This is a genomic window from Variovorax paradoxus (genome assembly GCF_024734665.1).
Lineage (GTDB): Bacteria > Pseudomonadota > Gammaproteobacteria > Burkholderiales > Burkholderiaceae_C > Variovorax.
Window position 1 is genome coordinate 1,664,026 of record NZ_CP102931.1, and the last position, 55,441, is coordinate 1,719,466.

General features: G+C 64.9%; 54 protein-coding genes and 1 pseudogene (2 of these 55 running past the window's edge). 19 read left to right on the plus strand and 36 right to left on the minus strand.

What is annotated here, in order from left to right; genetic code table 11:
* Positions 1-747 carry the 3' portion of a LysR family transcriptional regulator gene (locus NWF24_RS07745; protein ID WP_258353683.1) on the plus strand. The gene continues 129 nt to the left of window position 1, outside the view, so only the last 747 of its 876 coding nucleotides appear in the window; the start codon falls outside the window, past its left edge; its stop codon occupies positions 745-747.
* A 61-nt stretch (positions 748-808) separates the two neighbouring features.
* Entirely contained in the window at positions 809-2,446 is a 1,638-nt protein-coding gene (locus tag NWF24_RS07750) for an alpha-amylase family glycosyl hydrolase (protein ID WP_258355258.1), read from the plus strand.
* 4 nt (positions 2,447-2,450) lie between these two features.
* On the opposite strand, the gene NWF24_RS07755 is transcribed toward NWF24_RS07750, so the two are convergent.
* Genes NWF24_RS07755 through NWF24_RS07770 form a run of 4 tightly spaced genes read right to left on the minus strand, consistent with a single transcriptional unit; the run spans position 2,451 to position 9,191 of the window.
* The gene (locus NWF24_RS07755; RefSeq protein ID WP_258353684.1) at positions 2,451-4,742 is read right to left on the minus strand and encodes a CocE/NonD family hydrolase; all 2,292 of its coding nucleotides are present in this window, start codon (positions 4,740-4,742) and stop codon (positions 2,451-2,453) included.
* The gene (locus NWF24_RS07760; protein ID WP_258353685.1) at positions 4,739-6,499 is read right to left on the minus strand and encodes an ABC transporter ATP-binding protein/permease; all 1,761 of its coding nucleotides are present in this window, start codon (positions 6,497-6,499) and stop codon (positions 4,739-4,741) included. The genes NWF24_RS07755 and NWF24_RS07760 overlap by 4 nt, the downstream gene beginning before the upstream one ends.
* Complete coding sequence (locus NWF24_RS07765; protein WP_258353686.1) at positions 6,496-7,905, minus strand: glycoside hydrolase family 15 protein; 1,410 nt, start codon at positions 7,903-7,905, stop codon at positions 6,496-6,498. Before NWF24_RS07765 ends, NWF24_RS07760 begins: the two co-directional genes overlap by 4 nt.
* Positions 7,902-9,191: a glucoamylase family protein gene (locus tag NWF24_RS07770; protein ID WP_258353687.1), complete on the minus strand. Its 1,290-nt coding sequence runs from the start codon at positions 9,189-9,191 to the stop codon at positions 7,902-7,904. Before NWF24_RS07770 ends, NWF24_RS07765 begins: the two co-directional genes overlap by 4 nt.
* Positions 9,192-9,330: 139 nt before the next feature.
* Here NWF24_RS07770 and NWF24_RS07775 point away from each other — a divergent pair, with 139 nt between their 5' ends.
* The 8 genes from NWF24_RS07775 to NWF24_RS07810 all read left to right on the plus strand — a co-directional run bounded on the left by NWF24_RS07775 (position 9,331) and on the right by NWF24_RS07810 (position 15,446).
* Positions 9,331-11,475 carry a glycoside hydrolase family 3 N-terminal domain-containing protein gene (locus NWF24_RS07775; protein WP_258353688.1) on the plus strand — a complete coding sequence of 715 codons (2,145 nt, stop codon included), beginning with the start codon at positions 9,331-9,333 and terminating at the stop codon, positions 11,473-11,475.
* A gap of 296 nt (positions 11,476-11,771) precedes the next feature.
* A complete protein-coding gene (locus NWF24_RS07780) occupies positions 11,772-12,086 on the plus strand; it encodes a hypothetical protein (protein ID WP_258353689.1) in 315 nt (104 codons plus the stop codon).
* 287 nt (positions 12,087-12,373) lie between these two features.
* Positions 12,374-12,895 carry a hypothetical protein gene (locus tag NWF24_RS07785; RefSeq protein WP_258353690.1) on the plus strand — a complete coding sequence of 174 codons (522 nt, stop codon included), beginning with the start codon at positions 12,374-12,376 and terminating at the stop codon, positions 12,893-12,895.
* A 180-nt stretch (positions 12,896-13,075) separates the two neighbouring features.
* Entirely contained in the window at positions 13,076-13,264 is a 189-nt protein-coding gene (locus tag NWF24_RS07790) for a hypothetical protein (RefSeq protein WP_258353691.1), read from the plus strand.
* A 118-nt stretch (positions 13,265-13,382) separates the two neighbouring features.
* Positions 13,383-14,042 (plus strand): hypothetical protein, encoded by a 660-nt coding sequence (locus tag NWF24_RS07795; protein WP_258353692.1) that lies wholly within the window; start codon positions 13,383-13,385, stop codon positions 14,040-14,042.
* A gap of 30 nt (positions 14,043-14,072) precedes the next feature.
* Complete coding sequence (locus NWF24_RS07800) at positions 14,073-14,462, plus strand: hypothetical protein (protein WP_258353693.1); 390 nt, start codon at positions 14,073-14,075, stop codon at positions 14,460-14,462.
* Between the two features lie 88 nt (positions 14,463-14,550).
* Complete coding sequence (locus NWF24_RS07805; protein ID WP_258353694.1) at positions 14,551-15,057, plus strand: hypothetical protein; 507 nt, start codon at positions 14,551-14,553, stop codon at positions 15,055-15,057.
* Between the two features lie 122 nt (positions 15,058-15,179).
* Positions 15,180-15,446 (plus strand): hypothetical protein, encoded by a 267-nt coding sequence (locus tag NWF24_RS07810; protein WP_258353695.1) that lies wholly within the window; start codon positions 15,180-15,182, stop codon positions 15,444-15,446.
* A gap of 106 nt (positions 15,447-15,552) precedes the next feature.
* On the opposite strand, the gene NWF24_RS07815 is transcribed toward NWF24_RS07810, so the two are convergent.
* From NWF24_RS07815 to NWF24_RS07890, 16 genes and pseudogenes are all read right to left on the minus strand, one after another.
* The gene (locus tag NWF24_RS07815; RefSeq protein WP_258353696.1) at positions 15,553-15,897 is read right to left on the minus strand and encodes a hypothetical protein; all 345 of its coding nucleotides are present in this window, start codon (positions 15,895-15,897) and stop codon (positions 15,553-15,555) included.
* Positions 15,898-15,946: 49 nt separating this feature from the next.
* On the minus strand, positions 15,947-16,285 hold the full coding sequence (locus NWF24_RS07820; RefSeq protein ID WP_258353697.1) for a hypothetical protein: 339 nt from the start codon (positions 16,283-16,285) through the stop codon (positions 15,947-15,949).
* A 273-nt stretch (positions 16,286-16,558) separates the two neighbouring features.
* Positions 16,559-17,128: an RDD family protein gene (locus NWF24_RS07825; RefSeq protein WP_309148864.1), complete on the minus strand. Its 570-nt coding sequence runs from the start codon at positions 17,126-17,128 to the stop codon at positions 16,559-16,561.
* Positions 17,129-17,346: 218 nt separating this feature from the next.
* Complete coding sequence (locus NWF24_RS07830) at positions 17,347-17,745, minus strand: DUF6896 domain-containing protein (RefSeq protein ID WP_258353698.1); 399 nt, start codon at positions 17,743-17,745, stop codon at positions 17,347-17,349.
* A 609-nt stretch (positions 17,746-18,354) separates the two neighbouring features.
* Positions 18,355-18,708: a hypothetical protein gene (locus NWF24_RS07835; RefSeq protein WP_125967273.1), complete on the minus strand. Its 354-nt coding sequence runs from the start codon at positions 18,706-18,708 to the stop codon at positions 18,355-18,357.
* A gap of 1,074 nt (positions 18,709-19,782) precedes the next feature.
* Positions 19,783-20,136, minus strand: a complete 354-nt coding sequence (locus NWF24_RS07840; RefSeq protein ID WP_258353699.1) for a hypothetical protein — start codon at positions 20,134-20,136, stop codon at positions 19,783-19,785.
* A gap of 417 nt (positions 20,137-20,553) precedes the next feature.
* Complete coding sequence (locus NWF24_RS07845) at positions 20,554-20,763, minus strand: ribosomal protein L7/L12 (protein ID WP_258353700.1); 210 nt, start codon at positions 20,761-20,763, stop codon at positions 20,554-20,556.
* 408 nt (positions 20,764-21,171) lie between these two features.
* A complete protein-coding gene (locus tag NWF24_RS07850) occupies positions 21,172-21,603 on the minus strand; it encodes a hypothetical protein (RefSeq protein ID WP_258353701.1) in 432 nt (143 codons plus the stop codon).
* 42 nt (positions 21,604-21,645) lie between these two features.
* A complete protein-coding gene (locus NWF24_RS07855) occupies positions 21,646-22,050 on the minus strand; it encodes a hypothetical protein (protein ID WP_258353702.1) in 405 nt (134 codons plus the stop codon).
* Between the two features lie 123 nt (positions 22,051-22,173).
* A complete protein-coding gene (locus tag NWF24_RS07860; protein ID WP_258353703.1) occupies positions 22,174-22,446 on the minus strand; it encodes a hypothetical protein in 273 nt (90 codons plus the stop codon).
* Positions 22,447-22,564: 118 nt separating this feature from the next.
* Complete coding sequence (locus NWF24_RS07865) at positions 22,565-22,990, minus strand: HAD family hydrolase (RefSeq protein ID WP_258353704.1); 426 nt, start codon at positions 22,988-22,990, stop codon at positions 22,565-22,567.
* Positions 22,991-23,078: 88 nt separating this feature from the next.
* Entirely contained in the window at positions 23,079-23,366 is a 288-nt protein-coding gene (locus tag NWF24_RS07870; RefSeq protein WP_258353705.1) for a hypothetical protein, read from the minus strand.
* Between the two features lie 199 nt (positions 23,367-23,565).
* Positions 23,566-24,973: pseudogene (locus NWF24_RS07875) on the minus strand (IS1182 family transposase).
* Between the two features lie 274 nt (positions 24,974-25,247).
* The gene (locus NWF24_RS07880; RefSeq protein ID WP_258353706.1) at positions 25,248-25,931 is read right to left on the minus strand and encodes a hypothetical protein; all 684 of its coding nucleotides are present in this window, start codon (positions 25,929-25,931) and stop codon (positions 25,248-25,250) included.
* Between the two features lie 749 nt (positions 25,932-26,680).
* Positions 26,681-27,085 (minus strand): hypothetical protein, encoded by a 405-nt coding sequence (locus tag NWF24_RS07885; RefSeq protein ID WP_258353707.1) that lies wholly within the window; start codon positions 27,083-27,085, stop codon positions 26,681-26,683.
* Between the two features lie 211 nt (positions 27,086-27,296).
* Positions 27,297-27,650, minus strand: a complete 354-nt coding sequence (locus NWF24_RS07890; RefSeq protein ID WP_258353708.1) for a hypothetical protein — start codon at positions 27,648-27,650, stop codon at positions 27,297-27,299.
* Positions 27,651-27,907: 257 nt separating this feature from the next.
* Here NWF24_RS07890 and NWF24_RS07895 point away from each other — a divergent pair, with 257 nt between their 5' ends.
* From NWF24_RS07895 to NWF24_RS07905, 3 genes are read left to right on the plus strand one after another with little or no spacing between them, the layout of a single operon-like run.
* The gene (locus tag NWF24_RS07895; RefSeq protein ID WP_258353709.1) at positions 27,908-28,951 is read left to right on the plus strand and encodes an SAM-dependent methyltransferase; all 1,044 of its coding nucleotides are present in this window, start codon (positions 27,908-27,910) and stop codon (positions 28,949-28,951) included.
* Positions 28,948-29,751 (plus strand): DUF1295 domain-containing protein, encoded by an 804-nt coding sequence (locus tag NWF24_RS07900; RefSeq protein WP_258353710.1) that lies wholly within the window; start codon positions 28,948-28,950, stop codon positions 29,749-29,751. The genes NWF24_RS07895 and NWF24_RS07900 overlap by 4 nt, the downstream gene beginning before the upstream one ends.
* A 23-nt stretch (positions 29,752-29,774) precedes the next feature.
* On the plus strand, positions 29,775-30,776 hold the full coding sequence (locus NWF24_RS07905; protein WP_258353711.1) for an alpha/beta fold hydrolase: 1,002 nt from the start codon (positions 29,775-29,777) through the stop codon (positions 30,774-30,776).
* Between the two features lie 9 nt (positions 30,777-30,785).
* On the opposite strand, the gene NWF24_RS07910 is transcribed toward NWF24_RS07905, so the two are convergent.
* The 3 genes from NWF24_RS07910 to NWF24_RS07920 form a co-directional block, all read right to left on the minus strand.
* Complete coding sequence (locus NWF24_RS07910; RefSeq protein WP_258353712.1) at positions 30,786-33,818, minus strand: autotransporter outer membrane beta-barrel domain-containing protein; 3,033 nt, start codon at positions 33,816-33,818, stop codon at positions 30,786-30,788.
* A 322-nt stretch (positions 33,819-34,140) separates the two neighbouring features.
* The gene (locus NWF24_RS07915; protein ID WP_258353713.1) at positions 34,141-34,779 is read right to left on the minus strand and encodes a LysE family translocator; all 639 of its coding nucleotides are present in this window, start codon (positions 34,777-34,779) and stop codon (positions 34,141-34,143) included.
* Positions 34,767-35,009, minus strand: a complete 243-nt coding sequence (locus NWF24_RS07920) for a DUF2917 domain-containing protein (protein ID WP_258353714.1) — start codon at positions 35,007-35,009, stop codon at positions 34,767-34,769. The genes NWF24_RS07915 and NWF24_RS07920 overlap by 13 nt, the downstream gene beginning before the upstream one ends.
* Positions 35,010-35,223: 214 nt before the next feature.
* Here NWF24_RS07920 and NWF24_RS07925 point away from each other — a divergent pair, with 214 nt between their 5' ends.
* Positions 35,224-36,678, plus strand: coding sequence for an aminotransferase-like domain-containing protein (locus tag NWF24_RS07925; RefSeq protein ID WP_258353715.1), 1,455 nt, complete (start codon positions 35,224-35,226; stop codon positions 36,676-36,678).
* Here the strand turns inward: NWF24_RS07925 and NWF24_RS07930 are convergent.
* The gene (locus NWF24_RS07930) at positions 36,664-37,341 is read right to left on the minus strand and encodes a TetR family transcriptional regulator (protein WP_258353716.1); all 678 of its coding nucleotides are present in this window, start codon (positions 37,339-37,341) and stop codon (positions 36,664-36,666) included. The genes NWF24_RS07925 and NWF24_RS07930 overlap by 15 nt on opposite strands.
* Positions 37,342-37,423: 82 nt before the next feature.
* On the opposite strand from NWF24_RS07930, the gene NWF24_RS07935 reads away from it, so the two are divergent.
* The gene (locus NWF24_RS07935; protein WP_258353717.1) at positions 37,424-38,089 is read left to right on the plus strand and encodes an O-methyltransferase; all 666 of its coding nucleotides are present in this window, start codon (positions 37,424-37,426) and stop codon (positions 38,087-38,089) included.
* A 149-nt stretch (positions 38,090-38,238) separates the two neighbouring features.
* On the plus strand, positions 38,239-39,447 hold the full coding sequence (locus NWF24_RS07940) for an MFS transporter (RefSeq protein ID WP_258353718.1): 1,209 nt from the start codon (positions 38,239-38,241) through the stop codon (positions 39,445-39,447).
* Here the strand turns inward: NWF24_RS07940 and NWF24_RS07945 are convergent.
* From NWF24_RS07945 to NWF24_RS07970, 6 genes are all read right to left on the minus strand, one after another.
* Positions 39,410-39,751 carry a hypothetical protein gene (locus NWF24_RS07945; protein ID WP_258353719.1) on the minus strand — a complete coding sequence of 114 codons (342 nt, stop codon included), beginning with the start codon at positions 39,749-39,751 and terminating at the stop codon, positions 39,410-39,412. The genes NWF24_RS07940 and NWF24_RS07945 overlap by 38 nt on opposite strands.
* A gap of 36 nt (positions 39,752-39,787) precedes the next feature.
* Complete coding sequence (locus NWF24_RS07950; RefSeq protein WP_097198582.1) at positions 39,788-41,095, minus strand: c-type cytochrome; 1,308 nt, start codon at positions 41,093-41,095, stop codon at positions 39,788-39,790.
* Positions 41,092-43,458, minus strand: a complete 2,367-nt coding sequence (locus NWF24_RS07955) for a xanthine dehydrogenase family protein molybdopterin-binding subunit (RefSeq protein WP_375338444.1) — start codon at positions 43,456-43,458, stop codon at positions 41,092-41,094. The genes NWF24_RS07950 and NWF24_RS07955 overlap by 4 nt, the downstream gene beginning before the upstream one ends.
* Complete coding sequence (locus NWF24_RS07960; RefSeq protein ID WP_258353721.1) at positions 43,353-43,856, minus strand: (2Fe-2S)-binding protein; 504 nt, start codon at positions 43,854-43,856, stop codon at positions 43,353-43,355. The genes NWF24_RS07955 and NWF24_RS07960 overlap by 106 nt, the downstream gene beginning before the upstream one ends.
* 164 nt (positions 43,857-44,020) lie before the next feature.
* A complete protein-coding gene (locus NWF24_RS07965) occupies positions 44,021-44,242 on the minus strand; it encodes a DUF1059 domain-containing protein (protein WP_093059467.1) in 222 nt (73 codons plus the stop codon).
* Between the two features lie 19 nt (positions 44,243-44,261).
* Positions 44,262-45,323, minus strand: a complete 1,062-nt coding sequence (locus NWF24_RS07970; RefSeq protein WP_258353722.1) for a class I SAM-dependent methyltransferase — start codon at positions 45,321-45,323, stop codon at positions 44,262-44,264.
* A gap of 143 nt (positions 45,324-45,466) precedes the next feature.
* On the opposite strand from NWF24_RS07970, the gene NWF24_RS07975 reads away from it, so the two are divergent.
* Positions 45,467-45,937, plus strand: a complete 471-nt coding sequence (locus NWF24_RS07975) for a helix-turn-helix transcriptional regulator (RefSeq protein ID WP_093082070.1) — start codon at positions 45,467-45,469, stop codon at positions 45,935-45,937.
* 34 nt (positions 45,938-45,971) lie between these two features.
* On the opposite strand, the gene NWF24_RS07980 is transcribed toward NWF24_RS07975, so the two are convergent.
* Complete coding sequence (locus NWF24_RS07980; RefSeq protein ID WP_093059473.1) at positions 45,972-47,285, minus strand: MFS transporter; 1,314 nt, start codon at positions 47,283-47,285, stop codon at positions 45,972-45,974.
* A 60-nt stretch (positions 47,286-47,345) separates the two neighbouring features.
* Positions 47,346-48,986: a GMC family oxidoreductase gene (locus NWF24_RS07985; protein WP_258353723.1), complete on the minus strand. Its 1,641-nt coding sequence runs from the start codon at positions 48,984-48,986 to the stop codon at positions 47,346-47,348.
* Between the two features lie 114 nt (positions 48,987-49,100).
* Here NWF24_RS07985 and NWF24_RS07990 point away from each other — a divergent pair, with 114 nt between their 5' ends.
* Complete coding sequence (locus NWF24_RS07990) at positions 49,101-49,907, plus strand: IclR family transcriptional regulator (RefSeq protein ID WP_258353724.1); 807 nt, start codon at positions 49,101-49,103, stop codon at positions 49,905-49,907.
* 16 nt (positions 49,908-49,923) lie between these two features.
* On the opposite strand, the gene NWF24_RS07995 is transcribed toward NWF24_RS07990, so the two are convergent.
* Both NWF24_RS07995 and NWF24_RS08000 read right to left on the minus strand, forming a co-directional pair.
* On the minus strand, positions 49,924-50,979 hold the full coding sequence (locus NWF24_RS07995; RefSeq protein ID WP_258353725.1) for a site-specific DNA-methyltransferase: 1,056 nt from the start codon (positions 50,977-50,979) through the stop codon (positions 49,924-49,926).
* The gene (locus NWF24_RS08000) at positions 50,972-52,156 is read right to left on the minus strand and encodes a hypothetical protein (RefSeq protein WP_258353726.1); all 1,185 of its coding nucleotides are present in this window, start codon (positions 52,154-52,156) and stop codon (positions 50,972-50,974) included. The genes NWF24_RS07995 and NWF24_RS08000 overlap by 8 nt, the downstream gene beginning before the upstream one ends.
* A gap of 103 nt (positions 52,157-52,259) precedes the next feature.
* On the opposite strand from NWF24_RS08000, the gene NWF24_RS08005 reads away from it, so the two are divergent.
* Positions 52,260-53,468 (plus strand): DUF2252 domain-containing protein, encoded by a 1,209-nt coding sequence (locus tag NWF24_RS08005; protein WP_258353727.1) that lies wholly within the window; start codon positions 52,260-52,262, stop codon positions 53,466-53,468.
* Positions 53,469-53,500: 32 nt separating this feature from the next.
* On the opposite strand, the gene NWF24_RS08010 is transcribed toward NWF24_RS08005, so the two are convergent.
* Complete coding sequence (locus NWF24_RS08010; protein WP_258353728.1) at positions 53,501-54,298, minus strand: sulfite exporter TauE/SafE family protein; 798 nt, start codon at positions 54,296-54,298, stop codon at positions 53,501-53,503.
* Positions 54,295-55,441: the 3' portion of an AMP-binding protein gene (locus NWF24_RS08015; RefSeq protein ID WP_258353729.1), read on the minus strand. The gene runs 371 nt beyond the window's last position; the window shows 1,147 of its 1,518 coding nt (coding positions 372-1,518); its start codon lies off the right edge, out of view — the gene reads right to left on this strand; its stop codon occupies positions 54,295-54,297. Before NWF24_RS08015 ends, NWF24_RS08010 begins: the two co-directional genes overlap by 4 nt.

A 55,441-nucleotide genomic window follows, 5' to 3' on the forward strand; every position in this document is an offset into this window, starting at 1 on the left:
GGCGTACGGCTCATCGAGCGCAGCGCCCGCGGGCTCAAGCTCACCGAAGCCGGGCAGATGCTGATGGACCGCACCGAAGGGCCGATGCACGAGGTGGCCGACGCCATGACTTCCGCGCGTGAGGGCTTGTCGGTGCCCCGCGGACGCTTGCGCATCGCTTCGCCGGTGCTGTTCTCTCAACTGGCGATGGGCCGCATCTCCGCCGAGTTCTGCACCGCCTACCCCGAGGTCGCCTGCGAGGTGGTGGCGGACGATCGCCTGGTCGACCTCGTCGAGGAGCAGTTCGATGCCGCGATCCGGATCAATCCAAGCCCGGACAGCAGCCTCGTCGGCCGGTGTTTTGCCAAGGACAGGCTGGTGGTCGTGGCCGCGCCCTCCGTGCCCGTGCCTACGCCAGGCAAGGTAAGCCCGGTTCCCGGCATCGTTTCAACGAGCTTTCAACCGACGAACTGGACGCTGGACGACGGACGCCTTGTCCTGGAGCCGATTCCGAGGCTCAGACTTTCCTCGTTCCTGATGATTCGCGACGCTGCGATCGCCGGCGCTGGCGTCGCCCTGATGCCGCAGTCCATCGCGTGGAACCAGTTGACGCGCGGAGAGCTGGTTCAGTGGGGCATGGTTTCAGGCGTGGAGGTCGCGCTCTGGGTCCTGCATACGTCGAGACGACTCCCTGCACCGAAGGTTCGGGCGTTCGTCGATTTCATGTGCGCGCAGTATCCGCAGGGGTCTCTCGTACTGAACGGCTAGGTCAGCTGTTTTCTTTCTGGGGAAAATGGACCCACCCGAAACCGAGCACGAGGGGATCAAGATGTCAGCCGACGACTGGTGGAAGTGCGGAATCGTCTATCAGGTCTACCCGCGTTCGTTCCAGGACAGCAACGGCGATGGCATCGGAGACCTGGGCGGAATCCGCGCCCGGCTGGATCATCTGGTCTCGCTCGGCGTCGATGCCGTCTGGATCTCGCCGATCTATCCCTCGCCGATGGCCGACTTCGGGTACGACATCTCCGATTTTTGCGACGTCGATCCGCGCTTCGGCACGCTGGACGGCTTCGATGCGCTGGTGCAGGAGGCCCACGCGAGAGGGCTCAAGCTCATCCTGGACTTCGTGCCCAACCACACGTCGGATCGTCATCCGTGGTTCGCGCAGAGCCGCAGCGCGCGCAGCGATCCGCGACGCGACTGGTACATCTGGCGCGACCCGGCGCCGGGCGGCGGGCCGCCCAACAACTGGCTCAGCAATTTCGGCGGCCCGGCCTGGGCCTTCGATGCGACCACCGGCCAGTACTACTGCCATTCGTTCCTGAAGGAGCAGCCCGACCTCAACTGGCGCAACCCCGAGGTGCGAGCCGCGATGTACGAGGTGCTGCGCTTCTGGCTTCGGCGCGGCGTCGACGGATTCCGTGTCGACGTGCTCTCTCAAATCATCAAGGACGCGCAGTTCCGCGACAACCCGCCGAACCCGGACTTCGCCCCGGGCCAGGACCCATTTTTTCGCTGGCTGATGCTCTACAACACCGACCTGCCGGAGGTACAGCCGATCGTGGCCGAGATGCGCCGCGTGGTCGACGCGTTCAGCGACACACGCTCGTCGCGCGTGCTGATCGGCGAGCTCTACCTGCCGCTCCCGCGCCTGGTCGCCTACTACGGACTCAACGCCGCAGGCGTGCTCGAAGGCGTGCAGCTGCCCTTCAACTTCCAGCTGATCTCAACCGAGTGGCAGGCGGCGCGCATCGACCGTTTCGTGCGCGACTACGAAGCCGCCTTGCCCGCCGGCGCCCAGCCGAACTGGGTGCTGGGCAACCACGACAGACCTCGCATTGCGAGCCGCGTCGGGCCACAGATGGCGCGGCTCGCGGCCATGCTGCTGCTCACGCTGCGCGGCACGCCGACGCTCTACTACGGCGACGAGATCGGCATGACGGACGTCCCCATTCCCGCCGATGAAGTGCAGGACCCGTTCGAGAAGAACAAGCCCGGCATGGGCCTGGGTCGAGACCCGGAGCGAACACCCATGCAGTGGAGCGCGGCAGAGCATGCGGGCTTCTCGACCGGTACGCCGTGGCTGCGCCTGGCAGCCGACTGGCCCACGAACAATGTGGAGGCGCAATCGCACGACGCAGGGTCGATGCTGGCGCTCTACCGGCGCCTCATCGCGTTGCGCCGCGCGCAGCCCGCGCTGAACCGGGGCAACTATGAAGCGCTTGAAACCGGGGGCGAGGTGCTCGCCTATGCGCGCAACGACGAAGGGCAGCGGCTGGTAGTGCTCTTGAACTTCGGCACCACCCCGGCGCCGATTTCGCCGGCGTTGATGCCGCGCCAGCCGGTCGTGCTGGCATCGACCGATCCTGCGCGCGCCGAGTTCATCAAGGGGCCCCTGGTGCTGGCGCCTTGCGAAGGCATCGTCATCGGCGCCGTGGACGACAAGGGTCCGACGACACGATGAGCGATCAAGACTTGCCGGTCTGGATCTCGACGTAGCTGCGCGCATGCCAGCGCACTCGAATGGGCCACTTCGCGTCGGCAATGGTTTCCGAATTCACGTCCTTGCCGCTGCCGTAGTTGATCTGCCGGTCGGGACGCCTGTTGAGGCCGATCAGCAGCACGATGCGGCTGCCCGCCGCGAGCTTGCAGGCCGTCACACGTTCGGCGGTGAACGCAAGCAGCTGACGCTCGCCGGCCCGCAGAAGCCGGCGACGCATGCGATGGCCTGCGTAGCTGGCGCGAAAGTCGTAAGGATCGAACAGCAGCTGGTATTCGCCGCTTGCCGTCTGCTCGTACAGCGAGATGTTGAAGTCCACGTCCTGCCGTGAGGGCGTGATGTCGAACACGCCGCGCAGGCTGCCGATGAGCTCGGTGCCCTCCGGGAGCGGATCACTGACAAAGCTGATGCTGTTGCGCGCCGGCAGTTGCTTCACGCGCAGCGCATCCGGCCACGGAGTGCGCACGTCGTGTCGATCGGCGAGATCGACCGAGAGCCGCACGTTGCCACCGCCTTCGGACGGCGACGGCAACAGGCGGTGCGGGTCGTCGCGCTCGCGGGTGTCGAGGTAAAGGCGCAGCGGGGTGCGCTGCGGCGCGTCCAGCGTCGACGCATGGCGCCACTGATCCGCGCCCATCACCTGGTAGTTGACGCGATCCATCAGCAGGGAAGGCTTGTTCGCGCCCTTCAGGATGTGGTCGAGCCATTGGTAGCGCAGCTCCGGCAGGTCGACGCGTGCGACGGGGTCGAGCGTGTAGCCGCGCAGCGTCGGCGCCGTACCGCGCCGGATCGAGGCCGCGTCGTAGGGGCCGAGCAGCAGCGTCGTGTCGGCCTGCGGCCGGTTGCGAAGATGCTCGTGGTGGTAGTAGAGCGCGCCGGCGTCGGCGCCGTAGTAGCCGGCAAAGCTGAGCACCGGGATGTCGATTCGCGCAAACTGCTCCGCCGACGGCAAGAACTTCTGCCAGTAGCGATCGTGGCTCGGGTGCGTCAGCCAGGTTCGAATCAGCCTGCTGCGCTTGCCCAGCAGGACGCGGTCTATGTCCCAGTAGGGGCGATTGCCGCGATGCCAGCGCGCGTCGAGTGCCTGCCACATTGCGTCCGGGTCGGCGTCGGCGTCGACGCCGGCCCGCAGGGGCTCGGCAGCCGCGTGCTCCTGCGCCCAGCGGACCGTGGCATTGCGGAAGATCTGTCCGGCCATCGGGAAGTCGATGCCCGGCGCCATTGGTGCGATCGTGGCGATGGCCTTGAGGGCAGCCGGTCTCCTGCGGGCGGCGGCCCAGGCGGCGTAGCCGGAGTAGCCGTCGCCGAGCATGGCGACGCGGCCGTCGCTCCACGCCTGCCGGGCAATCCAGTCGATGACGGCAGCGGCATCTTCGCCGTCGCGAACGAACGGCCACACGGCGCCCTTGCCATCGGGCGTGCGTCCGCGCACGTACGCCGTGACGCCGACGTAGCCTTTGGCGGCACTGTGCTGTGCGTCGTCCTCGGCGGGATCGAGCGTGAAGCGCAGCAGCGTCGGCAGAGTTCCATTCACGCGGCCGGGCCGAACCAGGTTCGCATGAATGACACCCCCGCGCACGGGAATCCTGACGTCAGCCTCCGCCACGTAGCGGTTGCGGTTTTCCGCCGCGAACAATTCGGGCAGCAGCGCATTGAAGCTGCGACGCGACTGGTACGAAAGCCAGGTTCGCACGAGCGCCAGCGCATCGGCCTGCGGAAGGCTGCCCTTCGCGCGCCAGAGATCGAAGGCCTGGCGCAGCGGCTCTCTGTACACCGCCGGTGGGGTTTCGAGCCGCGCCATGATGGCCTGGGCTTGCGCGTTGTCGAGCGGCGACACCAGTTCCTGGAACGAGCGCGCGTAGGCTTCCGCGAAGCCGAGGCGCCCGTCCGCTTCGAGCATGCGCGCATGCGCATAGATGCCGTCGAGGATCGCCCGCTCGACCAGACCGTCGAACGGCTTGCCCTGGCGGCGGCTGCGCAGGGAGCCGCTGCTGTCGTAGGCTGCACGATAGGCGCCGCTGACGATCTGCAGGGCGGTCAGGTTGGCCAGGAAGACATCGGTGTCCGCCTCCTGGTACACCGGCAAGATGCGCTCGGCCAAGTCTCGCATCAGGTCCGCCGCGGTGGCATCGTCAGGATCGCGCGGTGGCCGGAAGCCGAAATCCGCCGCCCAGGACCAGGTCGGCCAGGCAGGTAGCGCAAGCATCAGCCGCATGAGGGCGCGACGCGCACGACTGGCGGTTGACCCGGGGTGTCTCATGGTCGCTGCTCCTCGGGCACGGCGTTCGGCGCCTTGACCAGATGCACCACCTGCGTGAACAGCCGGTCGTGCGCTCCTCCGGCCGAGCCTATGTGAACGATGCCCGTGTGCGTGAGCTTGCCCAGCGCGTCGATGATGAGTTCGAGCGTGTCGTCGTCGAACGCGCCGAAGGCTTCGTCCATCACCAGCCAGGGCGGCGCCTGCAGCACCACGCGGGCGAAGCCCAGCCGCAACTGCTCGTCCATGCTGAGCTCGCTCTCCCAGCGGCCCGTCTTGTTCAGCAACTGTTCCAGACGCTGGAGGCCCACACTTGCCAGTGCGGCCACCATGGCTTCTCTCGGATAGGTCGATGGCTCCATCGCATACGACAGCACTTCGGCCAGCGTGCCGCGGGGAATGTAGGGCGTGCCGCGCGGCATGTAGTGGATCGTCTCGCCGACGGGCCGGCGCACGGTGCCGCAGCCCCAGGGCCAGAGGCCCGCCAGCGCCCGGAACAGCAGGGTCTTCTCCGTGCCCGGTGTGCCGAGGATCAGGACGCGCTGGCCGCGGTGCACGACGAGACTGGGGTCGTCCAGCTGATCGTGGCCGCTCCAGGAGCGAACCTCGAGCGCTTCGATTGCGAGCGTCCCGGCTTCGCTCTCCTGATAAGCGATGCGGCTGCCGCCTGCCTGTGCCTCCAGATCGGACGCCAGCATCCGGCGCAGGTCGGTGACACGCAGCAGCGTGGCGCGCCAGTCGGCAATGATGCTGAAGTTGTCGACGAACCAGCGCAGCGACGACTGTGCCTGGGTGAAGGCCGCGGCAGCCATCATCAGGCCACCGAACGAAACTTTCCCCGAGAAGTAGAGGGGGGCGGCCACCAGCGTCGGCGCGATGATGGTGACCCAGCCGAAGCCCGCGGTGACCCAGGTGAGGTTGGTCAGCCCGAGCACCACGCGCGACGTGGCGCGCAAGACGTCGCCGAAATGCATGGCAACGCGACGCTTCTCGTCGGCCTCGCCACCAGCCAGGGAGATGCCGTCGAGATGCTCGTTGATGCGCGTCAGCGAGAAGCGCAATTCGCCTTCACGCGCGTAGCGCTCGGCGTTGCGAGAAATAAGGCCGTTGCCGACCCAGTAGGTGAGCAGCGAGCCGGCGATCGCATAGGCAATTGCCGCCCACAACATGAAGCCCGGCAACACGTGGTCCTCGCCGTTGAAGAAGAGGCTGAAGTCCTTGGAGATGACCCACAGCACGCTCGCAAAGCTGCCGAACAGCATCGCTGCCTGCAACAGACCCACGCCGAGGGTGACCGACAGATCGCACAGCTTCAGCGTGTCGTCGTGCATGCGCTGATCCGGATGGGCTCCCATCGGGCCGCTGGCCTGGAGCCAGAACGCCCGGCGCGGCTGCAGCCACAGCCCCACGAGGTCAGTGACCACGGCCTCGCGCAGCTTCCGCTGCAAGGTTTCGCCCAGCCACCTCTGCGCGACGTTCAAGACCAGCAGCACGCCCGCAATGATCGCGAAGACGCCTACCTGCACGACGAATTCGCTCAGGTCGCGACGCGAGATCGCATCGTAGAACGGCTTGTTCCAGCTATTGAGTTCGATCTGCCCATACGCCGTGAGCGCGACGACCACGACGATCGCGCCCATCAGCGCGACAAGCGATTTCGCGACCGGGGACACTCGCAAGGCGCCGAGCAACTCGCGGACCTGACGGAAGACGCCGGCTCTTGCAGCCGGCTCGACACGGTTCTCCGGCCTTGCGCTCATCGCTCCTGCGGCGCCTGGCAAGCGGCGGCCGCGATGCGGCGCGCCGAGACACACGAAATGAACGCGGCGTGGCTCCATGCCAGTTGCTTCGCCGAGGTCTGCGCGCCGCTGCGCTGGTCGAACTGTTCCGACAGATCACCACTGGCCGGCGTGTATGCGCGTACCGTGGCGAGGTAGGCGTCACCGCGCTCCATCCACTGGCTCCAATGGCGTGCATCGCCGCCCATCGCCGCAGCGCGGAAACAGAACTCGGCGGCGCCGAGCGTCGAGAAAAAGTACGCACCGCCCGAGTAGTACACGTCGCCAGCGTACCGACCCATCGCCGCGCCACGGCCTGCGGCACGGCCGTGGTTGATCGGATAGGCCGCATCGAACAGCGCGTCGAGTCGCGCCAGCGTGGCCTGCATGCGCGGATCGGCCGGGCCATGCGCGGCCTCGGTGCCGAGGCCGTGGATTGCCGACAGGATCACCGCGATGTCCAGTGCCTTCGGACTGGGCTGGCCGTCCGTCAGCGTGCGTGAACGGTAGTAGCCGCGCGTCGAGTCGCGGTCGTCTGACTGTCCGTCTCGTTCATCTACCCAGTAGTCGTCGAGCAGGCGCTGCACGGCCCGCGACTCCTCCCGGCAGCGCTGCGCCTGCGCCGCGTCGCCCAAGCCCTCCAGCCATGCCGCGCCTTCGGCCAGCGCGGCCCCTGCGACGCGCAGTGTGTAGTAGTGGTGGCCGAGTTCTTCCTCCCAGATGTCGTATGACGGCTCGCGCCAGTGACGCAGCGTGAAGTCGATGTCGAAGCGAATCAGCGGCGCGACCTCCGCCAGCAGGGCCGCGTCTAGGTGCCCGCCGGCCGCCCAGCGCAGCAGCGCCAGCGCGCGCAATGGCGGCCCGTCGTGCTGGGGGCGCGCCCATCGGAGGACGTCGAGCGTACCGTCGGGGTTCACTCTCGTTTCGGCGACGACGGCATCGCCGTGGACGCTCCCGAGGTCATGGTCTTCGCGCAGAAACTGCAGGAGTTCGGGGGCCACACGCGCTCTGCGGCCCTGCTCCGCGGCAACCGCGCGGCCGTCGAGTGCGTTCACGGCAAGGCTGAAGCGGGTGAAATCGCGCAGATGCTGCAGGGCTTCGTCGCCGATGCGTCGGTCAGCGTAGAGCAGGCGCAGTGCATCGATGACGACAGCAGAGTCGCGGAACCAATGAAAGAAGTAGTCCGGGTCCGGGTCGTAGTTGCCGAGTACGGGCGAAGCGATGATGGCGCCGGCAACCGGCCGTATGGTCTGACCGAAGCCTGGGCGATGCTTGACGATCGACACCGGCGAGATGCAGGGCAGCATCGCGCTCGCCGAAGCAGACAGCTGTCTTTCGAGCCATGACTCGAAAGCCGGGTCTTGCTGGCTCGCCACGCTGAAGGTCACGGTGCAGGCGACCCGAGATGCGGGCTGCTGAAGTCCAGGGCGCGCAGCCCGGCCTGCACTTCGGGCACGCTCATGAACAGTTTCCACAGAAGGCCCGTGCGATGGTTCTCCATCATCACGACGATCGGGCCCTGGTCGATGGCGAGATATGTCTCTGCGAACCAATCGCGCCGTTCGCAGAACGCATCGATGAAGCCGTAGTCCTTCCACAATCGCGTGCCATGCACGGTGAGAAAATGCCGCAGAACCTGCATTACCTCGGTGGGCGCATACGGCAGGCTGGCCAGCGCGGCCGTCGGCGAAATGGTGCCGTTGTCGATGTCCGGGGCGTGGGCGAGGTAGCCGTCGGGGTCGTCGCTGGCGGTCAGGCCCCAGCACGATTCGCCGTAGCCCGGGTGGCCATGAGGATTGGCGATGCAGTGCGCACGGTTGATCTGCAGGTGGCGGCAGTTGAGATCCCAGTAGTCGGCGTAGCGATCCTTCAGGCCGTGCGGATCGAGGCCGCAGAACGAGTAATGCGTGAAGAACAGCGGGCCGGCGTACGGCATGCCCAGCGGTATTTCGATGCCGTAGTACGACCGGCCGTTGAGGAAACCGGGCCCCGCCGCAAAGCCGCGGTGGTACACCCGCGGATCGATCGCATGGCGCGGCGCGGCCGCCGCCAGCAGGTAGGTGATGAGGCACTCGTTCCAGCCGCGCACTTCATGGTTCATCGCCCAGCCGTGGTTCGGGCTCCAGTGCCAATACAGCACGTCCCGCCCGCCCTGGGTGAACCAGTTCCATTCGACCTCGTGCCACAGCGTGTCGATGTCACTGCGCAACCGGCGCGCCGCGGCCGTGTCCTCGCTGAAATACTGACGCGCACAGAGCAGGCCCATGCAGAGGAACGAGGTCTCGACCAGATCGCCCGCGTCGTCCTTGGGGCTCATCGGGATCGTCTCGCCGCTCGCTGCGTCCATGAAGTGGGGGAAGGCGCCGTGGTAGCGCCTGGCGCGAAAGAGGGCGTCCCGCATGCGCCCCAGGCGCTCCAGCGCTGCGTCCCGCGTGACCCAGCCGCGCTCCACCGCGACGATCAAGGCCATGATGCCGAAGCCCGTGCCGCCGATCGCCACCCTGTCATCGGGCAGGTCTTCGCCCGTGGCGCCGACGAGCGTACGACGGTCGAGTGCCAGGCCGCTGCCTGCATCCGCACCGTCCCAGAAATAGCGGAAGGTCTGCCGCTGCACGGCGTCGATCAAGGCTTCATCGGGCAGGGCTGCCAGTGCCCTCGGGTTCCTGTCATCCATCAACACGAACGGCTCCTTTCGTTGTTGTCCCGGGTGTCACTTTTGGTTTCACCGAATCGTCGGCGGCGCCACGCGGCCGAGGGCTCTCTGACCGCAGCATGCCATCATTAAGGCCCTTGGGTTCTATTCGAAATCCCTGATGAGCCGCATCGACACCCTCATGGCCCGGATGACGCTAGCCGAAAAGCTGGGTCAACTGACGATGACTGCCTCCGGCTACACGGTCACCGGGCCGGTGCTCGCGGGGGACTCCACGCAGTCGATCATCGACGGCACCGTCGGCAATCTGCTGAACATGGTCGGCGCCGGCCACACGCACGAGATGCAGCGACTGGCCGTCGAGAAGTCACGGCTCGGCATTCCGCTGCTGATCGGCCTGGACATCATTCATGGCCATCGCACGCTCTTTCCGATCCCGCTTGCGGAGGCCGGCACCTTCGACGAAGACCTCTGGGAGCGCACGGCGCGCGAGGCCGCGCGCGAAGGCGCTGCCGACGGCCTGGCGATGACTTTCGCGCCGATGCTCGATGTATCGCGCGATCCCCGCTGGGGCCGCACCGCCGAAGGACCCGGAGAAGACCCTTGGCTGAACGCACGCATCGCGCAGGCCAAGGTGCGCGGCTTCCAGGGGGCCGATCTGTCATCGGCCGAATCGCTGGCCGCCTGTGCGAAGCATTTCGTCGCGTACGGCGCAGTCACCGCGGGGCGGGAGTACGCCGCCGTGGACATCTCCGAGCGCACCTTGCACGAGGTGCATCTGCCGGGCTTCGCAGCAGCGGTGCGTGCCGGCGTTGCGACGCTGATGCCTGCCTTCACCGATCTCAACGGCGTGCCGATGACGGCGCACATCCCCTTGTTGCGCGACTGGCTGCGCGGCGAGATGGGCTGGGACGGCGTCATCGTCAGCGACTACAACGCGATCGCGGAACTGATCAAGCACGGCGTTGCGGCCGATCTCGTCGACGCCGCGGTACTGGCGCTGAAGGCCGGCGTCGACATCGACATGATGGCCGACGCGTATCGCAAGGGCCTGCCGATCGCGCTCGAGCAGGGACGGGTGACGATCGAAGAGATCGACGCGAGCGTGCGCCGCGTGTTGCAACTCAAGGAGCAGCTCGGCCTGTTCGACGACCCCTACCGTCGCGGCGCGACACCGGAACCCGCGGCGGTTGTCGCCGAGCGGCACGCGGTGGCGCGCGACGCCGCGCGCAAGGCCATCGTCATGCTGAAGAACGAGCGGGACACCCTGCCTTTGCCTGCTGCGGCGAAGGCACTGTGCGTCATTGGCCCGCTGGCCGACGCAAGCACCGAGATGAAAGGCCCGTGGTGGGGTGCCGGCGGGGACGAGCCGGCCATCAGCGTGCTTGCCGGCTTGCGCGCCGCGCTGCCGCAGACCGACATACGCCATGCACCCGGCGTTGCCATCGAGAGTGATGACGACAGCGGCATTGAGGCTGCCGCCCTGCTGTGCGACGGCGCCGACGCCGTTCTGCTGTGCCTGGGCGAGCGTGCCACGATGAGTGGCGAGGCCGCGAGCCGCGCCACGCCCGCGCTTCCCGGCCGGCAACAGGCTCTGGCCGAAGCGGTGACGGCACGTGCACACGCGCTCGGCATCCCCGTCGTCGCAATCTTGTTCTCGGGCCGTCCGCTCGTCGTCCCCTGGCTGGCCGAACACGCCGATGCGCTGCTGGCTGCATGGTTCCTCGGCATCGAAGCAGGCCATGCGATCGCCGACGTGGTTACGGGCCAGGTAACGCCTGGCGGTTGCACGCCGATGAGCTGGCCGCGCGCCGTCGGGCAGCTGCCGATCTACTTCGGCCAGCGTCCCACCGGCCGGCCGATGAATCCCGCCGACTACTTCACGAGCAGGTACCAGGACGTCGAGAATGCGCCGCTGTATGCCTTCGGCCACGGCTTGACTTACGGCCGATTTGTCTACGACGAGCTTCAGGTCGAGCCGCGGCGCGTGGGCGAGCAGGATGCGCTGAAGATCAGCGTCAGACTGCGTAACGTTGGCGCGCGCGAGGCCGAAGAGACTGTCTTCCTGTTCATTCGCGGCAAGCGGAGCCGTGTCACTCGGCCGCTGCTGGAACTCAAGGGCTACGCGAAGCTGCGATTGATGCCGGGCGAAGCGGGCTCGGTGAACCTGGAGCTGCCGGCGGCCGAGTTGCGCTACCTCGGGCAGGACCTGCAGCCTCTGTTCGAGGCGGGCGAAGTCGAGATTCTCGTCGGGCCGAGTGCCGAGCAATCAGGGTTGCTGCGGCAGACCATCGAGTTGTGTTGAAGCGCTAGGGGCGTACGGGCATACCGTTGCCCGTGGCTATACTGCGCCGGTCACGTCAAAAAGAGGCGTGATCGGGATTGGACTCCCGTGCAATCACTGCGACGCAAGCCGCAGTTTCCCCGCAGGGTCTGCGGCTTTGTCGTTCGTGCCTCCAGTTTTGGCGGCTCGATGGGCGGGCGCGAGCCCGGCCGGTTTCACGCAAGTGGTTGCCCGGTAGTCCAACCCGTCGAGCTGCCGCCTCCGCTTGGACTCGGGTGCGGCGGTTTCAGCAAACCGCAATCACTTGGAGGCCATTCATGGCTGCATCCGCTCGCGCATCTGCGCACGTTCACTCACTTCCCGAATCTTCTGAAGCCGCTAGCGTTGAATCGCTTGTGCTGCAGGTATGCGATGACATCGATAGCCTTCATGCTGTGCATCGTGCCTATGCGTGTCTTGAAAAACTCATCGTTCCGCAACGCGTGAACGACAGCGAAGAGGTCTATTCGACGCGCGCCGAACTCGGCGCTCTGGTGCGGCTGGTCAATGAAGAACTGCAGCGGCGCGTCGAAACGGCCGAGGCTACGATTCAGTCGTTGCGTGCTGTCGCAGGCGAGGGTGGTGCGCAATGAAAAGATCGCCATAAACCATGTCCGTCGGCTTCGGGCCTCTTTGCGCAGGCCGTGCGTGAGGCTCCAGTCGGGCATGAATGTCGTACAGCGACCTTACCTAGATCGCCGGAAAGCAGACCTTCGCAGCATGCTCACAACACTAGTCGAACAGATTGGTATCGCGGCAATGAAAGCGCGTGCACACCAACTGAAGGCGCGTCAACAATCAATCGCTAGGAAGTCCAAAGTATTGAAGCTCGCCAATCGTGGCTAGGCAAGCGCAGCTTCGTTCACAACGCAAGGGGATCATGGAAAGCGAAAGAAAACGACTCGAGGAAGAGCAAACCTTCGCCATCTTTGCACTGCCTGAAGACTATGCGTACTACATCGGCCAGGTGGTGAGCATTGGTTCCGACGGCTTGAGGGTCGTTCGCAAGCAACTTTCGATAAAGAGTCCGTACAGAATTGAGGTAGTGCCTGCATCCAGCATTTCCAGAGTGGAATACGAGAGCGGCTTGGCGGCAACGCGAATCGTGGCGGGCGTACTGGTGCTGCTTCTACTAGCTGGCATCTTCTACTACCTGGGGGTTTATTGGGACAGCCTTGAGCCAGGTACGACCATCCGGGTCGGTCTGCTTGGGCTTGCCGGGATCTATGGGCTGAAGTGGGCCTTTATGTCGCGGCGGCACCAACTGACATTTCACCTCCACGACGGCAGTCGAGTTCGATGGCGCTCCCGCTCGGGCGACTTCAAGTACAAAGAGCGGGTTGCCAGTCGTGCAGTGGAGCATTTAAGAGAGCTTGGATTGCTGGCCCGCAGTGCGGCATAGGGGGCTTGGCTTGACGCAATCCGGCCATAACAAGACATCCAACATGCTTGCCAAATTGCCACCAGAATACCGCCAATAGGTCACCACGAATGAGCTGTTCGAGGGCCGGGTTGTCACAGCAACGCATGAGGGCGACATCATCCTCTGGGGGAGGAAGAAGCGGCATCTGCCAACGAAGCCATGGAGGTCGACGCGCGCGCCCCAGGCTTTATCGCCTTTGCCGGGGACGGCGGCGGCGAGGTCTTCGCGTTCGACAACGCTGGAGCAATTTTCTTGCTGCCTATGATTGGTATGGGTATGGAGCCGGAGGCTGCCATGCCGGTTGCCGCAGACTTTCTCGAGCTCTGCAGGGGCTTTCAACGCGAATGAGGGGGCACGCTCACAGCCGTGCGCCCTCGATGGCAAAGTTCGGCCACAACCCGTCGTTCGCCCGCAGCTTCCAGTTCGCCTTAAAGCCGGCGTTCAGCCGCCGCAGCGCCGTCCTCAAATGATCAAAGCACACCCCTCCGTCATTCCTGGCGACTCAGACATCTACGGAGCGTCGCCTTCCGTCGTATCCCTTGCGCTGAACGCGCGCCGTCTTTTTGATTCCAACTATGGCGCACGATTCGATGAGAACACTGTTGTGCGGTTGGGCGCAGTAGTTGGTCTTCTTTTTCACAGTGCGCAAGGAGCTGAGTGGGATGACTCCGTGCTGGAGTCGTTTTTCAGACAACTGGCACTCGTCCGCGTTGAGAAGCTGTATGCGATTCCCACCGGCTATGAATATGCACGCGATCCCGATGCGGCCATGGAGATACTCGATTTCGAGCCACCGCTGCTCGGTTCCATCAACCCGACAATTGATGACTTCTCTAAGGTCCGGGGCGGGCAGATAGGGCTCTATAGCGGCAGTCATTTCCTCTTTTCGCCCTGCCTCAATTTTTCTCTGCTCGACGTGAATGGTCAGTACACCATGATCCTCGGCCCGCGTAGATTCGTCGACAGCATTTTCGGATCGGCAGTTGAGGCAACTTGGAGTGAAATCAATCCGAACTTCGACATTGACCCCCCGTCCTCGCCAAACTTCTCGACGCCAAAACAGCGTACGGCTATGGAACGTAGTGCGCAAGGGCCAGCGATCCCGCGACCAGCTAGAGTCGATTAAGCGCCGGAGTCGGCCAATAGCAGACCTTAAATGACAGCACCCAGTCCACCGCTCATGATGTTCAGTCCCGTGTTGTTAGACGCGCTGAGGGCTTGCCAGTACAGCCCATCAGCGACCTGCAGTTATGACTTGATGGCAGGCGGTCTGATCTGGGATGACGAGCTACCTCTGAGGACGGATTCCGGCCTCAACTTGCGAGCATCCGTGCATCTTCGCAAGGTGATTGCCTATCGAGCGTCACTCATGCTGGACGAGCCGAGGACCGAATTGGAGGAAGACTGGATCGAGTTGATGCGCCTTCTTCCTGCGTGGCCTGGCTTCAGAACCGAGCGAGTTGCCGGTGAAGCACAACGCCTTTTGAAGGTGCATAAATACAAAGAGTCAAAGGCGATTCGGCGGCTTGAGAAAGATGGGTTTTGACTTTCTCCTATAGGCCGTCTCGGTGTTCACTTTGGGCTTCGGGGCCGACGACACTGTGGCAGGATTCGGCCAGTAGCGGACCTTCGTCGTGGCCGTCCAGTTTGCTCGAGTCGGCAAGGTCGGCGCAGCGCGGCTTAGATACCATGACGACCCCACCCCACGACCAGAAGCTCAGATTCGCTCTATCCTGAATATGAACAATTCCTTGTCGCTGCCGCTTGACCTACTGGAGCGGATACTTCCCGGCGCGACGCTTCAACCGGATTCAATACTTGCAGCAGCAGAGCGCCGAGGCCTCGCCTACAAGTTCGTTGCCATCCCAAATTGGGCGCAGACGGAGGCTCAGTATGGCAAGACCGACTTGTTCGACTTGATATTCGCCGGCAAACCTCTCCCGCCGGGGGAGGTCGTTGTAGTCGCCGACGGAAGTTTTATCAGCGGCGAACTGCTTTGCTGCGCGGTCGACGAACTGCGTCAAAGGGTGAGCCTTTCATCCCAGTTCATGTTCGATGGAGACGTGGTGTTCATGTGGCCTCAGGTAGCCGGTCTGACCGTCTTCCATCATGAGGGCGGCTTTACCCACATCGGTTGGTGAGCCGGGCCGAACGGGGCGCAATGCCGACGGCAGAATGCGGCCAAATGCGGGCGGTCGCCAAGGAGCTTCGATGCGCCACACCCCATTGCAACCCGGAGCTAACGGTATAAGGACTGTCGGTGTTGTCGATCTTCAAATTCGCGCGGCAGCCTATAGCGAAGTTTCGCGTCATTCAGGAGCACTGGTTTCTAGACAAGTACCGCTTCGGCTCGGATGACCCCGGTATCGTGGCGGCATGGCTGCAGCAGAACGGCGGCCGCGGCCAACCGTGGAAGTTTGAAGCAGGCCTGCACGTGCTTACGGAGCGTGGAATTGTGCGAAGCGGTCCGGCGCTGGATGCATGGATCGATGTCCACTTGGTGGGGCAGACGGGACGGTGCTCAAACTAATCTGCCCGCGGGATGGTGTCGAACGTCCGCTTCGGAGCAACTCGTAATGCCCGGTTTGGGCCCTGAACGGTCGGTCGCCTGACTCGAAAGCGGACACCCGTCGCCACTATTTGGGCCGCGACTTCTTTCGCTTTCCCGCATCCAGGAAACTGCATTCTGCTGTCTGAATGCGCTGCTGAGCCTCAGCCACCTCGCCGCTTCGATAGAGCTCATGAATCGCAGCGACTTCTGACAAACACTTCTCATAAGCCTTAGCAGCGTCGGCGCTTTTCGTTCGTTGCATGACGCTCGTGATGCCCTCGACCAGCGAGTTCATCATCATGTCGAGCGTGATCGTGTAAGTAACACAGGAGTTCAGGAACACAAAGTCCGGTGCACCAACAAAGATGCTGGTGAACCGGTCACCTATCTCGCGAACGGTATGCGGAACTGGAACTGAGTAGGTGGTCATGGAAATGATCGCGTCGACACGACGGGTGACTGGTTCTGGCCGACTGCGGCTATACCTCGCCCCGACCCACGGCCATGGCGATTCGGTAGGCGACGTGCTCGGCCTGTCCCTTTCCTGGAAAGTCGTCGGGGACGACCTCAATCGCCTCAACTTCAAGGCGGCTTCCAAGTTCAGCGCTTGCCCGAGCCACACCAGCCAGTATCTCGGATACGTGGTTCGACAGGTCAAACTGGACTGCGGTTTCCATTCGGTCCATCGCGAGTAGCCGAATCACCGTTGGGCCATTGGGCGGCGCCTTTCCAAATCGAACGGAAACCAGGACGCACTTTGGACCGGTCACGTGCTGATAGCGGTAGAAGACCGAACGCTGGATGCGTGTGATGTCCATTTTTTGAGGGCTGTTGCGAATGAGAGGTTCTGGCCGTACCCAGTCTTACGGCTTCGACATGATGCACTCGGAGTGCTCATGATTCCAACTGCCCCCGCGATCCAAGCAGCTATCGATTGACAGCTCGCGGCCCAGCCACAGGCCAGCAGTGATGAAGGCTGCTGTCAGCAGCAAGGCGATTCCAATGCGTGATCGTGTGCTCATGATGAAAGGCCCGCCGCCGTCAGGCGTCTTTGCCGACGAGCGCAGATACGCGGTCCGTGTCAGCGTTCTTCATCTTCGGCCGCTCGGTCCAACCAGTGAAGAAAAATGCTTGCGAGGCTTGGGTCCGAATTCGGCATCATCCTGACTGAACATTGGACCAGCCGGCGCGCGGTGAGGTTGTAGCGGCGGCGAATTCACCACCGTTGTACTGCACACCATGTCCGTCACGGTCTGCCGCAGCGGGTGAAAAGACAGAAGGACCGTGTCGATGACAAGGGGAAGGAAGAGAAACATAGGCTGGCGAGTGAAGCCAGCTACTAGCCCTCCTGTCAAAAGCCAGAGCAGTCTTATGCTGGGTCTTGCTATGCGCTGCAGGGCGGAGAGTTCCGGACCAGACTTCAAAGAGATCACGGTGATGGAAGTGATCACTCGGCCAATTGCGTAGTTTCTATTGGAGAGTCCGACCCAGTGATATGCGACAAAGAGCAAGAGGGACACCGTCATCGTGATAGTGGCTGCGTATGAATGACCTTCTATGGCCACGGTCAAAACAAGTACCACCGCAAGCAGTATCAAGAAGTCGACGGCAAACGCAATCACGCGACGCTCCATCGAGGCTAGATGTGTCCGAACGGTCATTGGAACGTGTTGCTCTTGGTGAGGGGAAATCGATGCCGTACGAGATTGATCTTGATGCTGGTCGTCTACTCGTGAATGACTGGTTTCGGGTGGATTCTGAGCGATCCTCGAACGACTGGTTCTGGCCGCATTCTGCCTTTCCTGGACCGACGACAGCGAGCCCGGAGATCTTCGCTTCCCGCAAACGTTAGGCAAAAAAGTGGCCGGGAGTGCGGCCGCTACGTTCGCAGGTAGTGAAGCATGTACGTTGAGGGCTCAAATGCGCCGCTGTCCACCGCAAGCTGAAAACACTCGCGAAGTTCCTCTTTCGAGGTGAAGGTGTACTGGCTCAGGCGGTCACCTGCGAAGCGAGCAAGCCGCCAAAAGTCGAAACCATCTGTCTCGCCGTTCTGGCCGAAATCGAAATCCACCAATCCAGCCTCAAGCTCGACGCCGATGCCATATCCGTGCTTGATGTATGGCACACCGCCTGGCAGGACGCCGCTGTGCGGAAGGCCATTGCAAGCCCAGGCAACATTGCTTTCGGGCATCGCAACGCCTCCCTCCTTGAGGAGATTCACGGCTGCTGCAACCGCAGCCAGGAAGTCCTCGATGAGGCTACGAAGGCGTGAATCCATTTGGGTGTGCATTTGGCGGTATCAGAGGATGGTACTGACCGTCCGGTTCTGGCCGACTGTAGCCGGACGAGCTGAAGGCACAAAGGGCCCGGAGCGACCTTCGGATCATGCGGGCTTCCACCATCAAACCGACATGGTGTCGAGCATTGCTGGCGCGACGGTCGATTCGCAAAGCATTTCGGCGTCGCCCCTGAAGACATCGGGCTCATGATGCACAGCTGAATTCCTAGCCGGTGGTCCAGCTTGGATATCTGCATCTTGATTTACAGTCCGGCATGCTCTCGATCCCGCCCGTACTTGTGGCGATGTGCCTCGTTTTCGTGGCGTCCTTAGTCATCGAGCGCTTCCTCGGGCGCAGCCGAAGGGACTTCGAGAAACCGGGGTGGTACTGGGTTGCCGCCTCTGTGTTTTTTGCCGCTGATCGCGCTGATCTACCTCTACGTGAGCGTTGACAGCCTGTACATCTACGGTCTCTACGGCGCCGCTGGTGGGGCGGCCAGTCTGGTTGCCCAGTGCATCTATGGACGGAAGATCAAGCCCGACGGGAGGCAGGGTTGAGGGGCCGCTCCTGGCCGGCTGTAGCCGCAGGGCCCAAGCTGACCTACACCTCTATGCTGGGAAGCGTGGCAGCTTGGCTTCCTCAACGGCCGCTCTGAACGCCGTGTCCCACGCAGCCCATTGCTCCGGTGACGCTTGACCCTCGACGGTTATGCCTGATGGCTCAAACGACGCTTCAAAGCATGGATCACCAGAGGGATCGCAGAAGAAACCCATTGAGTCTGGCCGTGCTCCCGGTAATCCGAGAAGTAGCCTGCCCAGTGTTGCGACCTCAGCTTCCGTCAGGCGTCCCGTGTAGATGGTGTATGTCCCACCAATCTTCACGAACGGTCTTGTCGCCAGATCGTGCTCGCTCCAAGGCTGGAACCAACCTTCCAAGCCTTCGACATGGTCTTCAGCGGTCATGGGTGCTTTTCTACTTAAGCTTCTGGCCGAGGGGGCGACTATCGGCAGCGACATTCGGTGGGCCCGTCGCGGGAGCCGGTCATGGATTTGGGATAGACCGGCACCATCTGACCTTGCTTCCGTTGGGTCGCGCAGTACGTCTGACACCGTGCCTCCAGCCGCGAGCCGAGCCAACCGGAGCCATAGCCGACCAGCACACTCGTAACGCCGAAAACGACCACACGCCAAGCGCAATCAGTGCAGGCGAAATACGGCGTCTCATCGTTGGTCAAAGCTTCATTTTGGCAGGCAAGATGAATGTCGGGTTCTGGCCGACTGTAGCTTCACACGCGGCTAGCGCAAAGGGCCCCGAGCAGTCTTACCGTGCTCTCGATTGGACAAGATAATGCCCTGATAGGGAGCCGCATATGCCGGATTACATGCTGTCAAAGCTTACGAGAACCATCGCGATCGTGGGATGTATCGGACTTAGTGGGGGGTGCCAAAGTCCGGTGAAAGGGCTCACACCTACGGCCTCCGACGCAAAGGTTTTGGATGTGCTCATCCAACTTGCAAAGCGGGGGCCCCCCGCGTTGTGTAGTCCTCAAGCGATTGAGCAGGCTTTATTGGTGAGCATCGAAGCCTCACCGGTTCGTAGATCGGTAGTGGCGAATAGCACCAATGAAAGTCAAACGGCGGACATTTCTCCGAGACCGGGGCAATTGCTGTGGCAGCGCGGGCGCTACGAGCACTTTACGAGCCAGGCGCTCGACAGGTGCAGCGTGTGGTTACGAGTGAGTTGGCCTAGGCTTTGTGAAAACGTTTGGAGCCACATGGAAGCATCAACGAAAGATCCTGGACATCGCTGGCCTGCATATCATGGCGCAGCCCCAAGTCCGTGGCGAATCTGGAGATTTGCTCCTGATGGGAGCCCTCCGAATCTTCCATATAGCGAATGGAGCATGCTTCAGCTTCATCCCAGGCCGGACCCGGACGGTGCGTGCATTGCGGAAGTGGAGCTGAGATCTCGTTCATGAGAATTGGCGGTTGGCTACTGTCGATGATCAAGGTCCGTTCTTGGCCGAACGTTGCCTGTCAACGAAGAGAGGAAGTAGGCCCGCGGCGAACGCAATCGTAAGGTAAGGCTAGAAGATGTTGAATCGCATCGGCGATGGTCCACTGCTCGAAGCCAGGGGTGGCGATGGACCCATCGGGTGCGACCGCTGAAACGTTGAACCCATCTTCAACGTCTTCGTAGTAAATAGCCATTTCTTCAAGCTGTGCCACGATAAATACTGATTCACTCACACCGTCACGTATGACCGACACGGCCCGAAACGGGACGCGAAGACGGGCAAATTGTTGGGCGTGTTCTGGTGAACACTCGGTGAGCTGAGCGGACACCAACTCCTCCAGCTCGTCACGAGAAATCGGAATCCAGCGGTTCATGGTTTTTGAATGAGGGTTCATGAAGGATTCTGATGGCCCGGCGAACGGCCGGTTCTGGCCGACTGTAGCCCGCCGAAGTGCCAGCGCAAAACAGCCGTTGCCCTCAGTTGCCACGTTCGTCCATAGGCCTGCGTGGCCTAAGGCTCCTTGGTTGAACCATTGAGCAAAGCCTTGGGAAGCGTGATTGGTAACAGCAATGTGTCGGCAAAAAATGAGAAAGGAACATCCAACTGGGTCGCGTGGCCTTGAGCAGACGCTTTGGTGCCTGAGTACGGTGCAAGTCTTGCGCACCCTTTGCCGTCTTCCACCGCGGTACACAGGGTTCCGCAGCCAGCCAGCAGCCAACAGGCAGGCACGAGCATCATGTTCACCTTGGCACAACAGGTTGAAGTTCCGCTTCTGGCCGGAGGCCGCCTTCTAGATATCGCGGCTGGGGAAGGCTTCTTCCAGCTGAGAAGCTAGTTTGGCCTGATGTCCATCGAGTGAGTCCGAAGCGCCGGTGCTCTGCAACCACAGTTCCTTCGCTTCAGGCAACGACAACCCGAAGCTCTCGCGAACCGCTCGAATCGCAGAAATTGGATCCCCCGTAGATGCAAGGACCTGTTCGAAATGCTGCGCCGCATTCATCGGTAGCTCCTGTGATCGATCAACTTAGCTCCACTGTAGCTGCACGGGTGACAACCTTGCTGCGTACGCGCGAACGCCCGCTATCGGGCGTTTTGGGCCTGCTCGTCGAATGACGGGTCATGGTGGCCGACTGTAGCCGGTCGCGGAGGGGCCCGAAGTAGGCTTTGCAAGCGACTCCTACGCCCTCGGCACTAGCGCCATGTGGACCGCATTCCAGAACGCAGCAGCCTCGGCATCGCCCGCTTCCTTGGCTCGCTCAGACAGGCACAGTGCATATCTGTGTGCATCCTGCCCGTGGCGAAGCACCAGTTCGTGTGACTCTCGGCCTACTTTGACGTAGTCCACTATTGCGGACGCTGGGTAATTTTCTGCCGTCATGACGAAGGTCTGGTTGTGGCGGCGGCCATCCTAGCTGCCCAAGGCCACCCGATCTACACGTCCGGCGTCTAAGGTCTTGCCAATGATCTTCGTGGCCAGCGCAGCAACCCGAAGGGACGGCGGCAATTGGTCAACTGTCAGAGGACTGACAGGTCGGCAAACCATTTCGTACGCGGACGTTGCCTGGACGGAAGTCTTGTGCACATCCGTCCAGTCGAACGAAAAAAATCCTCGCTCAGCCAACGCCACGAAATCGTCGGGTCGGGGATAGGGAATTTTCAACTCGACTGCACACACAACCGACAACATCAGTGCCCGTTCTTCCGCGTTGTGAATCCAAGGCCGTGCAGACCAGGGGATAGGGCCATCACCGCCAGTCGCAAACATGCCGACTTGCTGCAGCGAATCAGACGCTATCCAGAAAATATCGAATCCTTCAGATGAAGGCGTGTCAGGTTGCATGATGAGACCGTACTTGGATTTCCGCTTTTGGCCGAATCTGAACTACCGGTCGCCCACTACTTGATTCCGATAGCCGGTCCATTTCTCAAGGCCTGCACCTGGGTTTGACGTCCTCTCCAAGAACACCCCATTGCTGCAATCCAAGGCTTGCCAGCCTCCGGACCGGCACATGGCAACGATGGCAGGAACGACCTCGCTGGAGGCGCGAATATGCATCATGAATCCAGTGCTCGGCTCATCTTTCCCCATGTTGAACTCGATAGAGCCATAGCTCGACTGCCAAATTCCCCAGGAAATGTCGGCCCAGTCGACGTCTGGGAAGAATCGACCTATCGAGGCACGGACCTCGGCGCGGCTTCCCAGAGCCACACAGCTCTCGCTGTCGGGAATCTCACTGACAGACTCGTACTCTTTGCCGAACCGCTGAATGGTGACGTCCCAACTCATCGAATATCCCCTCAAAATGCCAAAACAGATCGATTACTGTCATTAGTCGACTCAGGGCCGCTCCGCTGAGACAAACGAGAGGTGACCTCGAAGGACCGGTGTTGGCCGCTTGCCGTCCGTTGCTCAAACATCGCCTTCAAGGACCGCAATGTACGGCAGGACTGCCGGATGCGCCTGCACCCACTGCTCGCCCAAGAACGCCGATACGGAACCCGAACCGATGACGCTCACGATTGCCCCGAACTTGGATGCGGCCTGCAGAAGTTCGTGGGCCGCATGCATCACGTTCTCGCTCTCAGCCGACTGCGGCTCGCCAGCTTCGTTGCCCCACTCCTTTTGAATCGCCGCAATCAGCTTGCCAGCCGCGGCCTCGAGAGGTGTTCGTGAACGTGTCATAGGCGCAAATCTAACCCGCTGGCGAACGACTGGTTGTGGCCGGCTGTAGCTGGTCGCACTGCCGGCGAAAAGGCCCTTAGCCGATTCTTGCCGCGACCGTACTGAACCAAGTCGGAAATCAAGCACGCGCCACCAGAACTTGAAGCATCTTGGTAAGGCCGGTATCTGCCGAACTATAGGGATAGTCGAAGTACTCGATCTGCAGCCACTGAGCTTCCTGGCCCGGATGCACGTACTTCTCAAAATCGTCCACAAGCAACACCTGGTGCGGTTGCACGCCGGGCACAAATCGGAGGTCCTTTGTCTCCCCGTTCCATGTGACGTACTCGACATCCGCAAACCAATCGGGTGCGACCTTTTCGTCCACCAGCAAGCGCGCGATCCTTCTGAATCGATCTTCCTTGACGGTGGTGAACATGACGATGCGGGGGAAAATTTCAGCGCAACGCGTCAGGAAGTTTGCCAGACCCGGTCGAGGGATCTGGCTCATCGCATTCGAGATCAAGGTGCCTTCGAGATCGAGGGCGAGGACGTAGCTGGTCATGAACAGATGTGGCTCGATTGGTAAGAGTCCGCTTCCGGCCGAATTCTGCCTCGCCTGCGGCACTACGGTTGCTCGAAGCCAAACGCACTCAGAGTTGGCGGACGTCTTCCGCTGCAGGTTCAGTTGGCCCTGCAGCCACGCAGACTCCGGCCAGCCCCGCCACGTGCAGAGACTCGACCACTGAGGCTCGAAACCAGTTGAATTGCTCCTGGTCATGCAGGTCGATCTCTTCAGGGTCATCTGGCATCAGCAGCGCACAAGTTGGCCCGGCGTGCGATACGAAGCCTAGATCGACCAACCACGATGACGCGAAGCCAATCAGGCTTTCAACGCTCTCGTGATTAGTGATCTTGAGTGCAATCTCGCCCTTATTCATTTAAGTTGAGTCTCTGGCATGAGTGACGGCTATTGGCCGAGGCTGTGTGGAAACGCCCTCGTCGCGCCAGTATGCCGAACTCTCGTGCTGTCGATGCATTGGTGGGCCTCAATGGACAGCCAGTAGGCGGGCTATCGAGAATGACTGCGTTTGATGTGCACTGAAGCGCTGCATGTCGGCAAGGCTGCAATTAAGAGGCTCACGCCCCCACCAGCTGCATCGCCTTGATCGTCTTCGCGATCCCTAGGATTCGCATCACCCGCTTGCGGTTATATGCCAGCACGTGCAGGCTCATCTCGGTGCTGACGTGCGCCAGCGTCTTCGTCAGGAAGTGGGTGGACCCCATCCAGTGCTTCAGCGTACCGAACACGTGCTCCACAGTGCGTCGTCGCAAGGTCATGACGTCAAGTTTCCTGTCCAGCCGCCGCTGGACGCGCTCCAGAACATCTTCGTGTTCCCATCGACGGATGCGCCGGTAGTCGCTGGTCGTGCACTCATCTTTCATGGAGCAACGAGGGCAAGCACTGGTCCAGTAGACGCGCGCGTCGAGGCCATTCCTCTCGATCGTGTTGAACCGATAGATGGCGCGTTCCCCTGCTGGGCACTGGTACTGGTCATCCTTGGCGATGTAGATGAAGTCGCTCTTGTCGAAGCGCCCCTGGGCCTTGGCGCCCGAGGTCATTGGCTTAGGCACGTAAGTCGCGATACCCGCGTCTTCACAGGCCTTGAGCTCAGTGCCGTTGAAGTAACCACGGTCGGCCAGCGCTTGCAGCTTGTCTTTTCCCATTGCATCGCGTGCCGCCATCGCTATCTTGCTCAGCTGTGAGCGGTCGCTGCCAATGTTGGTGACCTCGTGCGTCACGATCAGATGGTGTTTGGCATCGACGGCCACCTGGACGTTGCAGCCGACCACGCCTGTGCCCTTGGCTTGCGAGTTCATCGACCGCGCTTCGGGATCGGTGGTGGAGCGCTGGCTGGCGCATCTGCTCGCGCAACCTCTTGATCTTGTCCTGCAGCCGCTCGGTCTTGGCCTCGACCTCCGCGGGCTGCGTGCGGTCGGCGGTCTCCAGCGCGTCGAGGTAGCGTTGGATGCTCTGCTCGATCTGCCGCTGGCGCGCATCGATCTTGGCTGGCGTGACGTTGCGATCCCGGTTGTTGACCGCCTTGAACTTGCTGCCATCGATGGCCACGATGGCCTGCGTGAACAGCTTGAACTCCCGGCACATGCCGACGAAGCGCTTGCAGACGTTGCGGATGCCCGTTGCGTTGTCGTGACGGAAGTCGGCAATGGTCTTGAAGTCCGGGGCGAGCCGGCCAGTGAGCCACATCAGCTCGACGTTGCGTCGCGCCTCGCGTTCCAGGCGCCGGCTGGACTGGATGCGGTTCAGGTAGCCGTAGATGTAGAGCTTGAGAAGCACCGCCGGATGGTACGCAGGCCGACCGGTGGCAGCTGGGTCCGTGCCTTTGAAGCCGAGTGCCTGAAGATCGAGTTCCTCGACGAAGACATCGACCATTCGCACAGGGTCGTCTTCACCGATATAGTCATCAAGACATTCCGGCAACAGCGCAACCTGCTGCCGGTCTTCGCCTTCGATGAATCTCTTCATAGGGCACCTCGCTTGGAACGGGTGCATCGATTTTATTTTTTGACGGGCAGGACTGGAAGTCTTTTCACACAGCCTCGGCCGACTGTAGCCGCATGAGTTGCCGGCGCAAAGGAGTGCAATCGCGCAGGCGCCAGTGCCGAGTCGCCTCATTGATTGAGGGATGGGAATAACACAGTCTGCCCTCACTGGTGCTGGTTCCGCCCCACACGCAGATGCGACGGGCCTCACACGGGATCAGATGCCGTGGCTGAAACGCGTGAACTGGCGCTGCACTTCAATAGATGACCGAACAGCAAAGCACTCTGTTCTGACAATAGAAGCGCATCTTGGACCCGGCCACCGCCCTGGGACGCGGCGGAGGAAGGTCGGAACCCGACATCATGTAGCGGCTTCCCACCGGCAAGACCTGATTGGGCTGAATGATTCGACGGCTTGCCGCAAACTTCATGAGCTCATGAGTGCCTTCATCGATCACCCCGATTTTCTGCGTGTAGGCATGGACCTCCACGGCGTACCAATCGATCTCGATCAGGCGGCTCGCGAAATTGTGGCCCGTCGAATAGCCGATGTCGTTCTCCATGACATTGCCCGGGCTTGAGCCCCTTGCGGCATTGCACACGATCAGGACGAACCGCGATGGCTCATGGAGCCCGGCTGCGACCAGGATGTCGATCAGATGAGAAGTCGGCAGCAATCGATCGCCCAGCGCCACGCCTCTGCGCGTGGGCATGCCCAGGTCCATCGCATGGTGGCCCACGATGAACACCTTGTCGTAGACCACGGAACCCAGGGGCTGGGGTTGCGGTGCCGGGCCGTTGTCGGGATGCCATCGGATACGCCCGTCGGCCGGATCGATGGCGATGCAGTGAACACTGTAGTCCTTGAAGACCAAGCGGGTTTTCAATGCAGCTGAGCTGTCGTCGCCCGAGATGTAAACGATGAGCGCCGATTTCGGCATGTTGCAACCTCCGTGATGACCGTTGACTTCCCTTGGTTCCCAGGAGCGGGGCGGGCACGACCTGACGAAACCCCATCCGACGACATCAACGCCCGCCCGCGAGCAGGCGCTGAGCGGAATAATTTCCAACACACCGCGACCGCCCCTTGCTTGAATGCCCGGCTGGACAGATGCGCGGCCCGCCGCCAGCCTTGCAGAGGATGCCCGGAGCCCGCAGGCGCCCTTCTCCAACGCAAACGGTACTGGCACTGTGGCGCTTCCTCACGCGCCAATCCATTTCACCTCATTACAGACAGACAGGATCGATACCGCCTCGGCTGGCGCTGCGCCAGGAGTTCAGGCCTCGACAGCCTCCTCGGAAGCTGGCAAGACCAGATCGGATTACCACGCCGGGAGGCGTCCGCCAACGGAAAGTTGTTCCATCCGTCTGTGGGAATCTTTGTGCATAACCCAGGGACAACATCGGCGTTGCCTGCATTGGAGGCAGACGCCCCCCCTTGACTTTTCGTTCGACAGTCGTGCAATGGTTCGTGACTTTGGATATCTGGATGCCGGTGGCTGACGGCCGAGCCTGCACGTGCGGTCTTCAGGTCTCGGCCATTGTGCCGCGGCATCGGGCCCGAAGAGGAGGTAGCCTCCTCTCCGCAGCAGTCGTTCGTTTCGCGGCTACTCCGCCAGCCCTTGCTTCCAAACCTGCGAAGTTCGGCCTTTTCGGATTTCGGGGAATTGCAATACTGCGCCACCAAGCCTCAGCTGCCCAGCAGCAGCTTGTACGCTGGCACGTCTTTTTCAAACACCTCGTCGAGCAGTTCCAGCCCTTCGAAAAAGCAGTGATCCTGGTCCTCTAGTTCGGCATGCGACGCCTTGTGCACCTCAAAAAGAATCTCGCTGCACGACAGGAGCCTTGAAGCGCGTACGGAAACGACCTTGCTCTTTGGCTGCCACTCATTATCGTTGCCGGCCACCCAGTACGTGTACTGCACGTCGAGAGCGCGAACCGGGAGCACCAGCCACAGACTCTCCCGTTCGACAGGCATGCCGACGTCTTCCCCATAGGCCGACAACGCTTCTTCCCATTCGGCGATGGATTCAGGAGTGTCCCTGCTGAACGACCAAGCCAGGTCGGGAAGGATTGTGTGCGGCATCTGTTTCAAGAGAGTTCCTCGCAGGTCGCTTGCGCGCATGCACATTGGAATAAGGGACGCGAGCCGGAAAGCGATTGCCCTCGAACGCGCAGATTTTTGCAGGCGTTTACGTCGTCTGTACGTTCGCCATCGCTGTTCCATTTTTCTGATTTCTATGACAACTGCAAGCCGATGTCCAAATTCTGCTTCTAGCCGATGGCGGTCGGAAGGGCTGCGACGCTCATTTTGCGGGCGTGTAGACCTTGGGAGGCTGCTCGGCCCATTGGATGTACGAACGGAGTTCTGACTCCACGGCGGCAGGATAGAAACCATCAAGCGAGCGACGGGCGGACATGGCTGTTATCCCAACTCGAAGAATCCAACTCGCCCGGAAGCATTCCAGGTCGTTGGTTTGGTAGCACTGCTCCTCGGCCTTGATTGACACCGAGTTGACTACGGTGCTGGCTGCGAGCGCGCGACTCGCCCCCGCCAAGAACGAAAAGTATGCGGTAACGCCGACCGCAACCGCGAACAGAGCAAGGACGGACCAACCACGTTGGGGAAACTGTTGCCAAAGACTGTCGGGAATTCTCATGAATGTGCTGCGTTTCGTTGACCGGCCATATTGGCCGACTAAGGCGACCGTCCGAAGGATGCCACAGCAGTATTGCGATGGAAAAGGCTCAACAACTCTGCCGACCTACCGCGGAACGCTTGAATTCCACCGTATGCAGTCGCCTCCGAAACTGGGTACTGACGTCCACAATGGCGAAGCCTCATCCAAAACCGATCCAGCCGCGTACAGACACCTACGGCACGCGCCCCGACGTGCCCCCAACGAGGAACCCGCACATGCCGCAGGACATCGCATTCGCCATCCGCTGGGTCGAAAAGGGCCTGGTACCCGACACTGTCGTCCGCCAGGGCATCCGCCGCCTGCTGAAAGACCGGCTCACCGAACTGCACGCCGGCAACGCCCTGGCCGTGGCCGATCTGACGCAAGACTTCGTCGCCCGCATGGCCGCTGAAAACCTGGCGCCCTTGCCCGAGAAGGCCAACGAACAGCACTACGAAGTCCCCGCCGCCTTCTTCGCCGAGGTGTTGGGCAATCACCGCAAGTACAGCAGCTGCTACTGGCCCGAAGGCACCCGCACGTTGGAAGAGGCCGAGTCCGCCGCGCTGGCTGCCACCTGCGAGCGCGCCGGACTGGGCAACGGGCAAGACGTGCTGGAACTGGGCTGTGGCTGGGGTTCGCTCACGCTGTGGATGGCCGAGCGCTATCCGGGCAGCCGGATCACGGCGTTGTCGAATTCGAATTCGCAGCGCGAGTACATCGAGACGCAGGCGGCGCAGCGGGGGCTGGGCAACGTGCGCGTGCTGACGCGCGACATCAACGTCTTCGACACCGACGAGCGATTCGACCGCGTGGTGTCCGTCGAGATGTTCGAGCACCTGCGCAACTGGCCGCAGGCGTTTGCCAATGTGGCGCGCTGGCTCAAGCCCGAGGGGCGCTTCTTCATGCATGTGTTTGCCCATCGTGAGGCGCCGTACCCTTTCGAGGTGCGCGACCCGAGCGACTGGATGAGCAAGTATTTTTTCTCCGGCGGCATGATGCCCAGCGACGATCTGGCGCTGCACTGCCAGGACGACTTGCGGCTGCTGCGCCGCTGGCGCTGGGAAGGCAGTCATTACCAGCGCACGGCCGAGGCCTGGCTGCGCAACATGGACGAGCGACGTGATGCGTTGCGGCCGCTGTTCCAGGCCACGTACGGTGCCGAGGCCAATGTGTGGTGGACGCGCTGGCGGCTGTTCTTCATGTCGGTGGCGGAGCTGTTCGGCTTCGACCATGGGCAGCGCTGGTGGGTGAGCCACTATCTTTTCGAGCGCAGGGCATGAGTGGCGTAACGGAAGTAGCGATTGCGGGCCTGGCATGGACCGTATCGCTGGCGCTGCTGACGTGGGTGGTGAGCCTCGTGCGGCACGACGCGAGCCTTGTCGATCGCATGTGGCCGGTCTTCATCGTGGGCGCGGGTCTCGTGTATTTCGCGCTGCTGCCGGTGCAGACGGTGCGCGGGTTGTGGATGGCGGTGCTTGGCGCAGCGTGGGCTGTGCGGCTGTGCCTGTACATCACCTGGCGCAACTGGGGCCACGGCGAAGACCGGCGCTACCAGGCGATTCGCGCGCGCAATCAGCCGAACTTCGGCTTCAGGAGCCTGTATCTCGTGTTCGCCTTGCAGGCGGTGCTGGCGTGGATCGTCTCCGCGCCGTTTCTGCCGGGCATGGCGGCGGCGCGGCCGCTGGGAGTGTTCGACGCAGTGGGCGCGGCGCTGGCGCTGTTCGGCATCTTCTTCGAGGCCATCGGCGATGCGCAGATGGCGCGCTTCAGGGCCGACCCGAAGAATGCAGGCCAGGTAATGGACCGCGGCCTGTGGCGCCACACGCGGCATCCCAACTACTTCGGTGAGGCCTGTGTCTGGTGGGGCATCTGGCTGATGGCCATGGGCGGGGCAGGGTGGAGCGGCGCGTGGAGCGTGGTGTCGCCGCTGCTCATGACGTGGCTGCTGCTCAAGGTCTCGGGCGTGCGCATGCTCGAGGCCGACATCGGAGAGCGTCGCCCCGCATACCGCGAGTACGTCGCGCGCACCAATGCCTTTGTTCCGGGGCCGGTGCGGCGGTGGCACTATCCGGATCAGTGAAGCCTTCGTCCAAAAGTCTGCTGATGAGCATCGTCCTCTGGAGCACGGCAATCGTCGTGCTGGTCGTTCTCGTGGGCGTGGTGTATGAGCAGGTCGGCCGCTACCGCGCGGCGCGCGACTTTCCCGCGCCGGGGAAGATGGTCGACATCGGCGGGCGAAAAATTCAGCTGGATTGCCGGGGCTCGGGCTCGCCCACCGTCGTGTTCGAGGCGGGGCTGAGCGTCGACGGTTCGTTGAGCTGGTCGGCCGTGCAGTCGAAGATCGCGGCGCACACGCGTGCGTGCTCGTACAGCCGCGCGGGCTTGATGTGGAGCGACGCTTCGGATGCGCCCTATAGCGCCAGGCAAGTGGCGCAAGACCTTCACGAGGCCTTGACCCGTGCGGGCGAGCACGGCCCCTTCGTGCTGGTCGGCCAGTCGCTGGGCGGCCTTTATGCGACGAGCTTCACGAAGTACTTCGGCGCTGAGGTGGCGGGGCTGGTTCTTGTCGATCCCTCGCATCCGGACCAGGTCGCGCGTGTCGCGGCCTTCATGACGGAAACGCGGTCGCTGCGCTCCCGCATCGCAGTGTGGCTTGCGTGGTCTGGCCTGCTGCGCGCGGCGGCCCCTTCGTTGCTGCCGCAGGCGCCGAACCAGACGGCGCACGATGCACAGGCGGTTCGTGCCTTTGCGCCGAAGTCGATGGTCACGCAACTGGCGGAGAGCGATGCGACCGATGCGTCGCTCGCAGAAGCCGGTGTCTTCCGGAGTCTGGGCAACCGGCCGCTGGTGGTGCTCACCGCGATGGCGCCTTACACCGAGGCGGAACTCCGGGGAATGAAGATCACGCCCGAGCAGGGCAAACAGGTGCAGGCCATCTGGGAGAAGCTGCACGAGGACATGGCGACATGGTCCTCGCGAAGCACGCACCGGCTGTTGCCGAACGCCGGGCACGACATCCAGTTCGACGACCCGGCTGCGGTGATCGACGCAGTGCTGTCAGTCGTCGAAACGGTCCGCGTGGACCGCGACAACGGGTCGCACTGACGCCGCGTCTCACCAGCGGATCTTCACGCCCACGCTGCCGTTGACACCGCTCTTCGTGCGCGTCGCGCCGCCCGAGTCCCACAGCTTGCCCAGTTCCGCATACACGCTGGTGCTTGGCGTCAGCTGCAGCGTGGCGCCCACCGCGAGCTCGGTGCTCGTGCCGCCCGTGCGGGTGGCGATGTCGGTGTACGCGGCCGGGCCGATGAAGCGGCTGACGTCGGTGCCGCTGCTGCTGCGGTAGACATTGGCCCGCACATAGGGCTGCAGCAGGCCGGCGGATGTGGCGATCTCGCCCTTGACCCGCACGCCCGCGCGCGCCAGCCAGCCGTTGTGGCTGTCTTGTTGCACCAGTGCGCCCGTGATGCTGCCGTCGTCGAGGTTCACGCGCTGGTGCACCAGCTGCAACTGGGGCTCGATGGTCCAGCCCGGGGCGATGTTGAAGGCCTGGCCCACCTCGATGGAGGCCAGCAGGCTGCTGCCCTTGCCGGAGCTGCCGAAGCCCAGCGTGGGCGACACGGTGTAGCTGTGGCGCCCGGCCTGCAGCACGCCGTCGACGTACAGGCCGCTGTCGTTCTTCCAGGTGGCGTAGGCGCCCAGGTACTGGCTGCGCAGGTCGTTGGAGCCGGCAGCGTAGTTCACGATGCCGCGTGCGAAGCCGGTCACGCTCATGTCGCCGTCGAGCTGCCCGACGTAGACGCCGGCGCGCCAGTTGGCGTCGGCCCACAGGTCGGTGCCGGCCTGGAAGCCCGTAAGGCGCCCCTTGCTTGTGGGGCTGACGGCGCCGCTCTGGCTGATGGTGCGGTCCGTGCTGATGATGCGGGCCCAGGCCTGGCGGTAGCCTTGGTCGGGGCTGGCGGTGTTGGCGCCGGTCGGGCCGTCGTCGCCCACGCGCTGGTGCATGTTGCCCAGCATCGACAGGTTGGCCTGGCGGAACTGCTCGGGCAGCGCGGCGTAGAGCGGCACTTCGGTGCGGTAGGTGGGCACGGTCACGCCGCCACCACCAGCCGGTGGAGTGACGGTGGCTGTGGAGCGCAGATACCAGTTCTCGCCCGCGCCGTTCGCGTCGGCGGCGTACAGCCGGTACTCGTAGGCGCCGGCATCGACGTGGCCTCCTGCCAGGGCGAAGGCGCTCTTCGTGGTCTGGGCGGTGGTCGTGGCCCCGTTCAGCGCGCTGACGACTTCGATGCCGCTGCCGCTGGTCAGCGCGCCCAGGCCTCCCAGGTTGGTGATCTGCACGTTGGTCGTGCCGCTGGCAATGGCGGTGCTGCCGCTGAGGATCAGCCGGTCGCTCGCGCTGCTGCTGTCGCCCAGCGCGGTGCCAAGGCGCAGCGTGCCGCCGCTGCCCACCCATGGGCCGGTGACAGTGAGGGTGGTGCCGGGTGCGGTGCCCACCAGCGAGACGGTGCCGCCGTTGGTCATCGACGCGATGGTCTGGCTCCGGCCGGCCAGGTCGAGCGTGGCGCCCGATGCGACCGTGAAGGCGCTGGCGCTGCTCAGGGTGTTGGCCGCACCGGCGCGCAAGGTGCCGGCGGTAACGTTGGTGGCGCCGGTGTAGATGTTGGCGCCGGCCAGGGTCAGGGTGCCCGCGCCACTCTTCACCAGGTCGCCGGCGCCCGAGATCGGGCCCGACCAGCCCATGTCGTGGCCGTTGGTGTTGATGGTGCCTGTGCCGCCCAGCAGAAGGGCATTGCTCAGGCTCAGGCCGTCGGCGCCGGCAATCACGCTGGCGGTGGCGCCGCTGTCGATGGCAACGGCGCCCGTCAGCGCCGCGCCGGCATTCAGGGTCAGGCTGTTGCTGCCGCCGGTGAATTCCACTGCCGACGCACGGGTGAGGCCGTCGCCGGCCAAGCCGCCCGAAATGCTGCCGCTGTTGGCGATGGTGAGGTTGGCGCCCATCACACCCACTCCGCCCACGCCGTTGGCGCCGCTCGCGCCCCCGTTGCTGTTGGCGCCACCGGTGCTGCCGGCCCCGCCGGTGATGGCGCCGCTGTTGGTGATCGTTGCGCTGGCGCCCGTGGCCCACAGGCCGATGCCGCCGTCGCCGCCGGCTCCCGGCGCACCGGTGCCGCCCGCGCCGCCGCCACCGGCTCCGCCCGCGCCCCCCGCGCCACCGGTGACCGTGCCCGTGTTTGTCACCGACACCGCGCTGCCTGCGAGCGTGATGCCGTTGCCGCCGGCCCCACCGCCACCGCCCGATGCGTTGCTGCGGGCCGGCAGCAGTTCCGATCCACCGGTGCCGCCTGCACCACCCGCAATGGTGCCGCTGTTGGTGAACGTGAGCCCCGATGTCGTGGCATTCAGGAAGAACCCGCCGCCGCCACTGCCGCCGCCACCGGCTTGCGAGAAGGCATTGCCGCCGTTGCCGCCCGCGCCGCCCGTGGAGCTACCCGAGGCCGTGTAGTTGCCGGTGGGCCCGATGAGGATGGAGCCGAAGCCGCCCGCGCCGCCGCCGCCAGCAGCCCAATAGCCGTTGCCGCCCAGGCCGCCGGTGCCGCCGGTGTAGCTGTTGGAAGAGGAGGTAACTGCGCTGCCGATCGTGGAGCCCTGGAAGCCGCCGCCGCCGCCACCGCCATATCCGTTGCCGTTGGCAGCGTCGCCGGTCTGCGATTGGCCCGCGCCGCCGTTGTCGCCCTGCAGCACGCCGGGGCTGACGACGTTGCTGGTCGTGCCCGCCGCGCCGCCCGTGCCCGCGGTGGCGCCGGCGAAGGAGCCGATGTTGGCGGTGGAGCCCGCCGTAACGCCGGCATCGGTCGACGATCCGCCGGCTCCGCCGTTCGCACCCACCGTGGTGTCGTTGAGCCCGCCGCTGCCACCACTGCCGTTGCTGCCGCCCGCGCCGGCGTGCAGCGAAGGGTCGCCGACGGGCTGCCCGCCTGCGCCGCCGGCAGCCATCGCAGGCCCGGCGCCCAGGAGCAGCACCGCGACGGCGACTGCCCCCAGTTCGCCCAGCCTGGCCGATCGCGCGTGGCCGCGAGATGTTTCGGGAGCGGCTACCCAAGTGCCGAGCGTTGGATTCCAGAGGGTGCGAAAAATCTTGTTCATGGCTTCAATTTGTTCGTTTGTTGTTACCTGACAGGCAGGCTCCCGTGCACAGGTGCGCTCTCTCTTGCACCTGCGCGTTCCGTCGTTTTCCATTTACAAGTCAAAAATGTAAGTACGCGTACACGCTGGCGATATGCCTGAAAGCGGGTACCCCCTGAGGGAGTGATTGGCGAGGAACGGGGGCACCAGGCCCGTCCAGAGGCCGCGTACTGAGGCCTACGGCACTACAGGCGCAGCGCCGCCTGACGCAGCTCTACCCTGAACTGCGTCTGAAAGTAACCAATGATTCGCGGCGGATACAAAGATCCAGCCGCAAGGCGAGCTAAGCGCCCGGCCTTTGGGAGATCGCCAGACGCGCGGCCAGGCCGGCCAGCACCGAGCCCATCGCGTAGCGCTGCACGGCCAGCCAATGCGGGTTGTGCTCGAACCACCCGGCAATGCGGGAGGCAGACATAGCCATGGTCAGCAGCACGACAAAGCTGATCGCGATCTGCGTGGCGCCGAGGATCAGGCTCTGCGCGAACAAGGAGCCGTGCTCCGGCGAGATGAACTGCGGGAACAGCGAGAGATAGAAGAACGCGACCTTCGGATTCAGCAGGTTCGTCAAGAGTCCCATGACGAAGAGTTTCCGGGGCGAGTCATGCGGCAGCTGCCGCCCCTGGAACGGCGAGCGCGCGCCGGGCCGCACGGCTTGCCAGGCCAGATACGCCAGGTACACGGCGCCCACCCACTTCAGCAGCTCATACGCCAGCGGCACGGTCACGAACAGCGCCGAGAGGCCCAGTGCGGCCGCCATCATGTGCGCGATGAATCCGGCAAGCACGCCGAGCAGCGAAACAAAGCCGGCCTGTCGGCCCTGGCAGATCGACCGCGAGATCAGATACACCATGTTGGGCCCGGGCGTGATGGCCAGCAGAACCACCGCACCGGCAAAGATCGCCAGATCGGTCAGGGGGACCATGGCAGCCTCCGTGCGGAAGATGTGGTGACGATGCGCAGCACCGCAGCACTTGCGCCATCGCTCTGGACCACGACCGGCCCGTTGTGGTGCAGCAGCAGCGATTCGCCGCTGGCGACGAAGTGGTCGTCGAGGTCGCCCGGTTCGGTGAGCCACACGCGGCCGCTCGTCACTTCGAGGCGTGCGCCGGCGCGGTGGCGCAGCGTGCGCGCCTCGCCGATGGGTAGCGTCATGAGAGACGGGGCGGAAGCGCCGTGGCGTGTTCCGGACGATGGGGTTTGGATGCGTGTGTTCATGGACTCGACGGTAAAGATCGGGCCCCGCTTCGCACAGCTACAGGCATGAGCCATCTGATGTAGTACAGCGTGGGCACAACCGCATCTGTGCCAGTCGCTGCGGGCCCCGTCTGTACCTGTCGGTCTGCGACGCAGCGGTACAGAATGCGCCATGCCCGAGCACGACCACGCCGAGATGCTGTACCTGCAGATCGCCGAATCGATCGCCATGCCGATCCGTGCCGGCACGCTCGCGCGGGGCGAGCGCATTCCGTCGGTGCGCGAACTGGCGCGTCACCACAGCGTTTCGCTGGGCACGGTGGTGCAGGCCTACCGCATGCTGGAGGACTCGCGCCTGATCGTGGCGCGGCCGCGCTCGGGCTACTTCGTCGCGGCGCGCCCGCCGAGGCCGCCCGAGCCCGAAGCCTCCAACCCGCCCCCGGACTCCATGGCGGTGGACGTCAGTTCGCTCGCGGCGCGCGTGATGCAGCTGGCGCACGATCCGGGTTACGTCTCCTTCGGCGCTGTATGCCCGAGCCCGGATCTGTTCGCCGAGGAGCGCGTGCGCCGCGCCGTCAGTCGCGCCGTGCAGCGCCACCGCGCGACGCTCACCCAGTACACCATCGGCTCCGGCGACGAGAGCCTGCGCCGCGCGGTCGCGCGCCACGCGCTGCGCATGGGCTGCCAGCTCGACGCGCGCGACGTCATCGTGACGAACAGCTGCCTCGAATCGATCGCGCTGTGCCTGCGGGCCGTGACGACGCCGGGCGACGTGGTCGCGCTCGAATCGCCGACGCTCTTCAGCTTTCTGGAGATCCTCGAAGACCTGCACCTGCGCGCGCTCGAGATACCGACGCATCCGCGCACCGGGCTCTCGCTGGACGCGCTGCGGCTGGCTTTCGACACCCAGCCGGTGAAGGCCGTGCTCGCCGTGCCCACGCTTTCGAACCCGATGGGCGCGAGCATGCCCACTGCCGAGCGTCGGCGCCTCGCGCAGATGGTTGCCGAGCGGGGCATCCCGCTGATCGAGGACGTGATCTACAACGACCTCGCCGAGCAGGACGAGCAGCGCCGCGCCGTGCGCTCGTTCGACACCACGGGGCACGTGATGATGTGCGGTTCTTTCTCCAAGACCATTGCGCCCGGGTTGCGGCTGGGCTGGGTCGATGCGGGGCGCTGGGGCACGAAGGTGTCGCGCATGAAGCAAGTGACCAGCGGCAGCCAGTCGGCGATGCTCGAGCGCGCGATGGCCGACCTGATGACGCAGCCGGGCATCGAGGCCAACTACCGGCAGATGCGCGCGACCATCGCGGCACGGGTCGACGAGGTACGGGGGCTGATCGCGCAGCACTTTCCGAAGGGCACGCGCGTCACCGATCCGCCGGGCGGGTTCATCCTGTGGGTCGAGCTGCCGCAAGGCGTCGATTCACTCGCGCTGTTCCAGGCCTGCCTCGCCGAGGGCATCGTCATATCTCCGGGCACGATGTTCAGTGCCACGAATCACTTCCGCAATTGCATCCGGCTGGCGCTCGCCGGCCTCTGGGACGACGCGCATCGCCATGCGCTGCGGCGCGTGGGCGCGTTGGCCGCGACGATGGTGTGGCCGGGGGACTCAACGACGCGTTGAGCGGCGCGGGCGCTTCTCTTGCCCATCTCCATGCCTGTGTCCGAGGCTCTGGAGGTAGGCACAGAACATGTCGGCCATGGCGTTGGCATAGGCCTCGATCTCCGCGTCGGTCCGCGGGCTCTCCGAGAACTGCTTTCCCACCGCGCTGAAGGTCGTCGTGATCAGGTCGCCGGCCAACGCGCGCGTGGCTTCGGAGGCGTCGGGCAGGGCCTCTTGCATGAAGGCCTGCACGGTGCGGTCTCCGGCGGCCCTGGCCTCATGCGCCTCGGGTGCGTCCCGGTAGAGCGGGGCGGCGTCGCTCAGCGCCACGCGCATTCCGGCTTCTTCGCACTCAGAGCGGATGAAGGCGTGCACCAGCATGCGCAGCCGCTCCAGCGGCGGCCTTTGTGCGTCTTCGAGGATGCCGCACAGCATCTCCGTCGTCTGCCGCCATTCGTCGCTCTGCAGGCGAAAGAGGATCGACGCCTTGTTCGGAAAGTACTGATACACCGAGCCGACACTGACGCCGGCCCTCTCGGCCACTCGCGTGGTGGTGAAGCGGCTTGCGCCTTCCTTCGCCAAAACCTGAAGGGCAGCTTCGAGGATCGTGGCGACGAGCCCGGTCGAGCGGGCCTGCTTGGGCTGTCTTCTAGAGGAGATAGGTGCGCTTCGGCGTTCGGTCATCGGTGGGGCTCGCAACGCGAATAGGAAATGTGAATGTTCCTTCATATTATGAGCACTCGTTCACTCCAACACGAAGACCCCTGTGACAACCCTGACCACAACACCGCTCGCGCCCCTGCTGGAGCGCCTGTTCGAAGAGGCCGCCGCCGCGTCGCCTGCGATGAGCTCCGCAGTCGCTGATCTCTCCAGCGAAGAGCGCACGCGCCTGATGCGCAGCAAGACCGACTACCTCGACTTCTACGCAAAGCTGAAGGACGTTCCGCTCCCCGTTTCGCGCGAGACCGGCGCGCTGCTCTACATGCTGGCGCGCAACAGCGGCGCGCGAACCATCGTCGAGTTCGGAACCTCGTTCGGCATCTCCACGCTGCATCTCGCCGCGGCTCTTCGGGACAACGGCGGCGGGCGCCTCATCACCACCGAGTTCGAGCCGTCGAAGGTGGCGCGGGCTCGCCGCAACCTGGTGGCTGGCGGCCTCGACGACCTGGTCGAAATCCGCGAGGGAGACGCGCTGCAGACGCTTGCCGCCGACCTCCCTGAATCGATCGACCTGCTGCTGCTCGATGGCGCCAAGGCGCTCTATCCCGAGATCCTGGCCTTGGTCGAGAGGCGCCTCAGGCCGGGCGCTTTCATCGTCGCCGACAACGCCGACTACAGCCCCGAGTACCTGGCGCTCGTGCGCTCGCCTGGGGCGGGCTACATGTCCACGCCGTTCGGCGGAGATGTCGAGCTGTCGATGCGGCTCGGCTGACAACAACACCAGCGCGGACACAGCGTCCGCCGTGCCAGTCGCACTGGCCGTAAGCGTCTGACGTCAAGCAACGCACTCAACGATCCTCGTCGGTCGGAGTACGTTCGCTCGCGCGCTCCGGTCGATGGAGGAAAAGCCTGGACAACACCATGACTTTCCAATCGACACAGTCGACAACAACATCGACGCGCCACCCGGCGCAGGGCCGCCTTCTGCTGCTGACGGCCATCCTTTTCATCTCCTATCTTTGCGTCGGCATGTCCCTGCCCATCGTGCCGATCTTCGTGACCGGGCAACTGGGGCTTGGCAACGTGTGGGCCGGGCTCGGTGTCGGCATTGCCTTTCTCTCCACCGTCGTCAGCCGGGCGCATGCCGGTAGCCTTTCCGACCGTCGCGGGGCCAAGGTCGCGGTGGCGCGCGGGCTGGCTTTCTATGTGGGCGGGGCGGTGGTCTCGCTGGTTGCGGGGCTGTTGCCTCAGGCGCCATGGATGACCTTCCTGGTCCTCATCGCAGGCCGACTGCTCATCGGGCTTGGCGAGAGCCTTGTCGCGGTCGGCGTGATCGGCTGGGGGATCGGTCTCGTCGGTCCCGCCCGTTCGGGGCAGGTGCTGGCATTGGTCGGCGCAGCCATCTACGGCGCTCTGGCAGTCGGCGGGCCCATCGGCTTGGCATTGCTCGACCGGTTCGGATTTGCCGGCGCGATGGGCGTCAGCGCTGTCCTGCCCTGCCTCGGGTTGCTGACGATCTGGCGCATCGCTGGCGTTGCCCCGCACTCCGGCGTCGAGCGCCCGCCGTTCTGGCGCGTGATCGGCAGGATCTGGCCGCACGGCTCCATCGTCTGCCTCCAGGGCATCGGCTTCGCCGCGATCGGGGCGTTCTTCACGCTCCATTTTCTGGATCAGCACTGGCGCTATGCCGGGCTGGGCCTGACAGCCTTCGGCAGCGGATTCGTTCTGGTCCGCGTGCTCTGCGGCCACCTGCCGGACCGCGTGGGCGGCCTGCCCGTGGCGATCGGATCGCTCGCCGTCGAGACGCTCGGCCAGGTCCTGATCTGGAGCGCGACCGATCCGGCGCTTGCCCTTGTCGGCGCGTTTCTCACTGGGCTCGGCTGCTCGATGATCTTTCCGGCCATGGGGCGCGAGGTCGTGCGCCTTGTGGAGCCGCATCTGCGCGGCACGGCGCTGGGCGGGTTCTCGGCATTCCAGGACATCGCCTACGGCCTGACGGGGCCCGTGGCCGGGCTTCTAGCCGACCGGGCGGGTTACAGCGGCGTTTTTCTCATTGGCGCAGGTGCTGCGGCAGCGGGTCTTGTGATTGCGATCAGCCTTCGCCGAGCGCAGACAACGGCTCTACGTTGAGTTCGCAGGCCGCCTGCAACGCGGCCGCGACCTTCTCCGGCTCCTGGCGCAATTCAGCGATGTCGCGCTCCCCGACGCAGAGGCCGTCGAGCCGCACGTAGATGCGTGAGAAGTCGCCACCGAGCGCCCGCGCTACGTCACTCAGGCAGTCGGCAAGCGTGGCGAAGCCGCCGTCGCGGTACGAGCTGGGCGGTATCACGCCCTTGGAGCGCGGCGCGCGAACGGAATACGCGTACGACGCGGCTTCCTTCCGAAGCTCCACCACAGGCTGCAGGCAGCGTTGAACTTCCCTGGTTCTATCCATGGCCTCAGTTTAGATGCGGCGCTGCGCCCCATCCAGCTAGCGCGTGCGCTGCTTTGCAACGAATTCCGGCGTCACCGTGCCTTGCTTGTTGCCGAACTGCGCGATGACGTAGTTGGCCAGCGCCGCGACTTCGGTGTCGGTGTAGGCCTTGCCGAACGCCGGCATGTAGACCTCCCTGTCGTGCACGTGCATCCGCACGCCCTGCAGGATCATCTGCGTGACGTTGGAGCCGTCGGGGTCGTTCACGCCGCGCGTTCCAAGCAGCGATGCGTTGGCGGTCTGCTGGCCTTGTCCGTTCCACTGGTGGCAACTCGCGCATGCCGCGGCGAAGAGCCTGAGCCCCTGCTCGTGGCCCTCGGCCGTGTTGGCCGCGGGCGCCGCCGCGCTCGCGGCCACGGCCCATGGCGCCTTCGCATCGACCTCGATCGGGTCTTTGCCGGCCTTGGCGGGCACCGTGCGCAGATAGCTCACCAGCGCCGAAGCGTCTTCCGGCTTCAGGTACTGCAGGCTGTGCTCCACAGCTTCGCCCATCGGCCCCGAGGCCGAGCCGCGGCCGTCGGCATGGCCGGTCGTGAGGTAAGAGGCGATCTCGGCGTCGCTCCATGCGCCGATGCCGTTCTTCGCATCCGACGTGATGTTGTAGGCGCGCCAGCCCTGGATCGATTCGCCCGCGAGGTTGTTGCCCGCATCCATCGCGAATGCGAAGTTGCGCGGCGTATGGCATTCCGCGCAGTGGCCCAGCGCCGTGGCGAGGTACTTGCCCTGGTTCCACGCAAGCGGCTTCGACGCGTCGGCCTCGAACCGGCTGCTCTTGAAGAAGGCCGCGTTCCAGAAGCCCATCGCCCAGCGCTGGTTGAACGGGAAGCCCAGGTCAGCCTCCTTGTTCGGCTGGTTCACCTTGGGCAGGCTGAAGATATAGGCCTTGATCGCGAGCACGTCGTTGCGGCTCAGCGTGGTGTACGAGGTGTACGGGAACGCCGGGTACAGGCGTTTGCCGTCGGCGCGCACACCGTCGTGCAGCGCGCGCACGAAGTCGTCGTCGCTCCATTTGCCGATGCCCGTTTCCGGGTCGGCCGTGATGTTCGACGAGTAGATCGTGCCGAAGGGCAGCACGAAGGGCAGGCCGCCCGCAAAGGGCTGCCCCTTGCCGCCGGGCACCGTGTGGCATGCGATGCAGTCGGCGGCCTTGGTGAGGTATTCGCCGCGCACGAGCAGCGCCGCGTCGCTGGGCGCGCCGGCCAGCACCGGCGCCTCGCCCTCAGACTTGTCGGTGCGGTTCAAAAAGAAATACAGCGCCGCGCCCACGACGAACACCGCCACCAGAAATTTGAGAAGCCGCTTCATGCTGCGCTCCTTTCGCCAAGCCCGGTGGGCCCGCTGGACTCGGCACCGGCAATCTTTTTCTTCAGCGCCTCCTTGTCCTGCGCCAGCAGCGCGCGGTTCACCGGCAGCTCGCGCAGGCGCACGCCCGTGGCCGCGAAGATCGCGTTGGCCAGCGCCGGTGCGGCAATGGCCGTGCCGACTTCGCCGAGCCCGCCGGGGGCCTCACCGCTCTTGACGGTGTGCACTTCTATCGGCGGCGCTTCGTTGATGCGCAACATCCGGTAGTCGTGGAAGTTGCTTTGCTCGATGGCGCCGTCGCGCACCGTGATCTCGCTGAAGAGCGCCGAGCTCAGCCCGAACAGCAGCCCGCCCTGGATCTGCGCCTCGATGGAGCTCGCGTTCACCGCAATGCCGCAGTCGAGCCCGACCACCGCGCGACGCATGCGCACCTCGCCCTGCGGCGTGACCTCGGCCTCGACGATGGCGCACACGCGGCTGCCGAAGGCATCGCCCACCGCCACGCCACGCCCGACGCGCGCCGGCAGCGTGCCTTGCCCCCAGCCGATCTTGCTGGCCGCCAGGTCGAGCACCGCGAGCGTGCGCGGGTTCTTCTTCAGCATGGCGCGCCGATAGGCCACCGGGTCTTTCTTCGCGCGGTGCGCCAGCTCATCGATGAAGCTTTCCATCACGAAGAGGTTGTGCGTCGGCCCCACGCCGCGCCACCAGCCGACGTTCAGGCCCGCCGGCATGTCGTGCCGCACCCACTCGACCTTGAGGTTCGGTAGGTCGTAGCAGGGCTCGGCAACGCACTCGATCAAATCGCCGTCCATGCCGTCCTTGCCCATGAAGGCGGGGGCCCAGCGGCCCAGCACCGTGCCGCCCGAGATGCGGTCGCCGAACCAGAGGATCTGGCCCTCGCCGTCGACCACGGCCGAGATGTCGTCGTGGTACATCGGCCGCACGATGTCGTGGCGGATGTCTTCCTCGCGCGTCCACACCACCTTGAGCGGGTAGGGCACCTGCTTGGCGAAGGCCACGGCCTGCTCGACCGAATCGGTCTCGAGCCGTCGGCCGAAGCCGCCGCCCAGGTACTGGTTGTGCACCACGACCTTGTCTTCGGCCAGGCCGGTGATCTTTGCGGCGGCGCTCACGCAGCGCGTGGGCACCTGCGTGCCGACCCAGATCTCGCACTGGTCGGGCCGCACGTGCACCGTGGTGTTGAGCGGCTCCATGGTCGCGTGGGCCAGCATCGGCAGATCGTAGGTGGCCTGCACCAGCGTGCCCTCGGGCCGCTTGCCGGCTTCCTTGCCGATGATGGCCTTGTCCTTCGCCAGCGCGTTGGCCAGCGCCGCGCGCAGCTGCTGCGTGGTGAGCGTGGCGTTCTGCCCCGGCGTCCATTGGATCTTCAATGCATCGAGGCCGCGCTTCGCGGCCCAGAAATGCTCGCCCACCACGGCGACCGCGTCCTTGATGCGCAGCACGTCGATCACGCCGGGAATCGCGCGCGCCGCCTTGTCGTCCACGGAGGCCAGCACGCCGCCGAGCGTGGGGCAGGCCTTGACCGTTGCCACCTTCATGCCGGGCAGGCGCACGTCGATGCCGAACTGCGTCGTGCCGTTGACCTTGCCGGCCGAGTCGACGCGCCGCAGCGGCTGGCCGATCAGCTTGAAATCTTTCGGCTCCTTCAGCGTCACCTTTTCCGGCATCGGCAGCTTGGCGGCGGCGCTGGCGAGCGCGCCGAAGCCGAGCTGCCGGTTGGATGCCGCATGGCTCACCACGCCGCGCGCAACCGTGCAGCTTGCGGGTTCGACCTTCCATTGCGCGGCGGCGGCGCTCACCAGCAGCGTGCGCGCCACAGCGCCTGCTTCGCGCAGCACGCCATAGGTGCCGCGCGTGCTGGTCGAGCCGCCGGTGATCTGTCCGCCGAGCAGCGGCATGCCGTAGAGCGCCTCGTTCGGCGGTGAATGCTCCACGCGCACCTGGTCGAGCTCGACGCCGAGTTCTTCGGCCAGCAGCATCGCCGAGCCGGTGTAGATCGCCTGGCCCATCTCGGCCATCGGCATCACAAGGCGCACGCCGCCGTCGGCGTCGATGCGGATGAAGGCATTCGGTGCGAATGCCGGGTTGCCGTCGGCGAGTGCGGCGGCCGCGTCGGCCGGCTGCTGCCTGGGGCTGATTGCGGCGAAGGCCTTGCTGCCTCCGACCCAGGTGAAGGCCAGCGCAAGGCCGCCGGCCTGCAGGGCGGCGCGCCTGCTGATGCCTCCGATACCGGCGGCCTTCACGATGCGCTCCTTGCCGGCATCGCGACCACCGACTGCAGCACCTCGGCCTTGCCGGTGGCGGCCTGCTTGATGGCCGCGCGTATCCGCGAGTAGGTACAGCATCGACAGACGTTGCCCGACATGGCCAGGTCGATGTCGGCGTCGCTCGGGTTGGGCGTGCGCTGTATCAGCGCGGCCGCGGACATGATCTGCCCCGACTGGCAGTAGCCGCACTGCACCACGTCGACATCGAGCCAGGCTTTCTGGATGCTCTTGCCCGCAGGGGTCTGCGAGATGGCTTCGATGGTGGTGACGGCTTTCTTGCCTATCGAGCCGACCGGCAGCACGCATGAGCGCACCGGCTGGCCGTCGAGGTGCACGGTGCAGGCGCCGCACTGCGCGATGCCGCAACCGAACTTGGTGCCGGTAAGTCCGACGATGTCGCGCAATGCCCAGAGCAGGGGCATGTCCTCGGGCGCGTTGAGGGCAACGGACTGGCCGTTGATGTTGAGATCGATCATGGGCCCCGCCTTTTTTCTGGTTCGCCGTGGGTGGCAGCGCGAACCATAGCGCGACTTCGGAAAGCGCGCTTGGCGGACAGGGCAACGCTCAACTGGGTTACCCGGGTTTCATCGACGGGCGCTTATCGAAAGCACCCGAAGGTATTCATCGCCGCGCAGGATCGTCAGGCGGGCACCTTCTGCGCGGGCGCCTGCAGCGGCGGCGTGCCGGTCTTGAACAGGCTTGCCAGCTGCGTGCGCAATTCCGGCGTGTCGGCATGGCCGTGGACGGCCACGGCGTGCTGCACAGCAGCATCGAGCAATTCGCTCTCGGAGTCGGCGGATAGCGCGACGCTGCAGTTCGTCGTGCTCGGATACTCGCGGCAGTCGATGTATTGGCGTGACATGGTGGCTCCTTGAATGTCCTTACGGACGTGCTTCGAAGATCAGGTTGAACGGGGTCTCGCTCGCGCGGCGGAAGTGCGAGAAGCCGCCCTGCGCGGCCACGTCGCGAAGGCGCGCCTCGCCGGCCTGCGCACCCAGGCACAGGCCCACTTCCTGGGAGCGCGAGGCCGGCGTGCAGATGAAGTTCGACGCCGAATAGAAAACCCGCCCCACGGGGTTCATGTTGTCCTGCAGCCGGTCGTTGGCGAAGGGCTCCACGAGCATCCACGTGCCCTGCGGCTTCAGGCTGCCGCGCACGTGCGCCGCCGCGCCGACGGGGTCTCCCATGTCGTGCAGGCAGTCGAAGAACGCAACGAGGTCGTAGTTTTCGCCCGGGAAATCCTTGGCGCTCGCGACCTCGAAGCGCAGGCGCTTTTCATCGTCGACACCGGCCTTGCGCGCCGTTTCGCGCGCATGCTCGATCGAGGGCAGGTGATAGTCGAAGCCGACGAAGCTGGACTGGGGATAGGCCTGTGCCATCAGCAGCGTCGACGCGCCATGCCCGCAGCCCACGTCCGCCACGCGCGCGCCGCGATCGAGCTGGGCCGACACGCCTTCGAGCGCCGGGATCCACTGGCTCACCAGGTTGGCTGCATAGCCGGGCCGGAAGAAGCGCTCGGTGCCGTGGAAGAGCGCGGGATCGTGCTCGTGCCACCCGATGCCCAGGCCCGTGCGCATGGCCTGGACCATCTTGGGAATGATCTTGAACTGCGCCACCGCGATCTGGAAGGCGCCGGGCACGAAGGCCGGGCTGCCTTCCTCGGCGAGCGCGAAGGCCTGTTCCTCGGTCAGCGAGAACAGCTCGCCTTTGGGGTCGTACTCGACGTAGCCGCTGGCGGCCTGGGCCGAGAGCCATTCGCGCAGGTAGCGCGGATCGGTCTCGGTGCGGCGGGCCAGTGCCTCCGCGGTGGAGGGGCCTTCGGCCAGCGCCTTGTACAGGCCGAGCTGGTCGCCGACGACGATGGTTGCCGCGTGCATCACGGCGCCGATGTCGTGGACGAAGTTACCCATGAACGCGTTAAGCCGTGTTTCGTCGATAGCCATGTGTATCTCCTTCGCCGGTGGGCGGCCCGCGCGCCCCCCGCCTGCCTATACTGTTCGCGGCAAAGGGCCTGCAAGCATCCTGCGTCTCGATGCGTGCAGGCGCCATACGCAGCAATGCGTATGCACCGTGAAAGGGGCATGCCATGACGAACCTGACGCGCAACAATCGCGCGAGCGCACTTCGCCTGCTGGAACAACTGGAGTCCGGGCATTCGCCCGTGCGGCATCACGGCGCCGGCAACGATGGCTTGCGCGCAATCCACCGCATCGCAACAAAGTCGCCGGGCCGGCGCGAATTCCGCCGCGCTGCGCTGCAGGCCGACTACTACCGGCGCGCGGGGTTGGAGCACGCGGTGGCGGTTGCCTTCCTGTACCGGCTGGCCTGCCGCGCCGAGGCGCCGTTGCCCGAAGCACCGGCTGCCGGTCTCACGCCCCGCGAGGGCGACGTCATGCACTGGCTCTCGCGCGGCAAGACCGACGCCGAGATCGCCGCCTTGCTGGAGATAAGCCCACGCACCGTGCACAAGCACCTGGAGCATGTGTACGTGAAGCTGGGCGTCGAGACGCGCACGGCGGCCGTGATGCGCGCGCTCGGCATGGACAGGAGCCCATAGGGAAGGAGCAGCCGGGGCCGGCCGGCCCTCGCCGTCAGCGCGAGGCCACCGCCACCGGCGCATCGGCCGGCGAGGCAGACCGCCCGATCATCCACGCGCACACCGCCGACACCACGCCTGCGAACAGCACGTACAGGCAGATCTGCCACGGCTCGCCGCCGCCAGACTTGAGCAGCGCGGTCGCGATGATCGGCGTGATTCCCGAGGCGAAGATGCCCGAGAACTGGTAGACGAAGCTGATGCCCGTGTAGCGCACCTTCGCATCGAACAGATCGCAGAACAAAGCAGCCTCCGGCCCGTACACAGATGCATACAGGATGCCGAAGGGCACGATGATCGACAGCCAGATGAGCATCACGTTGCCGCCGCTGTGCGTCATGAGCCAGAAGCCCGGGAACGCCGACACCGCAGTAATGAGCGAACCCCACATGTATACCCGGGGCCGCCCCAGCCGGTCGGACATGCGCCCGAAGAAGGGAATGGCGAAGCACATCACCACGGCCGCCGCCATCACGCCCAGCAGCGCCTCGGTGCGGCTGATCTTGATGGTGGTCGTGAGGTAGTTGATGGAGAACACGCCGAAGATGTTGAAGAACACGCCGTCGATGTAGCGCGCGCCCATGCCCTTGAGCACATTGCCGGGGTAGCGCCGGATCATGTCCATGAACGGAATGCGCAGCTCGGCGTTGCGCGCCTTCACGGCCGCGAACTCCGGCGTTTCCTTCACGTGCAGGCGGATGTACATGCCCACCATCACCATCGCGCCGGAGATGAGGAAGGCGATGCGCCAGCCCCAGGCCAGGAACTGCTCGTCGGTGAGCAGCGACGACAGCAGCGCCACCACGCCCGAGGCCAGGCACAGGCCGATGGCCAGCCCGATCTGCGGCAGCGAGGCATAGAAGCCGCGCTTTTCCTTCGGTGCGTATTCGTACGCCATCAGCACCGCGCCGCCCCATTCGCCGCCCAGACCGATGCCCTGCGCCACGCGAAGCAGCAAGAGCAGCAGCGGCGCCGCAATGCCGATCTGCGCATAGGTGGGCACCAGCCCGATCAGGAAGGTAGCCACGCCCATGATCATCAGCGTGATGATGAGCATGCTCTTGCGGCCGATCTTGTCGCCGAAGTGGCCGAAGATCACGCCGCCCAGCGGCCGCGTGACAAAGCCCACCGCGAAGGTCGTGTACGCCAGCAAGGTCGACACCACCGGGTCGCTGCCCGGAAAGTAGAGCTTGTTGAATACGATGCCGGCCACCACGCCGTACAGGAAGAAGTCGTACCACTCGATGGTGGCGCCCACCAGGGCCGAGACCACCACCCTGCGAATCGCTTTCTCGTCGCTTGCGCTCATGTCGTTGTCTCCGATGAGGTTGTCGTGGCGGCCTCTGCGGGCCTTGTGATTTGCAAAAACTCAGTGCGCGGCTGCCGCCGCTCTCGCGTCCTCTCTGATCAGGTCGACGGCCTTCTCGGCCATCATCACGGCGGGTGCGTTGGTGTTGCCCGACACCAGCGTCGGCATCGCCGAACAGTCGATCACGCGCAGCCCCGCCACGCCGTGCACGCGCAGGCGCGCATCGACCACCGCGAGCGCATCGCTGCCCATGCGGCAGGTGCCGGTGGGATGGAAGATGGTGGCGCCGTTGTTGCGGCAGAACTCCAGCAGGTCGGCGTCGCTGGCGGCATCGGGGCCGGGCTTCACTTCGCGCTTCACGTAGGGCCGCATCGCGGGTGAATCGGCGATGGCGCGCGCGGCCTTCACGCCGGCCACGGTGGTCGCGCGGTCGAGCTCGGTGGCGAGGTAGTTGGGCTGCATCTCCGGCGGCTCGGCCGCGTCGAGCGAGCGGATGCGCACATGCCCGCGCGACTCCGGCCGCAGCTGGCACACCGACATCGTGAAGCCCGAATACGGATGCACCTTGCCGCCCGCCATGTCGGCCGAGAGCGTGGCGACGTGGAACTGGATGTCGGGCGTGGCTGCCACCGGGTTGCCGTTTTCATCCTTCAGCGCGCGCATGAAGCAGCCGCCCTGGTTGATGCCCACCGCCAGCGGGCCGGTGCGGTGCAGCAGCCATTCCAGCCCCATGCCCATCTGGCCGAACCAGGAGTTGAGCTGGTCGTTGGTGGTGATGGGCTTGGTGCACTCGTAGCCAAGGCGAATCTGAAGATGGTCTTGCAGGTTCTCGCCGACGCCGGGCAGCTCGTGCACGACCGGAATGCCGAAGCGGTCGAGCAATGCGCGCGGCCCGATGCCCGAGAGCTGCAGCAGCTGCGGCGACTGGATCGAGCCGGCCGACAGCAGCACCTCGGCGCGGCAGCGCGCGGTCTTCAGTTCGCTGCCTTGCCGGTACGTGACGCCGACTGCACGCCGGCCATCGAACACCAGCTTCTGCGCCATCGCCTCGGTCTCGATGCGCAGGTTGGGTCGGCGCTTCACGGCCGGCGTCAGGTAGGCCTTGGCCGTGCTGCAGCGCCAGCCTTTGTGCGTGGTCAGCTGGTAGTAGCCCGCGCCTTCCTGCGCGGCACCGTTGAAATCGTCGGTGCGCGGCACGCCGGTCTGCCCGGCGCCGTCGATGCAGGCTTCGATCAGCTCGTGTTTCGCGGCGATGTCGGAAACCTTCAGCGGGCCGCTGCCGCCGTGGAAGGCGTCGTCGCCGCGCTGGTTGCCTTCTGATTTGATGAAGTAGGGCAGCACGTCGTCGTAGCCCCAGCCGGCGTTGCCCAGCGCGGCCCAGTGGTCGTAGTCCTCGCGCTGGCCGCGGATGTAGATCAGGCCGTTGATTGCGCTCGATCCGCCCAGCGTCTTGCCGCGCGGCCAGTAGATGCGCCGGCCGTTCATGTTCGGGTCGGGGTCGGTCTCGAAGCGCCAGTTGTAGGTGGGGCTCCACATCGTCTTGCCGTAGCCGATGGGCAGGTGGATCCACAGCGAGCGGTCGGCAGGCCCCGCTTCGAGCAGCAGCACGCGCGTGGCCGGGTCTTCGCTCAGCCGGCCGGCCAGCACGCAGCCGGCCGAGCCGGCGCCGACGACGATGTAGTCGAACTCTTCTTCAGGCATGAAGGGGTCCTGTAGGGGCCTGTGGGGTCCGGGAGTGGAACAATCGCTTCGCTCGGCCGCATCCTAGGCTAATGATTTTCGGAACGCAATGTTCCATTTTTAAGGTTTACCCGCATGCCCCGTCCCGCGCGCGCGCCCGCCGCAGTGATTTCTCCAGAGGAGGCGGAGTCCGCTTCCGGCTCCGGTTCGTCGGCCGAGCGGAGCCTGCGCCTGCTCGCGCTGCTGGCCAACGAAGGCCGCGCGCTCACTCTCGCCGAGCTGGCCGCGCAGCTCGGCCTGCCCAAGGGCACGGCGCACCGCATCTGCACCCAGTTGCTGGCCACCGGCTTCCTGGCGCGCGACGTGGACGAGCGCTCGTTCAGCGTCGGCCCTGCGCTGCGCAAGCTCGCCTTCGACACGCTGAACCACGGCGTGGTGCGCGGGCTGCGGCACGAGGTGCTGTCGGAACTGGTGCGCCAGGTGGGCGAAACCTGCAACCTCACCACGCTCGACGGTGCGCAGGTGCTGTATCTGGACCGCGTGGAAGCGCAATGGCCGCTGCGGCTGACGCTCGACGTGGGCTCGCACGTGCCGCTGCACTGCACGGCCAGCGGCAAGCTGTTTCTCGCGCAGATGCCGAAGAAGGAACGCGATGCGCTCATCGACAAGCTGCCGCTGGAACGCATGACGGCCAACACCATCACCAAGGCCGCTGCGCTGCGCACCGAGTGCGAGGCGATCGCGAAGATTGGCTATTCGTGCGACCGCGAGGAGTTCATCGCCGGGCTGGTGGCGGTGGCCGTGCCGGTGCGCGATGCGGCGGGTGCGGTGCGTGCTGCGCTGGCGGTGCATGCGCCGACGGCGCGGATGTCGATGGACGATGCGGTGAAGCGCATCGATGCGTTGAAGGCCGCGGCAGGAAAGATGAGCGGGCTGCTCTGAGCTTGCCGGCTTGCTCTTACCCTTCGTAGCTGATGTCCAGCCTCACCATGGCGCCGTCGCTGTCGATTCTTTCCGCGCGGAAGTAATAGCGCCCGCGGTAGCTCTCGAAATGCAGGGGAAGGGTGACGGGTTCGTCCCAGCTCGTCAGCGCGAAGCCCTGGTTGCGCAGTTCATGCAACAGCGCATCCAGGCGCTGCGGATCGGGGTCGACGCGAATGTCGGCATCGGCCGGCGGTGTGCCTTGTGGGTCGCGCAGCCATCGCGCGAAGCTGCCGATCAGGGTGAAGACATGGCCCTGTGCGCGCAGCGCATCGAGCAACCGGGCCGTGCCCTGCAGGTCGATGCGCGCGCGCTGCTTGCGAAACACCAGCGCGTATTCGTGGCGGCGATCCGTGCGCGCTGCGAAAGCTTCGCTGTCGGCGGTCGCTTTCTCCTCATGCGGATATATCAGCACACGCTCTTCCTCCATGGTGAAGAGCGCACCGAGGATGCGTGCGAGATCGAAAGCCAAGGGTAGAACGCGGTCGCCGAGGCGAATGTTCTGCACCATCGCAATGCAATGGCCGCCTTCGCGCAAACGCGTGCGAACGGCGTGAAACACGTTGCGCAGGCCCTCCAGGTGCTGCGCATAGCTGTGGCTGTCGTAGAGCTGGGAGGCTGCGGATGCGCCCGGCCACTGGCATCCGAAGTAGGGCACGTTGGTGAGGCAAAGCTCGAAGGGCTGCAGCGCGTCGCTGTCGGGCGCATCGCATGAGCCGTGCAGCAGGGTGACGTCGCTGTCGCCGATGCCGTGGCGCGCCAGCCGTTCGCGGATGAGCTGAATGCGGTCCGCGTCGACTTCGCAGCCTGCCGCCAGCCGACCCTCCAGGCGCGCCGCAAGCAAGGTCGTGCCGAAACCCGAGAAGGGATCGAAGACCGTGTCGCCGCGCTGCGAGAACTGGCGCACGAACGGCGTCATCTGCTCGACCCACCCGCAGTCGCGCGCGCCCAGCGGGTCGCGCGCACGCAGGTCGTCGGGCAGCCGGTGGCTCGGCGACTCGTGGCCGAGCATCAGCCAGCTGTGGCTAGGCATGGGCATGCACCTGCACTGAACGCGTGTCGAGCAGCACGTCGCGCCCGGGCTCCCAGCCGGCGCACAGCTGCCCATCGGGAAAGTAGACCAGCTTGTAGATGTCTTCGGTCGCGTGGCGCGCGTGCATGGCGCCGTAGTCGGAACTCTCGAAGATCACGGACAGGCCATTCGCGGTGCGCAGGCGCAGGTTCCAGAAGTAGTAGCCCTCGGTCAGGCTCTCGACCGTCCATCCGAGCGAGACGGCGGCGTCGTCGAGGCAGGCTGTCAGCAGCACGTCCATTGGCACCCGTTGGGCGTGCAGGTAGCGCGCCGTGGCGTTGTCCCGGTAGCTGCCGTCGAGCCGGGAGAACTCCCGGAAGACGACGGTGCCGGCGCCGCAGTGCTGCTGCGCCCACGAGAGGTAGGCCGAGACGTCCTGCGGCCGTGCGACGCCGCTGTGCTGAAGAATGCACACCATGCGTAGTGGCATCGCATCGGCCAGTTGCCGCGCGGTGCGTTCGAACACCGCCTGGTCGCCGATCTCCAGCCCGGGCCTGAAACGCATGATGGCCTGGTTGGTTGCGCCTTCGTGGTGATGGCGTGACAGTTCGAGCCAGCTCAGGCCGAAGTCTTGCAGCGCACGCGTCAGAGTGGCGCCGCCCGCCTTGGAAAAGCCAGCGCCGTTGGTGTACAGCACGCGGTCTTCGACGCACGGTCCGTCGCCAGCTTCAGCGGCGGCCAGCGTGTCGAGCAGCTGCAGCATCCAGCCGGCGTCGTCGCTGGTCTCCAGGCCCGAGAGCGACCACGAGAGCGGCACGCCGCGCAAGGCCCGCAGTGCACGTGCAAGGCCATCGAAGTACGTGCCGTCGGGCCGCAGCCGAGAGGCCGGCACGCCGCCATCGGCCTTGCGAAGATTTTCCGAGCAGAAGCCGCAGCGCGCCGAGCAGGGCTGAACGGCTGCGTACGGCGTGAAGGTCAGAGGCTGCGCAAGGCGCCGCCGGACACCGCCAATGGAGTGCGAGTGCCAGCGTGCCGCCTGCCGTGGGTCGGGCGCACGCAGGTTGACCTGCGCGGCGGCGGTGCGCAGGCGCTCGAAGAACGGGGAACTCGCGCTGCGTGGCAGGTCGGCGACGGCCACGCTGTCCATGGGGACGATGGGCACGCGCGTGGCACTGTTGGATGGCGTTGCGGAAGGCATGTCGGGCGAAGGAGCCAGGAGTCGATGCACCCGCAACGATACGACACTGCGCCGCGCGCGTTGAACGAGAATCTGCCGCTCACCAACCGGGAGAAGCAACGCCATGGCGAATGTCGTCAAAACCATCCGCAACTTCAACGCCGGCCGCGACCCCGAGCGCCTGGCGATGAAGTACGAGAAGCTGCGCTCCAGTCCGTTCGTCTTCCTGCGCGGCACCTGCCACCTGTTCTACGACCGCCTGCCGGCCGATGCACTGTTCGTCAAGGCGCCGACCGCCTGGTTGTGCGGCGACGCCCATCTGGAGAACTTCGGCAGCTACAAGGGCGACAACCGGCTCGCGTACTTCGATCTCAACGACTTCGATGAAGCGGCACTCGCGCCGGTAACGTGGGAGCTGGTGCGATTCCTCACGAGCATCCTGGTGGCCGGCGACAGCCTGCGTGCCTCGCGCGACGATGCGAATGCGCTGTGCAAGGTGTTCCTCGATGGCTATGCCGGTGCACTGGCGCTCGGCAAGGCCCGCTGGGTGGAGCGCGACACCGCCGGCGGCCTGATCCATGACCTGCTGGCGAAGCTCAAGGCCCGGACCCGGCCCGAGTTTCTGGACAAGCGCACCGAGCGGAAGAAGAACGGCCGCCGACTCATCCTGCTCGATGAAGAACATGCGCTGCCAGCCGACAGGGCCGATCAGGACCGGGCGAAGAAACTGGTCGCCGCATTCGCGGCAACGCAGAACAACCCCGGCTTCTTCGAAGTGCTCCATGTGGCGCATCGCATCGCCGGCACCGGCAGCCTGGGCGTGGAGCGCTATGTTGTCCTCGTCAAAGGCAAGGGATCGCCCGACGGCAACTACCTGCTCGACCTGAAGCAGGCGCCCGTGTCGTCGCTCGTGCCGCACCTGAAGAAGATCAAGCAGCCCGTGTGGCCGTCGAATGCGCACCGCGTCGTGGGACTGCAGCGCCGCATGCAGGCCGTGTCGATGGCCTTCCTGCACCCGATCGTCGACGGCAAGTCTTCCTACGTGCTGCGCGACCTGCAGCCCAGCGAAGACCGGGTGACCCTCGACGTGCGCCACACCGGGCTCGACCAGGTCCGCGACGTGATCGGGGAAATGGGGCAGATGATGGCCTGGGCGCACCTGCGCAGTTCGGGGCGCCAGGGCTCGGCCATCGCGGATGCGTTGGTCGACTTCGGCGCTTCGGCGAAGTCGTGGCGGCGCGATCTGCTGGATGCGGCGCACCAGTGTGCGGCGCAGGTCGAGAGCGACTGGGAGGTCTACTGCGAGGCCTACGACGCGGGGAAGCTGGCGTAGCCTTCCTCTGGCCGTGTGTCCTGGTGGTCGACTTACACGAGCAGGCCGATCACCGACCGCACCACACTCACCAGCGCCAGCGCAATCAGCAGATTCAGCACATGCCTCCTGAACTGCTCCGGCGAAACCCCCTTGAACGAACGCTGTCCATACCAGATGCCCGCGAGCATCGCCGGTGCCAGCCACAGCGCCCACTTGAGCGTGTCCGGCCCCAGCAGGTTGCCGGACGCGTGGGTTGAAGAGGGCATCAGCGCCGCGCAGATCAGCGACACCACGTCGCTGAACAGCAGCAGCGCAATCAGCGTGGCGCGCAGCGCGGCCGGTGCCATCTTCGCGGTGCTGAGCAGCACGGCGATAGCGATGCCTCCGATGGCCGCCACGCCGTTGATGAAGCCAGAGGCCAGCCCGGCCGCGAGCCGCACACCGCGCGTGGGCACCAGCGTGACGTGCGCGCCGCCCCGCAGCAGCAGCGCGGCCGCCATCAGCAGCGCGCCGATCAACAGGCGCAGTGGTGTCTCAGGCAGCCATGCAAGCAGCGCCACGCCGATGGGAATGCAGATCAGGTTGCCCAGCATCAGCCAGCTGAGCCATGGCATGTCGACGTCGCGCGCGATGCCGCGCAGCTGGCTCAGGCTTGCCAGGATTTCGAGCATGAAGATCGCGGGCACGACCAGCGCGGGCGACACCACCAGCGACATGCCCGCCACGGTGATGGCCGAGAAGCCGAAGCCCGCGAAGCCGCGCACGATGCCCGCCGCGAACACCACGCACAGGCTGTAGACCAGCGTTACCGGCGCCAGCGGCGGCACCAGCAGTTCAGCCGCCGTCATGCCTCGAACAGCGGCAACAGCTTCAGGCGCTGCACCTTTCCGGAAGGGCCGCGCGGCAGGTCTTGCACGAAGCGGTAGTGGCCGGGCGTCTTGTAGCGGCCGAGCGCGGTGGCGCTGAACTCGCGCAGCTCGTCTTCGGTGCAGGCGCAGCCTTCGCGCAGCACGATGCACACGCCGATCTCCTGGCCGTAGTGGCGGTCGGGCACGCCCACTGCGGCGGCTTCGAGCACGGCGGGGTGCCGCAGCAGGGCTTCGTCGATTTCGCGCGGCGCGATGTTCTCGCCGCCCTTGATGATCAGCTCCTTGATGCGGCCGGTGACGAAGAAGAAGCCGTCTTCGTCGCGGTGGCCGAGGTCGCCGGTGCGCAGCCAGCCGTCGGGCGTGAAGCTCGCGCGGGTGGCTTCCTCGTTCTTGTAGTAGCCGAGCATCACGTTGGGCCCGCGAATCACGATCTCGCCGGTCACGCCGGTGGGCACGGCTGCGAGCCGGTCATCGACCACACCGGCCATGCAGCCTGACGCGCGGCCCACCGAACCGAGCTTGCGAGCGGCCGGGTCCATGGGGTTGGAGAACGAAGGCGCCGCCGTCTCGGTGAGGCCCATGGTCTCGACGATGCCGATGCCGAACATCCGCTCGAAGGCACGGAGGTGCTCGGGCGGCAGCGCAGCCGATGCCGAGCGGCAGAAGCGGATGGCCAGCGTCTGTGCAAGCGGCGGCTTCGGGCCTTCGAGCAGGTACGAGATCATGGTGGGCACCACGTTGATCCAGCTGCACTGCGTTTGCGTGGCCTGTTCCCAGAAGCGGCCGGCCGAAAACTTCGGCGGCATCGCAAGGCTGCCACCATGCGCGAGCGGCGCGAGCATGGTCACGGCAAAGGCGTTGATGTGATACAGCGGCAGCACTGCGAGCACGCGGTCGGAGGGGCGCAGCGCATGCTCCGCGCTGATGGCGTGCGCGTTGGCCGCGAGGTTGCGCTGCGTGAGCATCACGCCCTTGGGCATGCCCGTGGTGCCGGATGTGTACATCAGCAGCGCGACGGCATCGGGCGAGGGCGGCGGTGTGTCGACGGCCGGTTCTTCCTCATCGGGCAGTGCATCGCCTTCGGGGTCGACCACGACCAATGTCACGGATCGATCGAGGCCT

What these genes read in the sequence shown, in the direction of transcription:
- NWF24_RS07750 (WP_258355258.1), top strand. Translation starts at nt 809, where the DNA reads ATGTCAGCCGACGACTGGTGGAAGTGCGGAATCGTCTATCAGGTCTAC.
- NWF24_RS07755 (WP_258353684.1), bottom strand. Translation starts at nt 4,742, where the DNA reads ATGAGACACCCCGGGTCAACCGCCAGTCGTGCGCGTCGCGCCCTCATG.
- NWF24_RS07760 (WP_258353685.1), bottom strand. Translation starts at nt 6,499, where the DNA reads ATGAGCGCAAGGCCGGAGAACCGTGTCGAGCCGGCTGCAAGAGCCGGC.
- NWF24_RS07770 (WP_258353687.1), bottom strand. Translation starts at nt 9,191, where the DNA reads ATGGATGACAGGAACCCGAGGGCACTGGCAGCCCTGCCCGATGAAGCC.
- NWF24_RS07775 (WP_258353688.1), top strand. Translation starts at nt 9,331, where the DNA reads ATGAGCCGCATCGACACCCTCATGGCCCGGATGACGCTAGCCGAAAAG.
- NWF24_RS07780 (WP_258353689.1), top strand. Translation starts at nt 11,772, where the DNA reads ATGGCTGCATCCGCTCGCGCATCTGCGCACGTTCACTCACTTCCCGAA.
- NWF24_RS07785 (WP_258353690.1), top strand. Translation starts at nt 12,374, where the DNA reads ATGGAAAGCGAAAGAAAACGACTCGAGGAAGAGCAAACCTTCGCCATC.
- NWF24_RS07790 (WP_258353691.1), top strand. Translation starts at nt 13,076, where the DNA reads ATGGAGGTCGACGCGCGCGCCCCAGGCTTTATCGCCTTTGCCGGGGAC.
- NWF24_RS07795 (WP_258353692.1), top strand. Translation starts at nt 13,383, where the DNA reads ATGATCAAAGCACACCCCTCCGTCATTCCTGGCGACTCAGACATCTAC.
- NWF24_RS07800 (WP_258353693.1), top strand. Translation starts at nt 14,073, where the DNA reads ATGACAGCACCCAGTCCACCGCTCATGATGTTCAGTCCCGTGTTGTTA.
- NWF24_RS07815 (WP_258353696.1), bottom strand. Translation starts at nt 15,897, where the DNA reads ATGACCACCTACTCAGTTCCAGTTCCGCATACCGTTCGCGAGATAGGT.
- NWF24_RS07820 (WP_258353697.1), bottom strand. Translation starts at nt 16,285, where the DNA reads ATGGACATCACACGCATCCAGCGTTCGGTCTTCTACCGCTATCAGCAC.
- NWF24_RS07825 (WP_309148864.1), bottom strand. Translation starts at nt 17,128, where the DNA reads ATGACCGTTCGGACACATCTAGCCTCGATGGAGCGTCGCGTGATTGCG.
- NWF24_RS07830 (WP_258353698.1), bottom strand. Translation starts at nt 17,745, where the DNA reads ATGGATTCACGCCTTCGTAGCCTCATCGAGGACTTCCTGGCTGCGGTT.
- NWF24_RS07835 (WP_125967273.1), bottom strand. Translation starts at nt 18,708, where the DNA reads ATGACCGCTGAAGACCATGTCGAAGGCTTGGAAGGTTGGTTCCAGCCT.
- NWF24_RS07840 (WP_258353699.1), bottom strand. Translation starts at nt 20,136, where the DNA reads ATGAACCGCTGGATTCCGATTTCTCGTGACGAGCTGGAGGAGTTGGTG.
- NWF24_RS07845 (WP_258353700.1), bottom strand. Translation starts at nt 20,763, where the DNA reads ATGAATGCGGCGCAGCATTTCGAACAGGTCCTTGCATCTACGGGGGAT.
- NWF24_RS07850 (WP_258353701.1), bottom strand. Translation starts at nt 21,603, where the DNA reads ATGCAACCTGACACGCCTTCATCTGAAGGATTCGATATTTTCTGGATA.
- NWF24_RS07855 (WP_258353702.1), bottom strand. Translation starts at nt 22,050, where the DNA reads ATGAGTTGGGACGTCACCATTCAGCGGTTCGGCAAAGAGTACGAGTCT.
- NWF24_RS07860 (WP_258353703.1), bottom strand. Translation starts at nt 22,446, where the DNA reads ATGACACGTTCACGAACACCTCTCGAGGCCGCGGCTGGCAAGCTGATT.
- NWF24_RS07865 (WP_258353704.1), bottom strand. Translation starts at nt 22,990, where the DNA reads ATGACCAGCTACGTCCTCGCCCTCGATCTCGAAGGCACCTTGATCTCG.
- NWF24_RS07870 (WP_258353705.1), bottom strand. Translation starts at nt 23,366, where the DNA reads ATGAATAAGGGCGAGATTGCACTCAAGATCACTAATCACGAGAGCGTT.
- NWF24_RS07880 (WP_258353706.1), bottom strand. Translation starts at nt 25,931, where the DNA reads ATGCCGAAATCGGCGCTCATCGTTTACATCTCGGGCGACGACAGCTCA.
- NWF24_RS07890 (WP_258353708.1), bottom strand. Translation starts at nt 27,650, where the DNA reads ATGAGAATTCCCGACAGTCTTTGGCAACAGTTTCCCCAACGTGGTTGG.
- NWF24_RS07895 (WP_258353709.1), top strand. Translation starts at nt 27,908, where the DNA reads ATGCCGCAGGACATCGCATTCGCCATCCGCTGGGTCGAAAAGGGCCTG.
- NWF24_RS07900 (WP_258353710.1), top strand. Translation starts at nt 28,948, where the DNA reads ATGAGTGGCGTAACGGAAGTAGCGATTGCGGGCCTGGCATGGACCGTA.
- NWF24_RS07905 (WP_258353711.1), top strand. Translation starts at nt 29,775, where the DNA reads ATGAGCATCGTCCTCTGGAGCACGGCAATCGTCGTGCTGGTCGTTCTC.
- NWF24_RS07910 (WP_258353712.1), bottom strand. Translation starts at nt 33,818, where the DNA reads ATGAACAAGATTTTTCGCACCCTCTGGAATCCAACGCTCGGCACTTGG.
- NWF24_RS07915 (WP_258353713.1), bottom strand. Translation starts at nt 34,779, where the DNA reads ATGGTCCCCCTGACCGATCTGGCGATCTTTGCCGGTGCGGTGGTTCTG.
- NWF24_RS07920 (WP_258353714.1), bottom strand. Translation starts at nt 35,009, where the DNA reads ATGACGCTACCCATCGGCGAGGCGCGCACGCTGCGCCACCGCGCCGGC.
- NWF24_RS07925 (WP_258353715.1), top strand. Translation starts at nt 35,224, where the DNA reads ATGCCCGAGCACGACCACGCCGAGATGCTGTACCTGCAGATCGCCGAA.
- NWF24_RS07930 (WP_258353716.1), bottom strand. Translation starts at nt 37,341, where the DNA reads ATGACCGAACGCCGAAGCGCACCTATCTCCTCTAGAAGACAGCCCAAG.
- NWF24_RS07940 (WP_258353718.1), top strand. Translation starts at nt 38,239, where the DNA reads ATGACTTTCCAATCGACACAGTCGACAACAACATCGACGCGCCACCCG.
- NWF24_RS07945 (WP_258353719.1), bottom strand. Translation starts at nt 39,751, where the DNA reads ATGGATAGAACCAGGGAAGTTCAACGCTGCCTGCAGCCTGTGGTGGAG.
- NWF24_RS07950 (WP_097198582.1), bottom strand. Translation starts at nt 41,095, where the DNA reads ATGAAGCGGCTTCTCAAATTTCTGGTGGCGGTGTTCGTCGTGGGCGCG.
- NWF24_RS07955 (WP_375338444.1), bottom strand. Translation starts at nt 43,458, where the DNA reads ATGCTGTACCTACTCGCGGATACGCGCGGCCATCAAGCAGGCCGCCAC.
- NWF24_RS07960 (WP_258353721.1), bottom strand. Translation starts at nt 43,856, where the DNA reads ATGATCGATCTCAACATCAACGGCCAGTCCGTTGCCCTCAACGCGCCC.
- NWF24_RS07965 (WP_093059467.1), bottom strand. Translation starts at nt 44,242, where the DNA reads ATGTCACGCCAATACATCGACTGCCGCGAGTATCCGAGCACGACGAAC.
- NWF24_RS07970 (WP_258353722.1), bottom strand. Translation starts at nt 45,323, where the DNA reads ATGGCTATCGACGAAACACGGCTTAACGCGTTCATGGGTAACTTCGTC.
- NWF24_RS07975 (WP_093082070.1), top strand. Translation starts at nt 45,467, where the DNA reads ATGACGAACCTGACGCGCAACAATCGCGCGAGCGCACTTCGCCTGCTG.
- NWF24_RS07980 (WP_093059473.1), bottom strand. Translation starts at nt 47,285, where the DNA reads ATGAGCGCAAGCGACGAGAAAGCGATTCGCAGGGTGGTGGTCTCGGCC.
- NWF24_RS07985 (WP_258353723.1), bottom strand. Translation starts at nt 48,986, where the DNA reads ATGCCTGAAGAAGAGTTCGACTACATCGTCGTCGGCGCCGGCTCGGCC.
- NWF24_RS07990 (WP_258353724.1), top strand. Translation starts at nt 49,101, where the DNA reads ATGCCCCGTCCCGCGCGCGCGCCCGCCGCAGTGATTTCTCCAGAGGAG.
- NWF24_RS07995 (WP_258353725.1), bottom strand. Translation starts at nt 50,979, where the DNA reads ATGCCTAGCCACAGCTGGCTGATGCTCGGCCACGAGTCGCCGAGCCAC.
- NWF24_RS08000 (WP_258353726.1), bottom strand. Translation starts at nt 52,156, where the DNA reads ATGCCTTCCGCAACGCCATCCAACAGTGCCACGCGCGTGCCCATCGTC.
- NWF24_RS08005 (WP_258353727.1), top strand. Translation starts at nt 52,260, where the DNA reads ATGGCGAATGTCGTCAAAACCATCCGCAACTTCAACGCCGGCCGCGAC.
- NWF24_RS08010 (WP_258353728.1), bottom strand. Translation starts at nt 54,298, where the DNA reads ATGACGGCGGCTGAACTGCTGGTGCCGCCGCTGGCGCCGGTAACGCTG.